At 62.1% G+C, this 51,777-nt stretch carries 62 protein-coding genes and 2 pseudogenes (1 of these 64 only partly in view); 43 read left to right on the plus strand and 21 right to left on the minus strand.

Annotated features, from left to right (window positions below):
* Positions 1 to 124 precede the first annotated feature (124 nt).
* From NKI29_RS27085 to NKI29_RS27095, 3 genes and pseudogenes are all read left to right on the plus strand, one after another.
* The gene (locus NKI29_RS27085; protein ID WP_352571358.1) at positions 125 to 769 is read left to right on the plus strand and encodes an alpha/beta hydrolase family protein; all 645 of its coding nucleotides are present in this window, start codon (positions 125 to 127) and stop codon (positions 767 to 769) included.
* A 9-nt stretch (positions 770 to 778) separates the two neighbouring features.
* Positions 779 to 1,549, plus strand: a complete 771-nt coding sequence (locus NKI29_RS27090; protein ID WP_352755584.1) for an exodeoxyribonuclease III — start codon at positions 779 to 781, stop codon at positions 1,547 to 1,549.
* 66 nt (positions 1,550 to 1,615) lie between these two features.
* Positions 1,616 to 2,011: pseudogene (locus tag NKI29_RS27095) on the plus strand (LysR substrate-binding domain-containing protein); the annotation flags it as partial.
* 253 nt (positions 2,012 to 2,264) lie between these two features.
* Here NKI29_RS27095 and NKI29_RS27100 read toward each other — a convergent pair.
* Together NKI29_RS27100 and NKI29_RS27105 are read right to left on the minus strand one after the other, a co-directional pair.
* A complete protein-coding gene (locus tag NKI29_RS27100; protein ID WP_352755582.1) occupies positions 2,265 to 2,816 on the minus strand; it encodes a DUF4019 domain-containing protein in 552 nt (183 codons plus the stop codon).
* Between the two features lie 89 nt (positions 2,817 to 2,905).
* Positions 2,906 to 3,064: a hypothetical protein gene (locus tag NKI29_RS27105; protein ID WP_352797859.1), complete on the minus strand. Its 159-nt coding sequence runs from the start codon at positions 3,062 to 3,064 to the stop codon at positions 2,906 to 2,908.
* Here NKI29_RS27105 and NKI29_RS27110 point away from each other — a divergent pair.
* Together NKI29_RS27110 and NKI29_RS27115 are read left to right on the plus strand one after the other, a co-directional pair.
* The gene (locus NKI29_RS27110) at positions 3,027 to 3,578 is read left to right on the plus strand and encodes an isochorismatase family protein (RefSeq protein ID WP_352845716.1); all 552 of its coding nucleotides are present in this window, start codon (positions 3,027 to 3,029) and stop codon (positions 3,576 to 3,578) included. The two genes, NKI29_RS27105 and NKI29_RS27110, sit on opposite strands and share 38 nt — an antisense overlap.
* A gap of 161 nt (positions 3,579 to 3,739) precedes the next feature.
* On the plus strand, positions 3,740 to 5,362 hold the full coding sequence (locus NKI29_RS27115; RefSeq protein WP_352797862.1) for an ABC-F family ATP-binding cassette domain-containing protein: 1,623 nt from the start codon (positions 3,740 to 3,742) through the stop codon (positions 5,360 to 5,362).
* Positions 5,363 to 5,423: 61 nt separating this feature from the next.
* Here the strand turns inward: NKI29_RS27115 and NKI29_RS27120 are convergent, their stop codons facing one another.
* The gene (locus NKI29_RS27120) at positions 5,424 to 5,855 is read right to left on the minus strand and encodes an SAM-dependent methyltransferase (RefSeq protein ID WP_352755576.1); all 432 of its coding nucleotides are present in this window, start codon (positions 5,853 to 5,855) and stop codon (positions 5,424 to 5,426) included.
* A gap of 492 nt (positions 5,856 to 6,347) precedes the next feature.
* On the opposite strand from NKI29_RS27120, the gene NKI29_RS27125 reads away from it, so the two are divergent.
* From NKI29_RS27125 to NKI29_RS27135, 3 genes are all read left to right on the plus strand, one after another.
* Positions 6,348 to 7,514, plus strand: coding sequence for a KamA family radical SAM protein (locus NKI29_RS27125; protein WP_502896728.1), 1,167 nt, complete (start codon positions 6,348 to 6,350; stop codon positions 7,512 to 7,514).
* A gap of 150 nt (positions 7,515 to 7,664) precedes the next feature.
* Positions 7,665 to 7,916, plus strand: a complete 252-nt coding sequence (locus NKI29_RS27130; RefSeq protein ID WP_023675695.1) for an exopolysaccharide production repressor protein — start codon at positions 7,665 to 7,667, stop codon at positions 7,914 to 7,916.
* Positions 7,917 to 8,245: 329 nt separating this feature from the next.
* Positions 8,246 to 9,049, plus strand: coding sequence for a hypothetical protein (locus NKI29_RS27135; RefSeq protein ID WP_352571352.1), 804 nt, complete (start codon positions 8,246 to 8,248; stop codon positions 9,047 to 9,049).
* Here the strand turns inward: NKI29_RS27135 and yghU are convergent.
* Positions 9,046 to 9,933: a glutathione-dependent disulfide-bond oxidoreductase gene (yghU, locus tag NKI29_RS27140; protein WP_352755574.1), complete on the minus strand. Its 888-nt coding sequence runs from the start codon at positions 9,931 to 9,933 to the stop codon at positions 9,046 to 9,048. The two genes, NKI29_RS27135 and yghU, sit on opposite strands and share 4 nt — an antisense overlap.
* A 249-nt stretch (positions 9,934 to 10,182) precedes the next feature.
* On the opposite strand from yghU, the gene NKI29_RS27145 reads away from it, so the two are divergent.
* On the plus strand, positions 10,183 to 11,088 hold the full coding sequence (locus NKI29_RS27145; protein WP_023675699.1) for a S1C family serine protease: 906 nt from the start codon (positions 10,183 to 10,185) through the stop codon (positions 11,086 to 11,088).
* A gap of 15 nt (positions 11,089 to 11,103) precedes the next feature.
* Here NKI29_RS27145 and NKI29_RS27150 read toward each other — a convergent pair whose 3' ends face one another.
* The 5 genes from NKI29_RS27150 to NKI29_RS27170 form a co-directional block, all read right to left on the minus strand.
* Positions 11,104 to 11,715, minus strand: a complete 612-nt coding sequence (locus NKI29_RS27150; RefSeq protein WP_352755572.1) for a hypothetical protein — start codon at positions 11,713 to 11,715, stop codon at positions 11,104 to 11,106.
* 44 nt (positions 11,716 to 11,759) lie between these two features.
* A complete protein-coding gene (locus NKI29_RS27155; RefSeq protein ID WP_245274654.1) occupies positions 11,760 to 11,942 on the minus strand; it encodes a hypothetical protein in 183 nt (60 codons plus the stop codon).
* A 221-nt stretch (positions 11,943 to 12,163) separates the two neighbouring features.
* Positions 12,164 to 12,346 carry a DUF3606 domain-containing protein gene (locus NKI29_RS27160; RefSeq protein ID WP_023675702.1) on the minus strand — a complete coding sequence of 61 codons (183 nt, stop codon included), beginning with the start codon at positions 12,344 to 12,346 and terminating at the stop codon, positions 12,164 to 12,166.
* An 11-nt stretch (positions 12,347 to 12,357) separates the two neighbouring features.
* Positions 12,358 to 12,666 carry a hypothetical protein gene (locus tag NKI29_RS27165; protein ID WP_023675703.1) on the minus strand — a complete coding sequence of 103 codons (309 nt, stop codon included), beginning with the start codon at positions 12,664 to 12,666 and terminating at the stop codon, positions 12,358 to 12,360.
* Positions 12,663 to 12,917 (minus strand): hypothetical protein, encoded by a 255-nt coding sequence (locus NKI29_RS27170; protein WP_352797865.1) that lies wholly within the window; start codon positions 12,915 to 12,917, stop codon positions 12,663 to 12,665. The genes NKI29_RS27165 and NKI29_RS27170 overlap by 4 nt, the downstream gene beginning before the upstream one ends.
* A 104-nt stretch (positions 12,918 to 13,021) precedes the next feature.
* Here NKI29_RS27170 and NKI29_RS27175 point away from each other — a divergent pair, with 104 nt between their 5' ends.
* Together NKI29_RS27175 and NKI29_RS27180 are read left to right on the plus strand one after the other, a co-directional pair.
* Positions 13,022 to 13,201: a hypothetical protein gene (locus NKI29_RS27175; RefSeq protein WP_352797868.1), complete on the plus strand. Its 180-nt coding sequence runs from the start codon at positions 13,022 to 13,024 to the stop codon at positions 13,199 to 13,201.
* 113 nt (positions 13,202 to 13,314) lie between these two features.
* The gene (locus tag NKI29_RS27180; RefSeq protein WP_352465360.1) at positions 13,315 to 14,274 is read left to right on the plus strand and encodes a prohibitin family protein; all 960 of its coding nucleotides are present in this window, start codon (positions 13,315 to 13,317) and stop codon (positions 14,272 to 14,274) included.
* 52 nt (positions 14,275 to 14,326) lie between these two features.
* Here the strand turns inward: NKI29_RS27180 and NKI29_RS27185 are convergent, their stop codons facing one another.
* Complete coding sequence (locus NKI29_RS27185) at positions 14,327 to 14,893, minus strand: RBBP9/YdeN family alpha/beta hydrolase (protein WP_352797870.1); 567 nt, start codon at positions 14,891 to 14,893, stop codon at positions 14,327 to 14,329.
* 112 nt (positions 14,894 to 15,005) lie between these two features.
* Here NKI29_RS27185 and NKI29_RS27190 point away from each other — a divergent pair, with 112 nt between their 5' ends.
* The gene (locus NKI29_RS27190; RefSeq protein WP_352797873.1) at positions 15,006 to 15,479 is read left to right on the plus strand and encodes an Lrp/AsnC family transcriptional regulator; all 474 of its coding nucleotides are present in this window, start codon (positions 15,006 to 15,008) and stop codon (positions 15,477 to 15,479) included.
* Between the two features lie 5 nt (positions 15,480 to 15,484).
* Here NKI29_RS27190 and NKI29_RS27195 read toward each other — a convergent pair whose 3' ends face one another.
* Positions 15,485 to 15,961 carry an Lrp/AsnC family transcriptional regulator gene (locus tag NKI29_RS27195; protein WP_352645413.1) on the minus strand — a complete coding sequence of 159 codons (477 nt, stop codon included), beginning with the start codon at positions 15,959 to 15,961 and terminating at the stop codon, positions 15,485 to 15,487.
* 154 nt (positions 15,962 to 16,115) lie between these two features.
* On the opposite strand from NKI29_RS27195, the gene NKI29_RS27200 reads away from it, so the two are divergent.
* The 3 genes from NKI29_RS27200 to NKI29_RS27210 all read left to right on the plus strand — a co-directional run bounded on the left by NKI29_RS27200 (position 16,116) and on the right by NKI29_RS27210 (position 18,221).
* Positions 16,116 to 16,868 carry a tryptophan 2,3-dioxygenase family protein gene (locus NKI29_RS27200; RefSeq protein WP_352472085.1) on the plus strand — a complete coding sequence of 251 codons (753 nt, stop codon included), beginning with the start codon at positions 16,116 to 16,118 and terminating at the stop codon, positions 16,866 to 16,868.
* Between the two features lie 268 nt (positions 16,869 to 17,136).
* Positions 17,137 to 17,568 (plus strand): DoxX family protein, encoded by a 432-nt coding sequence (locus NKI29_RS27205; RefSeq protein ID WP_352594206.1) that lies wholly within the window; start codon positions 17,137 to 17,139, stop codon positions 17,566 to 17,568.
* Positions 17,569 to 17,867: 299 nt separating this feature from the next.
* The gene (locus NKI29_RS27210) at positions 17,868 to 18,221 is read left to right on the plus strand and encodes a hypothetical protein (RefSeq protein WP_352465355.1); all 354 of its coding nucleotides are present in this window, start codon (positions 17,868 to 17,870) and stop codon (positions 18,219 to 18,221) included.
* A 72-nt stretch (positions 18,222 to 18,293) separates the two neighbouring features.
* On the opposite strand, the gene NKI29_RS27215 is transcribed toward NKI29_RS27210, so the two are convergent.
* From NKI29_RS27215 to NKI29_RS27225, 3 genes are all read right to left on the minus strand, one after another.
* Entirely contained in the window at positions 18,294 to 18,599 is a 306-nt protein-coding gene (locus tag NKI29_RS27215; RefSeq protein WP_023675713.1) for a hypothetical protein, read from the minus strand.
* Positions 18,600 to 18,673: 74 nt separating this feature from the next.
* Complete coding sequence (locus NKI29_RS27220) at positions 18,674 to 18,886, minus strand: hypothetical protein (RefSeq protein ID WP_352594205.1); 213 nt, start codon at positions 18,884 to 18,886, stop codon at positions 18,674 to 18,676.
* A 285-nt stretch (positions 18,887 to 19,171) separates the two neighbouring features.
* Positions 19,172 to 19,990, minus strand: a complete 819-nt coding sequence (locus NKI29_RS27225) for a class I SAM-dependent methyltransferase (protein ID WP_352645411.1) — start codon at positions 19,988 to 19,990, stop codon at positions 19,172 to 19,174.
* Between the two features lie 791 nt (positions 19,991 to 20,781).
* Between NKI29_RS27225 and NKI29_RS27230 the strand changes: the two genes are divergently transcribed.
* The 12 genes and pseudogenes from NKI29_RS27230 (at position 20,782) to NKI29_RS27285 (ending at position 30,850) form a co-directional block, all read left to right on the plus strand.
* The gene (locus NKI29_RS27230) at positions 20,782 to 21,186 is read left to right on the plus strand and encodes a hypothetical protein (protein WP_352797875.1); all 405 of its coding nucleotides are present in this window, start codon (positions 20,782 to 20,784) and stop codon (positions 21,184 to 21,186) included.
* A 3-nt stretch (positions 21,187 to 21,189) separates the two neighbouring features.
* Positions 21,190 to 21,594, plus strand: coding sequence for a hypothetical protein (locus NKI29_RS27235; RefSeq protein WP_352645407.1), 405 nt, complete (start codon positions 21,190 to 21,192; stop codon positions 21,592 to 21,594).
* A pseudogene (locus NKI29_RS27240) lies at positions 21,572 to 22,189 on the plus strand (terminase large subunit domain-containing protein); the annotation flags it as partial. The gene NKI29_RS27235 and the pseudogene NKI29_RS27240, both read left to right, overlap by 23 nt.
* Positions 22,190 to 22,873: 684 nt before the next feature.
* Complete coding sequence (locus tag NKI29_RS27245; RefSeq protein WP_352571339.1) at positions 22,874 to 23,419, plus strand: hypothetical protein; 546 nt, start codon at positions 22,874 to 22,876, stop codon at positions 23,417 to 23,419.
* A 117-nt stretch (positions 23,420 to 23,536) separates the two neighbouring features.
* The gene (locus NKI29_RS27250) at positions 23,537 to 24,292 is read left to right on the plus strand and encodes a phage terminase large subunit family protein (protein WP_352645405.1); all 756 of its coding nucleotides are present in this window, start codon (positions 23,537 to 23,539) and stop codon (positions 24,290 to 24,292) included.
* Between the two features lie 82 nt (positions 24,293 to 24,374).
* Positions 24,375 to 25,466, plus strand: a complete 1,092-nt coding sequence (locus tag NKI29_RS27255; protein ID WP_352571337.1) for a methyltransferase — start codon at positions 24,375 to 24,377, stop codon at positions 25,464 to 25,466.
* A gap of 116 nt (positions 25,467 to 25,582) precedes the next feature.
* Complete coding sequence (locus NKI29_RS27260) at positions 25,583 to 26,176, plus strand: hypothetical protein (protein ID WP_352571336.1); 594 nt, start codon at positions 25,583 to 25,585, stop codon at positions 26,174 to 26,176.
* A 509-nt stretch (positions 26,177 to 26,685) separates the two neighbouring features.
* Positions 26,686 to 27,849, plus strand: coding sequence for an acyltransferase family protein (locus NKI29_RS27265; protein ID WP_352571335.1), 1,164 nt, complete (start codon positions 26,686 to 26,688; stop codon positions 27,847 to 27,849).
* A 181-nt stretch (positions 27,850 to 28,030) separates the two neighbouring features.
* Entirely contained in the window at positions 28,031 to 29,773 is a 1,743-nt protein-coding gene (locus NKI29_RS27270; RefSeq protein ID WP_352755560.1) for a portal protein, read from the plus strand.
* Positions 29,770 to 30,090 carry a Bbp19 family protein gene (locus NKI29_RS27275; protein ID WP_352571333.1) on the plus strand — a complete coding sequence of 107 codons (321 nt, stop codon included), beginning with the start codon at positions 29,770 to 29,772 and terminating at the stop codon, positions 30,088 to 30,090. Before NKI29_RS27270 ends, NKI29_RS27275 begins: the two co-directional genes overlap by 4 nt.
* Before the next feature lie 37 nt (positions 30,091 to 30,127).
* On the plus strand, positions 30,128 to 30,409 hold the full coding sequence (locus NKI29_RS27280) for a hypothetical protein (RefSeq protein ID WP_352501182.1): 282 nt from the start codon (positions 30,128 to 30,130) through the stop codon (positions 30,407 to 30,409).
* A gap of 3 nt (positions 30,410 to 30,412) precedes the next feature.
* The gene (locus NKI29_RS27285) at positions 30,413 to 30,850 is read left to right on the plus strand and encodes a hypothetical protein (RefSeq protein WP_352571331.1); all 438 of its coding nucleotides are present in this window, start codon (positions 30,413 to 30,415) and stop codon (positions 30,848 to 30,850) included.
* Between the two features lie 718 nt (positions 30,851 to 31,568).
* Here NKI29_RS27285 and NKI29_RS27290 read toward each other — a convergent pair.
* From NKI29_RS27290 to NKI29_RS27300, 3 genes are all read right to left on the minus strand, one after another.
* Complete coding sequence (locus tag NKI29_RS27290) at positions 31,569 to 31,886, minus strand: YMGG-like glycine zipper-containing protein (RefSeq protein ID WP_352453776.1); 318 nt, start codon at positions 31,884 to 31,886, stop codon at positions 31,569 to 31,571.
* 194 nt (positions 31,887 to 32,080) lie between these two features.
* On the minus strand, positions 32,081 to 32,482 hold the full coding sequence (locus tag NKI29_RS27295) for a type II toxin-antitoxin system HicB family antitoxin (protein WP_352541138.1): 402 nt from the start codon (positions 32,480 to 32,482) through the stop codon (positions 32,081 to 32,083).
* 4 nt (positions 32,483 to 32,486) lie between these two features.
* The gene (locus NKI29_RS27300; RefSeq protein ID WP_352571330.1) at positions 32,487 to 32,675 is read right to left on the minus strand and encodes a type II toxin-antitoxin system HicA family toxin; all 189 of its coding nucleotides are present in this window, start codon (positions 32,673 to 32,675) and stop codon (positions 32,487 to 32,489) included.
* A 109-nt stretch (positions 32,676 to 32,784) separates the two neighbouring features.
* Here NKI29_RS27300 and NKI29_RS27305 point away from each other — a divergent pair, with 109 nt between their 5' ends.
* The 14 genes from NKI29_RS27305 (at position 32,785) to NKI29_RS27370 (ending at position 48,444) form a co-directional block, all read left to right on the plus strand.
* Positions 32,785 to 33,357, plus strand: a complete 573-nt coding sequence (locus NKI29_RS27305; protein WP_352571329.1) for a hypothetical protein — start codon at positions 32,785 to 32,787, stop codon at positions 33,355 to 33,357.
* Positions 33,358 to 33,576: 219 nt separating this feature from the next.
* On the plus strand, positions 33,577 to 34,485 hold the full coding sequence (locus NKI29_RS27310) for a hypothetical protein (protein WP_352571328.1): 909 nt from the start codon (positions 33,577 to 33,579) through the stop codon (positions 34,483 to 34,485).
* 23 nt (positions 34,486 to 34,508) lie between these two features.
* A complete protein-coding gene (locus NKI29_RS27315; protein ID WP_352797877.1) occupies positions 34,509 to 35,498 on the plus strand; it encodes a Coat protein in 990 nt (329 codons plus the stop codon).
* Between the two features lie 214 nt (positions 35,499 to 35,712).
* Positions 35,713 to 35,958 (plus strand): hypothetical protein, encoded by a 246-nt coding sequence (locus NKI29_RS27320; protein ID WP_352797879.1) that lies wholly within the window; start codon positions 35,713 to 35,715, stop codon positions 35,956 to 35,958.
* 288 nt (positions 35,959 to 36,246) lie between these two features.
* Positions 36,247 to 36,849 (plus strand): phage connector family protein, encoded by a 603-nt coding sequence (locus NKI29_RS27325; RefSeq protein ID WP_352797880.1) that lies wholly within the window; start codon positions 36,247 to 36,249, stop codon positions 36,847 to 36,849.
* Complete coding sequence (locus NKI29_RS27330) at positions 36,846 to 39,302, plus strand: phage tail protein (protein WP_352755554.1); 2,457 nt, start codon at positions 36,846 to 36,848, stop codon at positions 39,300 to 39,302. Before NKI29_RS27325 ends, NKI29_RS27330 begins: the two co-directional genes overlap by 4 nt.
* Before the next feature lie 215 nt (positions 39,303 to 39,517).
* Positions 39,518 to 40,186, plus strand: coding sequence for a hypothetical protein (locus tag NKI29_RS27335; RefSeq protein WP_352571272.1), 669 nt, complete (start codon positions 39,518 to 39,520; stop codon positions 40,184 to 40,186).
* Between the two features lie 2 nt (positions 40,187 to 40,188).
* On the plus strand, positions 40,189 to 40,680 hold the full coding sequence (locus tag NKI29_RS27340; RefSeq protein WP_352571271.1) for a hypothetical protein: 492 nt from the start codon (positions 40,189 to 40,191) through the stop codon (positions 40,678 to 40,680).
* Positions 40,680 to 43,208, plus strand: a complete 2,529-nt coding sequence (locus tag NKI29_RS27345; RefSeq protein ID WP_352571270.1) for a hypothetical protein — start codon at positions 40,680 to 40,682, stop codon at positions 43,206 to 43,208. The genes NKI29_RS27340 and NKI29_RS27345 overlap by 1 nt, the downstream gene beginning before the upstream one ends.
* Positions 43,205 to 43,633, plus strand: a complete 429-nt coding sequence (locus NKI29_RS27350) for a hypothetical protein (protein ID WP_352755551.1) — start codon at positions 43,205 to 43,207, stop codon at positions 43,631 to 43,633. The genes NKI29_RS27345 and NKI29_RS27350 overlap by 4 nt, the downstream gene beginning before the upstream one ends.
* Before the next feature lie 107 nt (positions 43,634 to 43,740).
* The gene (locus NKI29_RS27355) at positions 43,741 to 44,178 is read left to right on the plus strand and encodes a hypothetical protein (RefSeq protein WP_352571268.1); all 438 of its coding nucleotides are present in this window, start codon (positions 43,741 to 43,743) and stop codon (positions 44,176 to 44,178) included.
* Between the two features lie 377 nt (positions 44,179 to 44,555).
* Complete coding sequence (locus NKI29_RS27360; protein WP_352571267.1) at positions 44,556 to 44,930, plus strand: hypothetical protein; 375 nt, start codon at positions 44,556 to 44,558, stop codon at positions 44,928 to 44,930.
* A 154-nt stretch (positions 44,931 to 45,084) separates the two neighbouring features.
* Positions 45,085 to 47,826, plus strand: coding sequence for an SGNH/GDSL hydrolase family protein (locus tag NKI29_RS27365; protein ID WP_352797882.1), 2,742 nt, complete (start codon positions 45,085 to 45,087; stop codon positions 47,824 to 47,826).
* 33 nt (positions 47,827 to 47,859) lie between these two features.
* Positions 47,860 to 48,444: an acyltransferase gene (locus tag NKI29_RS27370; protein ID WP_352571265.1), complete on the plus strand. Its 585-nt coding sequence runs from the start codon at positions 47,860 to 47,862 to the stop codon at positions 48,442 to 48,444.
* A gap of 28 nt (positions 48,445 to 48,472) precedes the next feature.
* On the opposite strand, the gene NKI29_RS27375 is transcribed toward NKI29_RS27370, so the two are convergent.
* The 4 genes from NKI29_RS27375 to NKI29_RS27390 all read right to left on the minus strand — a co-directional run bounded on the left by NKI29_RS27375 (position 48,473) and on the right by NKI29_RS27390 (position 50,684).
* On the minus strand, positions 48,473 to 49,219 hold the full coding sequence (locus NKI29_RS27375; RefSeq protein WP_352474245.1) for a hypothetical protein: 747 nt from the start codon (positions 49,217 to 49,219) through the stop codon (positions 48,473 to 48,475).
* A gap of 268 nt (positions 49,220 to 49,487) precedes the next feature.
* A complete protein-coding gene (locus NKI29_RS27380; protein ID WP_352452704.1) occupies positions 49,488 to 49,661 on the minus strand; it encodes a hypothetical protein in 174 nt (57 codons plus the stop codon).
* Between the two features lie 167 nt (positions 49,662 to 49,828).
* On the minus strand, positions 49,829 to 49,996 hold the full coding sequence (locus tag NKI29_RS27385) for a hypothetical protein (RefSeq protein WP_023675755.1): 168 nt from the start codon (positions 49,994 to 49,996) through the stop codon (positions 49,829 to 49,831).
* A 502-nt stretch (positions 49,997 to 50,498) separates the two neighbouring features.
* A complete protein-coding gene (locus NKI29_RS27390; RefSeq protein ID WP_352571264.1) occupies positions 50,499 to 50,684 on the minus strand; it encodes a hypothetical protein in 186 nt (61 codons plus the stop codon).
* 158 nt (positions 50,685 to 50,842) lie between these two features.
* Between NKI29_RS27390 and NKI29_RS27395 the strand changes: the two genes are divergently transcribed.
* Positions 50,843 to 51,640, plus strand: coding sequence for an N-acetylmuramidase family protein (locus tag NKI29_RS27395; protein ID WP_352797885.1), 798 nt, complete (start codon positions 50,843 to 50,845; stop codon positions 51,638 to 51,640).
* A 1-nt stretch (position 51,641) separates the two neighbouring features.
* Positions 51,642 to 51,777, plus strand: partial view of a hypothetical protein gene (locus NKI29_RS27400; protein ID WP_352571262.1) — the 5' portion only. It continues 77 nt past the right edge of the window; only the first 136 of its 213 coding nucleotides appear in the window; its start codon is at positions 51,642 to 51,644; the stop codon falls past the right edge of the window.

Genomic DNA, 51,777 nt, shown 5'->3' on the forward strand with positions numbered 1-51,777 from the left:
GCCAAGCCGTCGAAAACTGCTTTCCCGGCTTTCAAAAAAGCCCCATTAACTCACCAACCAGGATTTCGCTTCCCCGTGCAAAGGTCTCACAAGGGGAGAAGGGGTCACCAGCGTTGGAGTCCCCATGACAACCTTCCTCTTCGACGGCCCCGACACCGCCGCCATCACCATCCTGCTCGCCCATGGCGCAGGCGCTCCTATGGACTCGCCCTCGATGACCGCCACCGCCAAGGCGCTGGCCGCAGCCGGCTTCCGCGTCGCGCGCTTTGAATTCCACTACATGGCGGCTCGCCGCTACGGCCACCGCAAGCCGCCGCCGCGCGCCGAGACGGTTAACCCGGAATACGTCAAGGCGATCGCCGACCTCCGGGCGAAGGGCGTGAAGGGTCCGCTGATCATCGGCGGCAAGTCGATGGGCGGACGCGTCGCTTCGATGATCGCCGACGAGATGTTTTCAAAGGGCGAGATCTCGGGCCTGCTTTGCCTTGGCTATCCCTTCCATCCGCCGGGCAAACCGACGCAGCTTCGGACAAAGCACCTCGCCGATCTCAAGACGCCGACAGTGATCTTCCAAGGCACGCGCGACGAGTTCGGGACCAAAGACGAGGTCGCGACCTATGCTCTGTCCGACGCAATCGAGATTTTCTGGCTGGAAGACGGCGACCATGATCTGAAGCCGCGCAAAAACATCTCCGGCTTCTCCACCGCCGATCATCTGAAGACGCTCGCTGATGCGGTGAAGGCGTGGACCGAACGCATCGTGCGCTGAAGCAGGCCGATGAAGATCGCCACCTTCAACGTCAACAACATCAACAGCCGGCTGCCGAACCTGCTCGCATGGCTGGCTGCCGCCAAACCCGACATCGCCTGCCTGCAGGAGCTCAAGACCAGGCAGACGCAGTTTCCGCGCACTGCGCTTGCGGCGGCCGGCTACGGCGCGGTGTGGGTCGGGCAGCCGACCTGGAACGGCGTCGCCATACTCGCGCGTGGCTCAGAACCCGTCCTGACCCGCGAGGCGCTGCCCGGCGACGATAGCGACCAGCAGGCGCGCTACATCGAAGCGGCGGTCAACGGCATCGTCGTCGCCTGCCTCTACGCGCCGAACGGCAATCCGCAGCCCGGCCCGAAATTCCAGTACAAGCTGGCCTGGCACGAGAGGCTGGAGGCGCATGCGGCACAGTTGCTCGACACCGGCCTGCCGGTGGTGCTGGCCGGCGACTACAACATCGTGCCCGAGCCGCGCGACATCTACCCGACCCGCTCCTATGACGACAACGCGCTGGTCCAGCCGGAAAGCCGCGCATCGTTCCAGCGGCTGCTCGACCAGGGCTGGCTTGACGCGCTGCGCAAGAAGCACCCGACGGAGACGCTCTACACATTCTGGGACTATCGCCGCAACCGCTGGCCGCGCGATGCCGGCCTGCGCCTCGACCATATCTTGCTCAGCAAGAAGCTGTCGCGCCGGCTGGTAGCGGCGGGCATCGACCGCGACGTGCGCGGCGAGACCGGCGCCAGCGATCATGCGCCGGTCTGGGTGGAGTTGAAGTGAGGCACGGAGGCTGGCGCCGCCTTTCCGGGCGGCAACCAGTCAGGTTGGCCGCGCCGCTTCGCGGGCGAACGCCTCGGCATGCCGGCAACCCTCGACGATCTCGAAGGCCATCTGATGGTCGGCTTCCGCTCGTCGCGGACCGGCGAGGTCATGCCGCTCGAATTCACCGTCGGCGGCGCGTTGCGCTATGTCAGCCTGCCCAACCGGGTGACGGTCAACGGCTCCGACACGATGGCGGAGCTGGCGCGTCTCGGTATCGGCCTGGTGCAGGCGCCGCACTACCGCTTCGCCGGGGATTTCGCACGCGGCACGCTTGTCGAAGTGCTGCCGGATTACCCGCCGTCGCCGACACCGCTGTCGGCGCTCTACCCACAGAACCGCCAGCTCGCGCCACGGGTACGCGTGTTCATCGACTGGGTGACCGGGATTTTTGGCGAGGATGGGGCATCGGGCCGGGTGTGATCGTCCGGGCCGCCGGCTACTTTGCGAAGGGCGATCGGACGAGATAAACATCGCGCTTGGGTTTAGTGACAAGCGCACCGCCGGCGCCTATGCCGTGACGGGCGGATTGGGTGAGGACAAAAGCTGCGCTCTCGCTGCGTTCGCGTCGTAGGGCCGGCAATCTGTAAGAGATCTCCGACATCGTTGCGCTGATCGAAGCGAGGGAAGCCGAAAAGCGATGGTCGCGGAACGTACAAAAGCGGACCGCTCACCTTCACGATGGAAAATTCGGACAGTTAGCCGACAACTCGGCCCATGCTCGATCTAATTCAAGTTTCGATTGGGTCTTTTCAATGCTTTTCGCGGTAGCGTTGTCGATGACGTTGCTTTCGACCCGCATGACTCGAAAATTTCCACCTGACGGCCGCTGATAGAGAACAATATAGCCGCAGTAACGATCGATGTTTTCAAATTTCGCCGCTATGTCGACTGCGGCATAAACGCCAGGAAAGGCAGCGTTCGCTGGGTCCTTCAACCACGTGAATTTGAGTAGCCGGCGCTCGCGCACAGCGCCGGCCTGAGAATGAAAATGTTTACTTTGCTCCACGAAGGCATTCGATGGGATCGAAGCTTTGGCGGTATCAGTTTTCATTTCGTATGCCCGCCCATACTCTTGATTATCGAGCGAAAGGAAATAGTGACCAACCGTTTCCGTTGCATCTCGAACCGCGTCCTCCGAGGGCGTCCACTCTTGCGATTGTGCGGGTAGGATCGCGACCAACACCGAAGTCACGATCGCAAGGAAAGCTACGGCTGCATGTGTCATGGTAATTTCTTCGCAGGAGCTTGCCACGAATGCAATCCGGTCACGGCCGATAGCCAGAATTTCGAACTGACCCACATCCCAATGGCGCGCTATGTTAGCGCTGCTGCAAGCGGATTGTCACATATCTCGAACTCCAGCCACTTGCGGTTGCCCGTGCGCGCCATCGCGGCCTGATCCTTGATCAGCTCCGCCCTCGTGCTATAAAAAACCATGTCAGGGACCAGCCCCGCGGCCACTGCGCCGCTCATCGTGATTGACCTTCAGGCCGGCATGTTCGACGGCGTCGCCGAACCGCCGATCCATGATGCCGACGGCATGGTTGCCCGCACCCGCGCGCTGATCGAGTGGGCACGGCGCAGCGGGCGCAAGGTCGCCTTCATCAGGCATGACGGGCCGCAGGGCGATCCACTGGCGCCGGGTGAGCCGGGCTGGCCGGTGTGGCCGGCGCTCGGCCAGGCCGGGGACGAGCCGACGTTCGCCAAGCGTGTCGGCGACGCGTTCAGCAATGCCGCGCTTGCAGAATGGGTAGTCGGGCAGGGCGCCGGCGAGGTCGTTCTGATCGGCGCGCAGACCGATTTTTGCGTGGCGGCCACGGTGAAGGGCGCCTTTGCGGCGGGCCTGGGCGTCACCGTGGTTTCCGACGCCCACAGCACGCTAGACACCGCTGGCGAGACCGCCGCGGAGATCATAGCCCGGCACAATGCGGCATTTGCCGCCGCCGGGGTCAAACTGGCGACGACAAAGGCCCTGACCGATAGCTGATCCGCCGGCTCATCCCTACGTGGTCAAAGCCTGATCCAGCCGGGAAGCAATTGGCGGGTTCAGACAATTTGGCGCGGGGCGCCTCACTACTGCGGGCTTCCGCCGGCGCGGCCTATCGCGTATTGGCGCGGGAACGCTCCTTTGGCCTTTCCCGGAAAACCATGATTCGTCTCGAAAGCATCAGCAAGCAGAACGGCCGTCAGATCGTCTTCATCGAAGCCTCCGCCGCCTTGCAGAAGGGCGAGAAGGTCGGGCTGGTCGGCCCCAACGGCGCCGGCAAGACGACGCTGTTTCGCATGATCAACGGCGAGGAGCAGCCCGACGAGGGCCAGGTCTCCGTCGATCGCGGCGTCACCATCGGCTATTTCAGCCAGGATGTCGGCGACATGGAGGGCCGCAGTGCGGTGGCCGAAGTGATGGACGGCGCCGGGCCGGTCAGCGAAGTGGCGGCCGAGATGCGCGAGCTCGAGCACGCCATGGGCGACCCTGACCAAGCCGACCAGATGGACGAGATCATCGCCCGCTACGGCGAGGCGCAGCACCGCTTCGAGGAGCTCGACGGCTACGCGCTGGACGGGCGCGCCCGCGAGGTGCTCGACGGGCTCGGCTTCAGCCAGGAGATGATGGACGGCGACGTCGGCAAGCTGTCCGGCGGCTGGAAAATGCGCGTGGCGCTGGCCAGGATCCTTTTGATGCGGCCCGATGCCATGCTGCTCGACGAGCCGAGCAACCATCTCGACCTCGAAAGCCTGATCTGGCTGGAGCAGTTCCTGAAGAACTATGACGGCGCGCTGCTGATGACTTCGCATGACCGCGAGTTCATGAACCGCATCGTCAACAAGGTGGTCGAGATCGACGGCGGTTCGCTGACCGCCTACTCCGGCAACTACGAATTCTACCAGCAGCAGCGGGCGATTGCCGACAGGCAGCAGCAGGCGCAGTTCGAGCGCCAGCAGGCGATGCTGGCCAAGGAGATCGCCTTCATCGAGCGCTTCAAGGCGCGGGCTTCACATGCCGCCCAGGTGCAGAGCCGGGTGAAGAAGCTGGACAAGATCGACCGTGTCGAGCCGCCCAAGCGCCGCCAGAAGGTGTCGTTCGACTTCCAGCCGGCGCCGCGCTGCGGCGAGGACGTGGTGACGCTGAAGAACGTGCACAAGGGCTATGGCAGCCGCTCGATCTACGAGGGGCTGGATTTCCAGGTGCGCCGCCGCGAGCGCTGGTGCGTGATGGGCATCAATGGCGCCGGCAAGTCGACGCTGCTGAAGCTGGTGGCCGGCGCTTCCGAGCCGGACAATGGCACGGTGGCGCGCGGCCCGAGCGTCAAGATGGGCTATTTCGCCCAGCACGCCATGGAAGTGCTGGAGGGCGAGCGCACCGTGTTCCAGACGCTGGAAGACGCCTTTCCGCAGGCTGGCCAGGCGCCGCTACGCGCGCTGGCCGGCTGCTTTGGCTTTTCCGGCGACGAGATCGAGAAGAAATGCCGGGTGCTGTCGGGCGGCGAGAAGGCGCGGCTGGTGATGGCGCTGATGCTGTTCGACCCGCCCAATTTGCTGGTGCTGGACGAGCCGACCAACCACCTCGACATCGCCACCAAGGAGATGCTGATTACGGCACTGTCGCAGTACGAGGGAACCATGCTGTTCGTCTCGCATGACCGCCATTTCCTGGCGGCGCTGTCGAACCGGGTGCTGGAACTGACGCCCGAGGGCATCCACACCTATGGCGGCGGCTATACCGAATATGTCGAGCGCACCGGGCAGGAGGCGCCGGGGTTGCGGAGCTGAGGCCGGCTCTGCCGCTCACGGTCACGTAGACGCTCGATTCCGGAGGCCAAGCACGAGGTGCTCAGCCATATATCGCAATTTCGCGCAGCGGATCGCCGCCGTCGATGAACAGCCGGCCTTGCGCGGTCAACGCCGCCTTGAGCCGTCGCAGGGCAATTTTTCCTGCTTCGGGATGACGCCCGTCCAGCGCGCCGACGCGCACCGCAACGGCAATGTCGAAGTGCTTCTCATCGGCCTCCAACTCGAAATCCTCGATGGCGACCTGGCGAAGGCTCAGCCGGCCTGCCGCAATCTCGGCGCGCGAGGCGGCCCCGGCCTGCGCGATGGCCTTGGCCGAGCGGTCGATCGCCAGCACGTGCCCACAGCCGATCCGGCGCGCGATCTCGCGCGCTGCAGCACCCGGTCCGCAGCCGATCTCCAGCACTCGCATGCCCTGCCGCAAGGGCAGCGCATTGACGATCTCCAAAAGCCTTGGCGACAAGTCGTTCGCCATACGCTCTTCTCCAGCTTTTTCGCAATCCGAGATTAGCGACCGCGGCCGGCGACGGGAAGGCCGAGAGACGCGGGCATCGCCGATGTGTTCAGCTGGTATGTTCAGTTGGGTGCTGCTTGAGCAGGGGGCATGATCGACATCGAAGAGGTCGACGATCCGGTCTCGACCGCGGGCGACCGGGCGAACCCGAGCGGCCCGGCGTCGTTGACCTGAGGGGTAGGGAGGGAACTGGCGCCGAGCCTAACCGGTTGGGGGGTAGATCACCGGCCGTTTATGTGTATACGCTCAAGCTAATATAAGAGCAAGCTAATGTTTTGCGTCAGCGATGTTGGACGATTGTTCTGATCAGTGGCCGGTTGTGGCTTCCTGCCGCGCCCTCCAACCCGGCCAAACACCGCTTATTGCCTTCAAGTCCTGGCTCCAATGCTGTACCCCGGCCCGAAATTCAAGGAGCCTGCGATGACCTCACATCCCGACATCCCCGACGCCAGCATGGCGGTCGATGCGGCCGGCGTGGCAGCCGATGACCGGCGCGCTCGCGAGGCGGATGCCGCATGGCGGGACGATGTTCGCGAGGGCGTGCGGCATGTAGGCGATCTGGATTCGCTGCCGCTGTCGCCAGCCGAGCGGGCGGCGGCCGAAGCCGCGGCCACGCGCCACAAGGTTCGCATTCCCAAGGCCTATCTCGACCTGATCGACTGGAACGACCCCGCCGATCCGATACGGCTTCAGGTCATCCCGTCGCCCGACGAACTGGCAGAGCAGGAGGGCGAACTCGACGATCCGATCGCCGACCACGCCTTCAGTCCCGTGCCTAGATTGACGCATCGACATGCCGACCGGGTTCTGTTGTTCCCGACCTATCAATGCGCGGTCTATTGCCGGTTCTGCTTTCGCAAGGAGCAGCTGACGTCGATCGGCCGCGGCTATACGCGCGAAGCTCTCGACGAAGCCTTCGCCTATATCGCGGCCCATCCGGAAATCCGCGAGGTGATCCTGACCGGCGGCGACCCGCTATCGCTGCCGGACAGGGCGCTGGCGGAAATCCGCGCCCGTGTCGAGGCGATCCAGCATGTGCGGCTGTTGCGCATCCACACTCGCGTACCCGTCGCGCTGCCGTCGCGCGTCACCGGCGGGTTGATGCAAGCCTTGCAGGGCCGGCTGATGGTCACTGTCGTCACCCATTTCAACCATCCACGCGAAATCACGGAGGCGACCGAGCGGGCCTGCCGCACGTTGCGGCAGGGCGGCTTCGTGCTGCTGAACCAGAGCGTTCTGCTGAAAGGCGTGAACGATACGGTCGAGGTGCTGGAAGAGCTGTGCCGCGAGCTGATGTATCGCCTTGGCGTCAAACCCTATTACCTGCACCACGGCGATCTCGTGCGCGGAATGGCGCACCGGCGCACCACGATCGCCGAGGGCCAGGCGCTGGTCAGCGCCTTGCGTGCGCGCCTGTCGGGCATCTGCAATCCCGTCTACGTGCTGGACCTGCCGGACGGCGGAGGGAAAGTCCCGCTCGGCCCGTCCCATCTTGAGGCACGGGAAGGGGAGACGTGGCGAATACGTGGGCTTGATGGGGCGGTGAGGGGGTATGGAGAGCTGGTTGGGGAGGAGGGGACGCGCAGCCGCCGTCCAAGCCAGCCCACCTTGGTGACCTGACATGCAGCCCTTGATCACGGAAGCATGCGTTAACTGCTGTTCTATTTGGTGCTTGCGCAATTGCTAAAATGGTGGAAATGTTGGTGCGGGGTAATGGGTTAGGGGAGTTCGTCCCGGCTGTAGCGAGTTCCGGGGCGGCGCAGAAAAATCATGAACTTTCCACAGTTCCTGGTGGGGCTGACCACCACATCGTCCATCGTGGCGATCTCGACTTACCTTGCGACGGGTTCAATCTGGAAGACGCTGGCCTGGACGATCTTGACCTTGATCGTCATGCAGGTTGGATATTTCCTGTTCGTCGTCCGGTTGATCTACGGATCCGGGGCGAAAAGCGCGGAGGCAAAGCCGCGGCGTCTGAGGGCTGTGCCGCCGAACCGTCGAGGTCGCGTTCAGCTTATGTAGTAATGTCCCATATAGATATCATGGTCTAGACAGGACATGTTCGGTTCTGGGAATGTGCATTGGACGTTCCGCTAGTTTAGTCAACTAATATATATCGCCCAACTCATATCGTCGTTTTTGGGCTAGCGGGAAAACCTGCCTGCTGCTTGTACGACGGTGCCTAAGGCCACATTTTACAACCGGCTGGCAAGCTGCCTTTTGTTGATGCCAGCTTAAATCCGGCTGGTGTTTTCGATGGGCCATTGAGGCTATAAAGCCGTTCAACCGGGCGGCATCGAGATGCATTTCGGCCGGTCGAGAGGGTTGTGGTGATCGACGGAACGCCAAACGTGATCTTGCTGATCGGTAGCGCCCCCGATGTGGTGCGCTCCGCCGCCTGGCCCAAGCAGGCCTTCGGCAAGATCGTCGCCATCAACAACGCCTGGCGCGTGCGCCCCGACTGGGATTTCCTCGTCCATGCCGGCGATTTCCCGGCGGAGCGGATGCCGCAAGGCGGTCCCCTGCAGCAGGCGCAGATCTTCAGCGCCTCGCATTACGTGCCGGCGCAAAACAGCTTTGGCGGCTTCGTCTATGCCGGCGGCACCATGTCGATGACGGCGGCCTACTGGACGATCCACAGTCAGAAGCCGGACGTGCTGGCATTCCTTGGCTGCGACATGATCTACGACCAGCCCGGCAACACGCATTTTTACGGCGTCGGCCGCGCCGATCCGCTGCGCAACGACGTCACCCTGCGCAACCTCGAGGCGAAGTCGGCCCGCCTGCTCATCCATGCGCTTCGGCGCGGCTGCCTGTGCGTCAACCTATCCGACCTGCCGCGCAGCCGGCTGATCTTCCCGCGGCTGACGCTCGATGAACTCGGCGCGCTTTCTTCCTCGCAGCTTTCGGAAATGAAGGCCGAGATGCTTGCCGGCCTGCGGCTCGATCAGGCGGAGGAGGCCGACAGGATCGAGAAGGAACTCGGCTATCTCTTCGAGGACGGCATGTACTGGAAGCACCTCGACAAACTCGACGAGAAATTCCTGGCCAACATCGACCGGCTGTGGATGGCGGCGGTGAAGGCGAGCTTGAGCAGTCGGCCGAAGCTCCCGATCTCCCCTACAAGGCGGGAGATCGGCGCGTCGTCCGCTTAGCTTTTGGCCGCCGCGAGCTTGTCTTGCATCTTGGTCTCGAAATCGCTGGCGTCATGGCGCTCGTGCAGTTGCATCGAAGGCTCGCCGAAGGTGCGGTTGACCATGCGGCCGCGCTTGACCGCCGGCCGCGCGTCGATGGCGTCGGCCCAGCGCTGCACGTTCTTGTACTGCTCCACCTGCAGGAACTCGCCGGAATCGTCATACATACGGCCCTTGGCCAGCCCGCCATACCAGGGCCACACCGCAATGTCGGCAATCGTATAGTCGCTGCCGCCTAAATACTCGCTTTCGGCGAGGCGTCGGTCGAGCACATCCATCTGCCGCTTGGTTTCCATGGCGAAGCGGTCGATGGCATATTCGATCTTCGTCGGCGCATAGGCGTAGAAATGGCCGAATCCGCCACCGAGATAGGGCGCCGAGCCCATCTGCCAGAACAGCCATGACAGGGTCTCGGCGCGAGCCGGCTGCTCCGTCGGCAGGAATTCGCCGAATTTTTCGGCGAGGTAGAGCAGGATCGAGCCGGATTCGAAGATGCGGACCGGCTTTTTCCCACTGCGATCCATCATGGCCGGGATCTTCGAGTTGGGGTTGACCTCGACGAAGCCGCTGCCGAACTGGTCGCCGTCGTTGATCCTGATAAGCCAGGCGTCGTATTCGGCGCCGCTGTGGCCGAGCGCCAGAAGTTCCTCCAGCATGATCGTCACCTTGACGCCGTTCGGTGTCGCCAGCGAATAAAGCTGCAGCGGATGCTTGCCGACCGGCAGTTTCTTGTCATGCGTCGGGCCGGCGGTCGGCCGGTTGATGCTGGCGAAAGCGCCGCCATTTGCCTTGTTCCAGGTCCAGACTTTTGGCGGCGTGTATTGGTCCGTTGCGTAGTCGTTCATTTGGGAGGCCTTTGGAAGGGTTGGGTTGGGAGGATATCAGATATCAACGTGGGTAATGGCGGAGGAACTTTGCATAGGGCAGCTTGGGATAGCCGTAGGTACAGATAGGGCTGCCGGCGCTGATGCAAAACCCCGGCGCGAACGGCGCGGCGCCGGTCCACGCCAAAGCCGGCGCCACCTCTTGCGCCTGATCACCTGCGCCATACCTATAGCCCATATCAGCCTGCGAACATTGCCAGGAACCAAAGCATGAATATCGAACCCCTTTTGCGATCCATCGTGGCCGTCCGCGCCACCGTGCCAGAGGACGCCTTCACGGCAAATACACTTGGCACCCGCCGCGAGGGCAGTGGCGTGGTCATCCGCGGCGACGGGCTGGTACTCACCATCGGCTATCTCATCACCGAGGCCGAGGAGGTCTGGCTGGCCGACCAGGACGGGCGCGTGGTTCCCGCCCATGCGCTCGCCTACGACCAGGAGTCGGGCTTCGGCCTGGTGCAGGCGCTGGCGCCGCTCGGGCTGCCCGCCATTGCGCTCGGCGATGCGTCCAGGGCCAAGATCGGCGATCCCGTCGTGCTCGCCGACGGCGTCGGCCGCTCCGTGCGGGCGCGGATCGTCACCAAGCAGGAATTCGCCGGCTATTGGGAATATCTGCTCGACGAGGCGATCTTCACGGCGCCGGCTCACCCTTCATGGGGCGGCGCCGGCCTCATCGGCGCGGATGGCAGGCTGCTCGGCATCGGTTCGCTGCGCCTGCAGATGAGCCGCAACGGCGAGGTCGCCGACATCAACATGGTGGTGCCGATCGATCTTCTGCCGCCCATCCTCGACGATCTGCTGACGCGCGGGCAGGTCGCCAGGCCGCCGCGGCCGTGGCTCGGCGCCTTCTCGGCCGAGAGCGACGGCAAGGTCGTGGTGATGAGCGTCGCCGAGGGCGGTCCAGCCGCCCAGGCGGGCCTTCGCCAAGGCGATGTCATCTCGGATGTCCGCGACACGGCGGTCGATGGGCTTGCCGATTTTTATCGCAAGCTTTGGAAGAGCGGCCCGGCCGGTGCCGAGATCCCGCTCCGGGTGCTGCGCGATGGCCGCGAAACCTGGCTGCGCGTCAAGTCCGCCGATCGCAACAGCCTGCTGTGGAAGCCGCCGCTGCAGTGAGGCAACCGAAACCTCTCACTCTCCGCAAGCGCTGAAGCCAGTGCCCGGGGTCCACTCCGCGAATGGGATGACCTTGCCTTCGACCGATACGGTCGCTTGCCTGGTGGTGCCGTCCGCCAGCTTCTTGCTGCTTTTGCCCTTGCCGGTCAGCACATTGTAGTCGCAGTCGCCGGCAACATTGTCGTCCATGTAATCCCAATACTCGTAGGCAAAACCGGCGACGACGAACGTGCCGTTGCGCCAGGCGAGCGTCAGCGTCTTATTGGTCCGCTCGCTGCCGATCTCCATCGCCGGAATATAGAGCTTGATCGAACCGTTGGGGAGCGTAGTGAGTTCGGGCTCGGTGTCGGATGTGGCGGGGCCCGGCCGGTCGTAATCCTTCCATTCCCCGTCAATCTGATCATGCACGATCCCGGCAGGTTTTAGAAAATCGCCATCGCGATCTTTGAGGAAAAAATACAGGTCCATGGGAGAGCCAGGCTCGGTCTCGACGATCATCGCCAGATCGGCGGCGCCGTCGCCGTTCCAGTCGCCGGTCGCCGCCGTGATGATCTTCTGGGTCTCGATCGGCTCCGCCAGGGCGGCGGCCGGCAGCAGCAGGACCAGACCGAATATTGTCGATCGCATGTAAAATCCTCTTAGCCTGGGCAGGCCTGAGACGCACGCGCTTCTCAGGAGGCCCGGCTCTGCCGCGTCTCGGAACGGCTCGTCTCGTTGAGCAGCCGGCAGAGCGAAACCGCTTCACGACGGCTCAGGCCGATCAGCGCGATTTCCGAAAATTGCGCCGGCAGATCGTGAACGATGTCCCACACCATCCAACGGCCGTTCGGCTCCATGACACATTCGTAGCGCAATAATTGTTCCTGCATCCGACCCCCGGCTTTGCTCACCGGACTGGTACAGCGTCGAGGTAAATGAGTTGTTGCGCCGCGCGAGTATTCCGCGGCTGTCAAAACCAGGCGTTGAATCCCACAGGGGCGAACCCGACAGGTCACGGCTGACGGTGCCGATACTCTCGACAAGGCGGCAGGGCAGGGACGCTTCCGGCATGAAGGCGGCCGCCGCCAGAATTGGATCAGGCGTTGCGGCTCGCCATATGCGCGTCGAGCTTCCTCCTCGAGGGGCCGTAACGCTTGATGATGGTCGCGGCCTCGCTTTGCGGTATGCCGTATTTGCGGGCAAAGGCAGCGACCTCGTAAGGCTCTTCGCCTGAGACCAGTTTGCGATCCTGCTTGGTCTTGGATTTGTCGTCGGCCATGGCGTCCTCCATCACATCTGGTCGTTATAGGGCTCCTTGGTCCGGCCGACCATCCTGGCCAGTTCGGCAAAGGACGGTACGCCGGTTTCACCCTGGGCATTGTTGGCCGCCTGCAGCAGCCTGAGCGGAAAGCAGACGGCGTCGCGGTTGGATGGCGACATGTCTTCATAGAGACGCTCGTCGCTGGTCATCGCCGCCTCGGCGCGGCGCAACGCCATGTCGACCTCGTCGACCGACAGCAGGCCCTTGTGGACCAGCGCGTTGTTGACGGCCGCGATCGCCATCATCAATCCTTCGAGCTGGAGATTGGCGACGTTCATCGTCTTGCGTCCTTGCCGGGCTTCTTGGCGGTGGCCTTGCCGTCTGGCCGGATCGCTGCGCGCGGCGGGTTCTGGCCCTCCGAATGCAGGGTCCTGTCGTCGAAATCGTCAGCCGGCCTGGTCAATCCCATGCCGCCGGGAGGTGGCTTGTTGCCGGCCGCATCCTGCGAAAATTCGTCGGCCGCGTCGGGGCTCGTCTTTGCCGGATATTTCCTCGCTCCGGTCTCGTAGCGGTTCGGGTCGTCGGCCATGTCCTGTGCTCCCGTTGCAATGAGCAGATAACTTTCATTCGGCGGCAGCGGTTCCGTGGCGAAATCGACCTTCGCAATCTGTCGGGTTTCGTGCATTCTTGTGCATGCCAACGATGCTTCGCTCCGACGCGCCAGCAAAATGCTGCTCCTACTGCGGCGGGCGCGACCACGACTACGAGGATTGCCCGAAGCGCAAAACCGATGCCGAACGGCAGAAGGAGACGCCAGGCAACGCCTACCAGCCTGGCGCTGCGGCTGGAGGGGAAATCCGCCAGCCGGCCTGAACCACCCCGCCGGTCCGGCCGGCTGGCGCGAAGGTCCTTCCATATCCAGAGGATTGCAATGCCGCCACTATTGTGGGCAAAAGCAGCACGGGCAATCAGGTTGGGGTGGGGTGATGACCGAAACGCAAGGCAATTCAAGCCGTCCGCAGGGCAAGCCGGGGATGGCATCGGGGTCGATCGGTTCCGGCCTGATCGCACTCGTCATCGTGGCGCTCGGCGTCTTTGCGCTGTTTGGATCCTGGTACACGATCGATCAGGGCGACCGCGGCGTGCTCTTGACCAACGGAGCGCTGAGTTCGGTCGTTGATCCCGGACTGCATTTCAAGCTGCCGTGGCTGCAGCGTGTCGAGAAGATCAGCCTGCGCCAGCAGGTGCTCAAATGGGGCTGCGAGAACCAGAACGATTGCAGCGGCCTGCCGGCCATGCAGGCCTATTCGCGCGACCAGCAGCCGGCCGACATGCGCGTCACCGTCAACTTCCACGTGCCGGCCGCCGAAGTCAGCAACGTCTACACCAATTATGGATCGATCGAGGCACTGGCCGACCGTGTCATTGCCAGGAAAGCACCGCAGGAGATCAAGACGGTGTTCGGCCAGTACGACGCGGTGTCGGTTATCCAGAACCGGGCGAAGTTCAACAAGGACGTCGCCGAGGCCATCGCGGCGGTAACCGACGGCCCGGTGATGATCGACAGCGTGCAGGTCGAGAACATCGATTTCTCCGACGCCTACGAGCAGGCGGTCGAAGCCAGGATGACGGCGCAGGTCGAGGTGCAGAAGCAGGAACAGAACCTGCAGCAGGAAAAGATCAAGGCCGATATCGCGGTCACCCAGGCCAAGGGCCGCGCCGACAGCGTCAAGGCCGAAGCCGAGGCCAGCGCCTACAAGACCAGGGTCGAAGGCGATGCGACCGCGGGCGCCATCAAGGCTCGCGCCGCCGCAATCGCCAACAATCCGCTGCTGGTCGAACTGACCAAGGCGGAGAGATGGAACGGCGAATTGCCGAAGTCGATGATCCCGGGCTCGACCGTACCGTTCCTCGAACTCAGCACGCCTGCCGCAGCATCGAACTGAGGCACGGCGCAAACCAGATCAGGACGGCGGCGCGATAGCCGTCCTGGTGCGGTTACGGCTGAAGCACGGCGCCTCGGGCGATTGCCTGCGTTTGACTTAGAAAAGCTGTCAGCAGCTCCATTCCCGCCGGCCAGTCGCCGAGCCCGCTGTCGCCATTGATATGGCCAAGCGGTCCGGCGATATGGAGATCGCTGCCCCATCGCTCGGATTTCGCCCTGGCATAGTCCAGCGAGCCGTAGGGATCGTTGGCGCTGGCGACAATCAGCGACGGAAAGCGAAGCCGTTGTTGCGGTGCGTCGGCGAAGGTCCGGGCGGAGGAGGGGAAGGCCGGCGACGCAGGGTCCGGAACCGCGACCAGCAACGCGCCGCCGATAGAGCGGGGGGAGATCCGCTGCCAGTGTACGACGAGCAGACAGCCGAGGCTGTGGGCGACGAGCACCGGCGGTGTCCTTGCCTGGCATACAGCGGTTTCCAGCGCAGCCACCCAGTCGTCGAGGTCCGGCACGTCCCAACTCGCCGGGTTGAACCGCCGCATCGCCGGGTTTGCCTGCTGCCAACGTGTCTGCCAGTGGGCTTTGCCCGATCCGCCGATGCCCGGCACAATGATGAAGTCGGTCATGCGAAGCCCTTCTTTCCTGATGCAGCGCGTGCAATTCTAGGTCTTCTCCCAGGTGGCGGAATGCGAGATCATCGGAAAGCAGCGACGAAATCCGATGGATTAAAGGGCGATCATGCGGAACGGCGATTATCGGCCAAGGCTCGATCCCACCGATCTGGCGATCATTGAGATCATGCAAGAGGATGGCCGCATCGGCATCTCCGAGCTTGGCCGCCGCGTCGGACTGTCCCAGCCGGCCACCTCGGAACGGGTGAAGCGGCTGGAGGAGCGCGGCGTCATCACCGGTTACAAGGCGGTGATCAATTCGGCAGCGCTCGGGCTCGGCACCATGGCGGTCATCCGCCTGCGCACCACGCATGAGTATATCCAGGCCTGCCTGAAGAAGTTCGCCCAATTGCCGGAGGTGGTCGAGGTGCTGCGGGTGACCGGCGAGGATTGTTTTCTGGTCAAGGTCGTGGTCCCGTCACCGCCCGATCTTGAAAGCATAGTCGACAGCATCGGCCACTACGGCACGGTGACGACAAATGTGGTTCTGCGCGCCGAGCAACCGAAGCGGCTGGGACGCGAATTGATGACCAGGGCCTGACCGGTCTATCGCTTGGTCTGCGTATGCCCGACGGCATTGGCGAACGAGATGCCGCCCTTGATCTCGCGCATCGCCATCGAGGTGATCGTGCGCCGCACGCCGGGCAGCCGGCTGAGCTCCTCGCGCAGCATCCTGTCGAGCGCCATCATGTCGACGGTGACGATCTGCAGGAGATAGTCGGCCTCGCCAGTCGTGGCGTGGCAGCGGCGGATCAGCGGATGCTTTTTGACCGCCGCCTCGAAGGCGTCCGACAGTTCGAAATCGATCGACACCTGGATGAAGGCTTCGATGCCGAAGCCGAGCTTGGCCGGGTCGATCCGGGTCGAGTAGCCGCGGATGACGCCGGCGTCCTCCAGCGCCTTGACCCGCTTCCAGCACGGCGTCTTGCTCAAGCCGACCTCATCGGCGAGCGCGGCAAAGGAGATGCGGGCCTCGCGTTCGAGCGCAGCTATGATCTTCCGGTCGACCGCATCCAGCATCATTCGTTCTTCCAATCTGCTTCAGCGGCAATTTTCGTCCTTCGTTTCCCGCCACTCGAATAACAGAAAGGGACAATGTTCGGCAAGAAAGCGATTAGACTCGGGCTGGGATCCAACAAACGCCTGCGGCCCAACGGCCGCGGCAAGGAGCATGGCCATGGACAAGCAGGATTACTACGCCCGCATCGAAACGCCTGAGATGCGCGACTATGGCGTCTACCTCAAATGCGACAGGCTGCTTGCCTGCCAGAAGCCGCTGGCCGAGATGGTGAATGCCGACGAGCTGCAGTTCCAGATCGTTCATCAGGTCGAGGAGCTGTGGATGAAGCTCATCGCCTATACGCTGGTCGATGTCGTCGATTTCCTGGAAAAGCAGGACACGCATCGCATCGTCACGCTGATGGGGCGCGTGCATCGGCTGATGCGGCTGATGACGGCGCAGCTCGACCTGCTCGAAACCATGTCGCCCAAGGAGTACCAGCAGATCCGGCTGCAGCTCGGCAATGGCAGCGGCCAGGAATCGCCGGGTTTCAAGCAGCTGCTGCGCCTGCCGCCCGATCTGTGGCGGGCCTTCAAGGCGTCGTACCTCGACGACCGCGGCCTTTCGGTCGAGGATGTCTACGATACCGGCTACGATCACGGCGACAGCTATGTCGTTGCCGAAGCGCTGATCGAGTTCGACGAGCTGTTCCAGAAATTCCGCGCCAACCACCTCTATCTCATCCACCGCACGATCGGCCTCGGCGCGAAATCGCTGAAGGGCCGGCCGGTCGAATTGCTGGAAGCCGGCGCCCGCCACCGCTTCTTCCCGGAACTCTGGGACATACGCTGGGCGATGACCGACCGCTGGGGCAGCCAGTATGGAACGGTACGGGAGCCGATCAGCAAGCCGGGGGTCAAGGTGGGGTAGTACAACCTTCCTTCTCCCCTTGTGGGAGAAGGTGGATCGGCGCGCAGCGCCGAGACGGATGAGGAGTGTTGGACGGAGTGCCGCCGGCGCCAAGCTGGAGCACCCCTCATCCGTCGCCTTCGGCGACACCTTCTCCCACAAGGGGAGAAGGGAAGGCGCCACTTTGGTGCCGCGCTTGTATCCTGCAGGTTTTTCGGGGGATGATGTCGGGCTTGCGGCTGGTGGTGCGTCCTTGGGGCACAACCATCGTAACTCTTGGGAGGACATCATGACCTTGGAAACCGCTCAATCATCCGTTCAGTCGCCGTGGCAGACCGCGGCAATCCTTATCGCCCGCCTGATCTTCGCCGCCGTCTTCCTGATGGCCGTGATTTTCAAATTCATCGATATCGGCGCCACCGCCGGCTATATCGCGGCGGCCGGGTTTCCGTTCCCGCTGTTCCTGGCCTGGTGCGCAGCCCTGCTCGAGGTCGTCCTCGTTCTATGCTTCCTGACCGGCGCCTTCTTCTCATGGGCAGCACTCGTCGCCGGCGCCTATGTGCTGTTCCTCGGCTTTGCCTTCCACGGGCCGTCGCACTGGGCCGGCAACCAGGCGGAGTTCGGCTTCTTCGTCGATCACTTCACTTTCCTGGCCGGGCTGCTGTTTGCCGCCGTGCACGGGCCGGGCAGGGTCCTGGCGCTGAGGCTTGGCAGGGGGTGATCCCCAATCTCGGAGGCGGCGTTCTCGTAAAGGCGCTCAGAAGGGTGGCTGCGACAATGGCGGTCGGGTCTATGACCGCGACCAGGGCCAGATCGGCAGCACGATCCGCACCAGCATCGTCGTGACGATCGAGAGCGGCCGGGTACCGTCATTCCGGCCATCCGCAGGTCGCGCGCAATAAAAGCGACAGCTAAAGTACGAGCGTTCGAGGTTTATGCTTTTTGTAGATGCGCCTGCATTCCCTCTGTACTTCCAACTTTCGGCGGGCTAAGCAAGACACGGGTCTTGAGGGGGAATTCATGAACATCGCCACGCGTTTTGCTGCCGCCATGATCGGCACGTCTCTGCTTGCCGGCTGCACTACCTTGACCGAAGGCGAATTCAACACGATGCATACCACGCTTGAAGGCAGCCCTGTCACCAAGCGCGTGGCGATCAACGAATGCATTGCACGCGAGAGATCCACGCCGCTCAACGAAAGAAAGACTTACGCAGCAATCATGAATGTCAGTGTCGCAAAATACGACAGCGCCTTTTGTAACCGGCTCTTTAATGCCGTTGCAAATGGCAGGCTGACTTACGCGGACTACCGCAGGCTTTCCTCGCCGGGGGCCGACAGCAGCAAGTTGATCAAGATCCTGCAGGGCCGCTAGCAGGCGCCGCCAGCAGTCTTGCCGCCCCGGCGCGGCAAAGCTGGTATCGCCGCGTCAGCTCCGATCGCGGTGTCACATCTGGTCGTTGTAAGGTTCCTTGATCTGACCGACCATGCGCGCCAGTTTCGAAAAGGACGGCATGTCCGTCTCCGGCTGACATTGATTGGCCAACTCCAGCAGTCGGATCGGGAAGTTGACGGCGTCGCGGCTCGACGCCGACATGCCTTCGGACCTTTCCTCGTTGGTCTCGCTGGCTTCGGCCTTGCGCAAGGCGATGTCTATCTCCTCGACGGAGAGCACGCCCTTGCGGACCAGGACCTGATTGATCGATGCGATGGCCATCAGCAGGCCTTCGAGTTGCAGATTGGCGACGTTCATGGCTTTTGCTCCCATTGGCTAGGGTTCAAACGCGCCAGCGCGTGTTGCGATCCAGTGTGGGACAGCGGGGCAGTCTACGACCGGTCGGGTGGCGATGGCTCTGCAGGGTTCTTGGCCAGGCGAGCATCGATGTCGCTCAGCTTCTGCGCAATGATCTCGAGAGCCGCGACTGACCCGCGCTGAACGCGCACCAGTTTCATGACGAAATATCCGAACACCCCGAGCATCAGAACCATCGGGAGCCAGCTGATAATAATGCCGAGCAGAGAGCTCGAACCGTCTTCCATGTCGACACCTTGATTCCACGTCCTCAACCAACGCGTGCAGCAAAGCATTGAATTGACTATGCAATAAGCGGTTCTGGGCAAAATTTCTATTGCCGGTCGAAGGAACGAGGCCGAATTCAAAATGGTCCGCGCGGCGCCACCAAAGCGAGCAGGCGAGGGGTATTCTCACATTTTTTCGCGTCTCAGGTGAATTTTGTTCTTGCTTTGTGCCGGCAGCTATGCTACTAATTTGGTTATGGTGCCAATTGGCTCCAACGACCCGCCCGCCGAGGCGGGTTTTTTGTTTCAGGCCGGTTTGGAGACGATCACGGCGAGCGAGGCGAGTTTTCCGTCACTCAGGCTTCGGATGTAGTTGCGGCGGCGCTGCAGGAATTCCGCGCCCATGACGACTTCATTTGCCTGCTGCTGCGCCGGCGAGGGCACGACGCCGGAATTGGCCCTCTTCAGCGCCAGCTCAACATGTTCGCCGGTTTCGTCGACGATTTCGTCGATGCGAAATCCGGCATCGACAAACAGGGTTTTCAATTTTTCCCGATCGGCGAGGTGGCTGGTCGCCGCAGAAACCGCCCAGGGCATGGGATAGTAGGGCTCGCCGCCGGCGAGCACGGCTTCGGTCCAGATCAGCCTGCCTCGCGGTTTCAGCACGCGCCAGGCCTCGTCGATGACCGCGGCCTTGTTCTCGATGTTCATGCCGACATAGAAGCAGATCGCCGCATCGAAGGTGCTGTCGCCAAAAGGCAGTTTCGTTGCGTCGGCCTGATGGAAGCGAATCTTGTCTGCCAGTCCGCTGAGTGCGGTCAGTCGGCTCGACGCGGCGACAAAGGCTGGTGTCAGGTCGATGCCGTCGACCTGGCAGCCATAGGTCGAGGCCAGAAACCTTGCCGGCCCGCCAATGCCACTGCCGATATCCAGGATCCGATCTGTCGGCGAAGGAGCAAGACGGGCCGCATGCTCCCGCGTGGCGATCAGTTCGCGGCCATGGAGCTGATCGAATGGATAGAGTTGCGCGGCCGCGAGTTTTCCGGCCGGGTCGGCGTCCGGGATCGCGGCCAATATGCGATCGACGATGCCGTCGCTGCCGTAGTGACTGGTGACATTGCCCATGACGCGTTCCCCTCAAGCGCAACCACCATCCCATCAACGCAAGTCTCACGCAATGCCCGCCTTTTTCGCCCCTCCTTCCAGCCGTTCACCGACGAGGGTGCGAGGTCGTCAGTGCATTTTCTTCCACCGCGCCACATTTTGTTCTTGCTTTGTGCCGGCAGCTATGCTACTAATTTGCGTATGGTGCTAATTGGCTCCAACGACCCGCCCGCCGAGGCGGGTTTTTCATTCAGGCCTCTTTTCGATCGAACGTTGCTTGTGTTGCCGGCTGTGAAGTCGGCGGGACGGCGCCCGGGACAGTACCCCCCTCTGGCCTGCCGGCCATCTCCCCCTCACGTGGGGAGATTGGCGGTTTCGGCGCTGCGCTCTTCCTGCAACGCTGGAGATTGGCGAAAGCCGGCGCGAAAGCCGATCTCCCCCCAAGTGGGGAGATGTCCGGCAGGACAGAGAGGGGCGCGAAGGAATGCAGCCTAGCGGTCTTCTTGGAACGTTAATCGGGAGGCGGACAAGGCGAGGCGCTGAACGGAATTCGCATTTTTCTGCCGCCGTGCCACATTTTGTTCTTGCTTTGTGCCGGCAGCTATGCTACTAATTTGGGTATGGTGCCAATTGGCTCCAACGACCCGCCCGCCGAGGCGGGTTTTTCATTTCGGGCTCCTGTTCGACCGAATGTTGCGTGTGCTGCCGAGGCATGTCGGCGCGAATGAACGCGACCGACTATCCCGGTCCGCAACCACCTATCGTCCATAGATTTCCCAACGCGCCCGTGCGCCCATTTCAGAGAACACCCCATGTCCAACCGTTACGCCACGATCATCACCGACGATGACGGCCGCGAGGTCGTCAGCGCTATTGGCGAGTTCGCCGGCGCCGCACCCTATGCACGCCATGGCCGCTTCGAGCAGGTGGCCGCCGGCGTGCGGATCGGCATGGTGCGCGGCGGTAGCGTCGATGCGGTCGGCGGCTTCGGCTTCCCGTCGGGAGCACTCGACGGCAACGCGGTGGCAATTCTCAGGGCAAGGCTGAATGCCTTGCCCGACGCCGCTGCGATGAGGCCCGGCACGACGACTGATGCGAAACCGGCAAGCCAGCCGCGGAAGCCGAAGTCGGCACGCGCCGGCAAGAAGGCCAGGCCGCGCAAGCGCATCGTGCGGCCAGGCAACAAGAAGCCGATGTCCCCCGGGATAGCGGAGTAGGGCATGGCCAAGGCTCCTTCCGCCGGCGATCCGCAGCCGCACGATCAAGCACCCGGCAAGCTCGGCCGAACCAGGCGGCCGAAGAAGACGCTGGCCGACGGCTTTCTCGAAGCGATCCGCGCCGATTTTCGCGCCCATGGCGCCGGCGTCATCGCCGAGGTGCGCGTCGAAAAGCCCGATCAGTATCTGAAGCTCGTGCTGTCGGTGCTGCCCAAGGATCTTAATGTCAACATCAACAATCTGGATGCATTGAGCGATGACGAAATCAGGCAGCGCATCCGCGGCCTCGAAGCCGTCCTTAGGCCGTTCCTCGAGAAGCCGGGCTTCGCAAAAGGCCTCGCAGACCCGGGCGGCAAGGACAGAATATCTCAGCCTGCTGGCGGAGCTGGACCGCAGGCGCCGCACTAACCAGCTTGCCGCCTATCGGCCCTATCCCAGGCAGGCCGAGTTCCATGCAGCCGGCGCGACCAATCGCGAGCGCCTGTTCATGGCCGGCAACCAGCTCGGCAAGACCAGGGCCGGCGGCGCCGAATGGGCGATGCACCTCACCGGCCGCTATCCAGATTGGTGGCAAGGCAAGGTTTTCGACTGTCCGGTTCGGATGTGGGCGGCCGGCGTCACCGGCGAAAGCACGCGCGACAACCCGCAGCGCATCCTGATCGGCCCGCCGCAGCAGCAGGCGGCCTGGGGCACCGGCATGATCCCGGCCGACGCCATCGTCAGCACGATGGCGGGGCGGGCGCCGGGCGCGCTCGACAGCGTCGTGGTGCGCTGGGGCGGCGGCGGCGATGCCCAGGCCGACGAATCGGTGCTGTCGTTCAAAAGCTACGAGAAGGGTCGCGAGAAATGGCAGGGCGAGACGCTGCACGGCGTCTGGTTCGACGAGGAGCCGCCGCTCGACATCTATTCCGAAGGGCTGACCCGTACCAACGCCACCGGCGGCATCACCATCGTCACCTTCACGCCGTTGCTCGGCATGAGCGATGTGGTGCTGCTGTTCTTGTCGGCTGAGCAGGTCGAGTTCATTGGTGAAAGGGGAAGCAATCGGCTGAATAAGCCAGCCCGGCGCAATCATTATCCCAGCTGACTGTGGCGCACGGAATAAGTGTGGAGCACTTCTCTTGCAGCAAAATTGTAGTTATTTGGACGGAGGATGAGAGCCGTAACGGAGGGGTGGGCAGTGGGAAATCACTATCGGTCGCTAGTCGTGATCGGTGCAATAATGCTTTCAGGATGCGTAGTGACTGAGAGCCGGTTCAACACAATCAACGCTGGAATACAAAGAAGTCCAGCTTTCAAAAAGGATTTTATGACTCAGTGTGCGGTGGGATTGGGGGCAAAGCCACTAGCTTACCGCAAACAATGGGCTAGAATAATAAACACAAGTGTTGAAGCGTTGCCAGAGGTGTACTGCAAACGCTGGACTGATGCGGCGATGAGCGGACGAATGACGTATGCGGATTACAAAAATGGATTGTCGCGACCTACCTACGAAAGTAAGTTGATCAAGATACTTCAGGGCCATTAGCCGGCCCGCCTGTGTTCGTCGCGCGCCGTCCCGGTTTTGCTCCAGCAAGGTATCTCGCATGAGCCGCCACGTCCCCTTCATGACCAGCGCGGTTGCCAAGCCATGATCCGGAACTAGACTGGCTACATTGGGCGGGAGATCACAACTATGAATAGACGAATGGTGTTGATCGGCGGCCTTTCGTCAATTGTCGTATCACCAGAAGGCAACGTCGGCATGTCAGCAACTTTTCCTCCCGTTCCGAAATGGCGGCCATCGTTTTCGCAGCCCATCGATCGCATCGAGGAGCGCTTTGGCTACTACTTCAACCAGGAGCGTGACTTTGCCATCCTTGAAAACGGCACCTGTGTGCTGACGGAGGCTGGTCTTTCCGATGGCGCTGCATCCTTGGCAGCCATCCAGACGCTTGCCGAGATCTACAACTACCACCCGGACATGAAACCGTCCGATATGGACGATGGCAATTTGTTGGTCAGTTACAATCATCCTGCCTTCAACGTCGTGCTGACCGACATTGCCAAGGCGCATTGGCCAGAGATCGAGGCTCGCCACCAGGACGGACTGACGACCGACGAGGTGTTGTTCACGCCGCTCGGGCAGAACGTATTCGATGATTTTGGCAAAAAGGCGCTGCTAGGCCGGTGCTACATGTTCATGGATGCACAGGCGCCGAAAGTCATGCGCATCAAACGTCGGGCGATCTGATCCCGACTTTTCGACCGGCTCCGTGGCAGGTGTTCCGAGCGATGCAAACGGAGCTGCGAGGCGGGGCGTTGGAGCGCGCACCTGCCACCACGATTCACTGCCGCGAGGGTGAGAACAATGACCCGTCACGTCACCTTCATGACCATCGACGATGCCGAACATTATACGCCGCAGCAGCGCGCCGAGATCATTGCCGCCTATCCGGCGCATGAGCGCGAGGCGCGGACCAAGGGCATTCCGGTGCTCGGCTCCGGCCGCATCTTTCCGGTGGCCGAGGAGCTGATCGCCTGCGAGCCGTTCCCGCTGCCGCGCTACTGGCCAAGGCTCGGCGCGCTCGATTTCGGCTGGGACCATCCCTCGGCGGCGGTCGAGCTTGCCTGGGATACGGAGGCCGATGTCGTCTATGTCACGAAAGCCTGCCGCGCTTCGCAGCAGACGCCCGCCATGCAGGCGCTGACGCTGAAACCGTGGGGCGAATGGCTGCCATGGGCATGGCCGCGCGACGGCCGCCGCGAGACGCTGGAAGGTGCCGGCACCGCCCTTGCCAGGCAATATTCGGCACGTGGGCTGAACATGCTCGCCAGCCATGCTCAGTTCGCCGACGGTTCCGTATCGGTCGAGGCCGGGCTGATGGACATGCTGGACCGCATGCAATCAGGCCGCTTCAAGGTGTTCTCGACGCTTTTGCCCTGGTTCGAGGAATTCCGGCTCTACCACCGCAGGGACGGCCAGGTGGTGAAGCTGCGCGACGATTTGATGGCGGCGACACGCTACGGCGTGATGATGCTGAGGGAGGCGGCAGTCGACCCGGCGGTGTTCAAGGCCGCGCGGCGAAAGGCCGGGCAGGCCGATCCGCTGGGGGCGTTTCGGTGAGGAAAATCGGGGAGGGAGGCAATGCGCTCCGGCTCCGATTGGAAAACTGTAGTGAACGTCCGTGGACGTGGTGTAGCATCGAATGATCCCGCTCAAGGGACGCATCGGCGTGGCCTCACGGGGGCATTCGCCGATAGGGGAGGATCAGATGCAAAACGGAATTTCTCCAGACCACATACTGCAAATTGGCTTTGGGTTCTGGCCAGCCAAGACATTGTTGAGCGCCGTGGAACTGGGACTCTTCTCGCTGCTTGCGGACGGCCCCAAAACGGGCCTCGAACTGCAAGGCGCGATGGGGCTGCATCCGCGCGCAACGTATGATTTTCTCGACACCCTCGTCGCGCTCGGATTGCTGCAGAGGGACGGCGCCGGCGAAACCGGCAAATACGGCAATACGCCATCGACCGCGCTGTTCCTGGTCAAGCGGACCCCCCAATACATCGGTGGAATCCTTGAGATGGCGAACGCACGACTGTATCGGTTCTGGGGCGATCTCACACCGGCATTGCAAACCGGAAAGCCTCAAAACGAGATCAAGGAGACAGGCAAGTCGATGTTCGGCGAGCTCTATGCGGACCCGGCGCGCCTGGAGCAGTTCATGGACGCGATGAGCGGCATCTCCATGGGCAATTTCACGGCGTTTGCCGAGAAATTCGACTTTTCCAAATATAAGACGCTGGCCGATATAGGCGGCGCAACCGGGCAGCTTTCGGCCATCGTCGCGGCGCGGCATCCGCACATGCAATGCCGGACGTGCGATCTCGCCGATGTGCAGCCGATCGCCGAACGGCGCTTGAGGGAGCGCAATCTCGGCGGCCGGGTCATCGCCGAGACGATCGACTTCTTCGCGGACGAATTCCCCAAGGCGGACATCATCACGATGGGAATGATCCTTCACGACTGGAATCTCGAGAACAAGAAAATGCTGATCGCCAAGGCCTATCGTGCATTGCCGACCGGCGGCGCGTTGGTCGCCATCGAGAACATCATCGACGATGAACGCAGGCAAAACGGCTTCGGTCTCATGATGTCGCTGAACATGCTGATCGAATTTGGCGAGGCGTTTGACTTCACCGGCGCCCAGTTCACCGAGTGGTGCAAAGAGGCAGGGTTTAGTCGCTGCGAGATTATTCCGTTGGCGGGACCTGCAAGCGCAGCAGTGGCTTACAAATAGAGGCTTGGCACCCAGTTCGCTGGCTCGGTCGAGGCCGGGCTGATTGAAATGCTGGACCGCATGCAAGGTCGACCGCCGCCTTCTAGCGCCGCAGTGGACGGTAAGGTTCGCCGAGCATGACCCTCCGCATCATTCCCGCCACGCTGCGCGATCTCTCCTACATCGCCGCCAACCTCCGGCCCGAGGACCGGGCCGAGATCGATTGCCAGTTCGACGACTGGTCGCCGGCGCTGCTGGCGCTGACGGCGCTGCAGGGATTTGCCTATGTCGCCGAGCTCGACGGCAATCCGGAGGCCGGTTTTGGCGCTGCCGAGCAGCGCGGCGGCTTATGGATCGCCTGGAGCTGGGGCACGCGCCGCATGAGGCGCTGCGTGCCTGGGATTACGGAATTCTTTCATGCCGTGCTCGGGCCTGAAGTTGCCGCGCGCGGCGCATGGCGGGTCGAGGCGCGAGCGCTGGCGGCCAATCAACTGGCGCTGCGCTGGCTTGCCCGGCTGGGCGCCACGCAACGCTGCCGCCTGCCGGGCTATGGCAGGAACGGCGAGGATTTTCTGCTCTACGACTGGACAAGAGCCTCTCACTCTGGAGAAAACCATGTGCCTCTTCCAAAAACCGCCGGCGCTGAAGCCGTTGCCGCCGACACCGACCATTGCCGACAAGGACGTACAGGCGCGCGAAGCCGCCTTGCGGGCCCAGCTTGCGGCCAATGACGGCACTGCCGGCACGGTGAAGACCGATCTGTCGCCCAGTGAGCTCACCGGCCAGCGCCGCGTGCTGCTGGGGGTGTGACATGGGCGCCATGAGAAGAGTGTTCCGCAACCGCGTGCTCGCCTGGTGGTACTGGCGCCGGCATGCAAGGTTGAAGAAGAGATAGACGGGAGCTTGCCTGCCGGGATCGCGTAAGCCGCGATCCTTCGCGCCCCCCTCTGTCCTGCCGGACATCTCCCCCTCAAGTGGGGAGATTGGCAGCTTGGAGGACAGCGCCTTTTCTGCATCCCTCGAAAATTGGCGAAGACCGTGATGACAGCCAATCTCCCCACTTGAGGGGGAGATGTCCGGCAGGACAGAGGGGGGTGTTCAAGTGCATGCCTCTACAATTGCCCTCAGGTGTTCCGCGTTTTCCGTAACAGCCCAGCGCAAATCGTGTTCCTTCCGCACGGTTGACATTCCTCCCTCAGCCGCCATGCTGCATTGCAACATGGCTATCGAGGAGTTCGGCATGACAGAAGCCCGGTCATCGCGCATCGAGTGCCTGGACGGGCTTCGGGCGCTTGCCGCGATCTGGGTGCTCATCGGGCACTGCTTGTTGTTGACCGGCTGGCAGATTCCTATTCTTGGCGAACCGGACCTCGGCGTCGATCTGTTCATCATGCTGTCCGGCTTCTTGATGGTGTTCCACTACCAGCTGCGCCAGGACAAGGAGCCCTGGCAAAGGCCGGAAACCTGGCTGAAATTCTGGACCCGCCGCTATTTCAGGATAGCGCCGCTGTTCTACGTCATGCTGTTCGTTGCCCTGGCGCTTGGCCCCTATCTCTACGGGTCGAGAATGGTCATCGACGAGTTCCTGCTGAGGTCGCCGCAGGCGCCCGAGCGTTATCTCGACAGCGGCCTGAAGAATATCGGCGCCCATCTGCTGTTCCTGTTCGGCCTGGTGCCGAATTTCGCCTATCGCACGCCGCTGCCCGACTGGAGCCTCGGGCTGGAGATGCAGTTCTACGCGCTATTTCCGGCCATCATGCTGCTGGTGCGCAGGCTTGACTGGATATGGGCGGCCATGCTGACCGCGGCGACCGGCAGCGCGATGGTGTTCTTGATGGGGCAGTTGTCGGTGCATTTTCCGATGCCGTCGTTCCTGCCGTTGAAGATGCAGATTTTCCTGTGCGGGATGCTGCTGGCGGGCGTCGTCCATCAAAGGCAGAAGCGGCCCTTCGTGCATCTGGCATTGGCCATGCTGCTGGCGGCGCTGCCCTTTGGCGGCGGCTATGGACTTGGCAAGCTTTTGATGCGGGAAGCGCTCGTCCTGGGGTTCTTTGCCCTGGTTCTCTACCGCATGCTGCCGGGAATGGCGGGTATCGTGGCCAGAAACATCGCCATGACGCTCGCCAACAGGTTCTTTCATTTGATGGGTGAGCTTTCCTTCAGCATCTATTTGATCCATCTGCTGGTTCTCCAGCCGGTCGCGGCTCTGGTCATCACCCAGTTCGGCCACGAATTGTCGGCGCCGCTGCGCTTTGCGATCGTCACCGTCGTCGTCTTGCCGGTGGTGTGCCTGCTGTCCTGGATCACCTACACGCTGATCGAAGTACCCGGCCAGAAGATGGGCCGTTTCGTGGTGCAGCGCTTTGGGCGCAAGGCTGCGCTGGAGACGACGCCGGCGGAATAAGGCGCTTCCAATCTCCCCCCTTGAGGGGGAGATGTCGCCGAAGGCGACAGAGGGGGTCGCCGATCCACGCGAGACGAGCCCCTCTGTCCTACCGGACATCTCCCCCTCAAGTGGGAGATCGGCAGCCTCGGCGTCCCGCCATTTCTTTCTTTTCCCATTCACCCATCAAGCGAGGCTGACCATGAGCGATTCCCGTGCTCGCGATATCCTGTCGCGACAGGCTGAACTGGAGAGCGAGCGCAGCCAGTACGAGCATGTCTGGGAGGCGGTGTCCGAATTCTGCGATCCCGACGCGCCCGACATGTGGAGTGGCCGCCGTCAGGCCGGCGTCGATTCGCAGGCCGAGCGGCAGGAGCGGCGCGGTGCGCGTGTCTACGCCAATACCATCAACTCGGCCGCCAACCGGCTGGCCGCCGGGCTGGAAAGCCTGATCATCCCGCAGTCGGAGAAATGGCATGGGCTGTCGACCGCGGCCATCAACGACCAAGAAACCGACGAGGAGAAGGAATGGGCGGAAGCGCTGCGCGACTTCCTGTTCTCGCTGCGCTACTCCGCCAATTCCAATTTCGTGCCGGCAACGCAGGCCTGCCTGCGCAATGTCGTGCGCTATGGCCCGGCCTATCTCTATGCCGAGGAAGGTTTTGGCGGCACGCTGATCCGCTATGCCTCGATCCCAGTGGTCGAAGGCTATCTCTCACGCAACCGCTGGGGCCAGGTCGATATTTTCCACCGCCGCTACGAGCGCACGGCAAGACAGGCGGCGCAACTGCTCGGCTATGACAGACTGCCGGCGCGGATCAAGATTCTGGTCGACGACCCCGCCAAATGCGAGACCAAGATCTCGCTAATCCAGTGCATCCAGCCGCGCGACGAGCGCAAGATGTACAGTCTGAGCGGCTCCTACCAGTATCTCGATACCGCGTTCGCTTCCTATCATGTGATCGAGGGCGAGGAGGCGATCGTCAGGGAAAGCGGTTTTCGCTCGTTCCCGGTGTCATGCTTCAACTGGCGCCGCTACGAGGGCGATCCCTACGGCATCTCGCCGACCATCGAGGCGCTGACGACGGTGCGCGAGGAGAACGCCGTGCGGCGCTCCGGCCTGCGCGCCTTGCAGCAGATCACCGATCCGGCGACCGCCTCCAAGGCAAGGCTCGACTATGTGCCGGTGCTCAATCCCGGCGAGAACTATCCCGGGCTGATCGACGATGCCGGCCGGCCGCTGATCGCGCCGATCGCCACCGGACAGAACCCGACCTATGCCTTCAATTATGCCGACAGCCGGGCCGAGGAGATCCGCGACATAATGTTCGTCAACCTGTTTCAAACGCTGGTGCAGAACCCGCAGATGACGGCGACCGAGGCCTTGATCCGGCAAGAGGAGAAGGGCGCGCTGCTCGGGCCGTCCGGCTCGATCATTCAGGCCGGCTTTGCCTCTAATCTCGACCGCGAGCTGGGCATTCTCGAGGACAAGGGACTTTACGAGGAAGATAGCCGCTTCCTGCCGCCGGCGAGCCTTGCCGGCAAGGCGTTGCGGCCGACCTTCACCGGCCCGCTCGACGTGCTGCGCCGTTCGGCCGAGGCGCGCGACACCATCCAGGTTGTCACCACCGCCATGCAGATGGCGCAGTTCGATCCCGGCGTGATGGACAATATCGACGGCGACGCGGCGCTGAAGATCGTGCAGGGCGCCGGCCGCAGCCCGCAACGCATTTTTCGCCGCCAGGACGAGGTGGCGGGCATCCGCGATGCCCGCGCCAAGGCTCAAGCTGAACAGGCCGGCATGGCGGCGATGGCTGCCGCCGGCAAGGTCGCCAGGGATGCCGTGCCGGCGGCAGTGCAGGCGCGCGACAGCGGCCTGCTCGACGGGCTCGGCGGGCTGATGCCGCAGGCTGCGCAAGATGCTTCGGGCGGGCAGGGCGTATGAGCCAAAAAAGCTTCGCCCATTCCAGCCAGGCCGGCGGCCCGGCCAAGGCGCAGGATGCCCTGGCCAAGGCCTATCTCAGAGTGTTCTCGGGCCAGGACGGCGAAATGGTGCTGGCCGACCTGGCGGCCGCAACCGGCTATTACCGCCGCCCGTCCTATGGCGAATGGTTGGCCAAGACCAAGACGCCGAACGGCTTCGAGCTGCACAGCGCGCTGAGCAATGCCCGCGCCGAAGTGGTGCAGCACATTATGGGGTTTTTGACGCTGGACGAGGCGCAGTTGGCTGCGCTGGAGAAGGCGGCGAGGCTGGAGGGGTAGGGGCTTTAGGAAAGCGTATGCTCAGGCGAACCCCGACGTGAACATCGAGGATGTAGTAATTCATCATCCGGCTGAGCAGCAATTACTTAAGAGGCTTCTAAATTTCCTATCGAAGAAAAAGATCAATTCGATAGAAAATCTCCGCGGGATCCCTAAGGATTTAAACGATATTCTGCATCTTGTTATCATTAGGGGCGAAAATGACAAATTCTATGAAAAGTACCCGTATCCAACGGAGCAGCAGATTCTGGATCATTCTACAATGATGGATAAGAAATATGGCCATCATTTCGTGCCGCCTGTCGGAAAATATAGGTGAAAAATGGATTATTATTATGTAGAGCCATTTGTTGCTGGTGATTTTGGCAAAAATACGGTTCCCGATAACCGCGTTCACCCGCCGATTGTGCACAAACTTCACTACGAGATTGACGTTTGGATAGGTGATGTCCTGATAAGGAGTTTTCCCTGTTATCTTGTCACCAAAGAAGCCGAGCTGGAGCTGCTGAAGATGCGAGTTTCAGGGGCGACGTTTGCCGACGTCGAGGTTACTGCTTCGGAGTTGTTTCATCGGCTGCAGCCAGAAACAGAACTTCCAACCTTCGTCTGGATAAAGATCCATGGGCAGCCAGGACATGATGACTTCGGCATGGCTTCGAACCACACGCTTGTTGTTTCAGAGCGGGCGCTAGACGTGTTTGAGCGCCTCGGCAATGAGTCGGCCGGGATTCATTCATTCGACGAGCCGGAAAAGGATTGAATGATCCTAGTGACTTCGCACGTCAGAGATTTAGCTGATGGACTGCAAAACCTGAACGCGAATAGCCATCGGTTCTGCGGGCATCAATTCTGCAAGGTGCAGTCCAAATACCACGTGTTCAGATATGTTGGAGTTTGTAGCGTGACCCGCGCCTTGGTCGGAGGACCTTCAATATTTGCTGTCCTCATAACGAAGGTGTCGAGCATAAATGTCGTGCTGTCAAATGCAGCGATCTGATATACGTTTCGTCGGAAGATATCGTATTTCGTTGACGATGGTTTGAACGTGCCCGATTTGCTGGTTACAATGAAGTGATCGGCAAATTCTTGGATATCAAATTTCCTGGCCTTGTTAGCTGCGACGAATCCCGAGTCATCTGATGACGGTATGTCGGACCATGTGTGGAAGTCGCTTACTGAACATATGAAGACGTCGCCATCTTTTGAGTTCACTGGCTCCATTGCAAACAAGCAAAGCGACAAAAGGATTATGAGGCGCAGGATCGCCGGCCTCAATGTTGCAATAGTCCGCATTGCCCGCCCCCGTGGGTAGCCCTGGACGATAGCGCTGACCTCTAATCAGCGGAAGGACCAAATCGTCAGGGAAACGGATGCGCGAGACTGACGCTGCGCCCTCTCCCCGTTCTACGGGGAGAGGATACCGGCGGGCAGGTGAGGGGCGGAGCCGGCATTTCAGAGCTTTCTCCCCATAGAACCACTCAATAATCGCCGTTGTAATAGCGGTCGTCGCAGGGGGCGGTGTAGATGCGGCCGCTGGTGCGATCCTGATAGCGGCAAAGCTGTTCGCTGCGCGGCTGCGGCGTGGTGGCGTTGCCGACGACCGCGCCCAGCAAGGCGCCGGCTCCGGCACCGATGACCGTGCTCTTGGTGTTGCCGCCGATCGCCTGGCCGGCAAGCGCGCCGGCGCCGGCGCCGAGCAGCGCACCGGTGCTGGTTCTCTGCTGTGCCTCGGTCTGCGCACAGCCTGCCAATGCGGCAGTCACCAGCATGGCGGCAATGGCTCTGGACATGGTCATCGTCTGGTACTCCCTTGAAACCTATGAGCTAATACACGGGGCGATTTTGCCAAGTGCGGTCGCATTTGCGGCGGAACATAGGCACCGTGCCTCACGAAATAAGACATGGTTGTTTTTGTCTGACAGCCTGATCCGCAAAGAAAGTAACCGAACAAGACCCAAAGAGCTTCATCTCCAGTCGACCTTCGAGAGCGCTACGCTGCCTCGATCTGCATTACCTTTTTCGCCGCAGCGGCCAGAAATCCGGATCGGCTGTAGCCGTGGCGCTCCGCATATCGGTCAATCTGATCGAGGACATCTTCCGGAATGGTGACATTGACACGCACGACCTTCGCAGCTTCAGCTTTCAAGGGAACCAGGATGGCGACACCGCTCAGATTGTCCTTGTCCGACATCACTTCCTCCAGGGATGACGGTTCGGGAATGGCCTCGCCATCCTCGACCAGCCCCTCGACATGAAAGGCCAGTGCTTCCCCGGCCATGGCACGGGCATCATCCAGGTTGACGCCGGCTGTCACCAGGCCCGGAAAATCGGGAAAGGAGACGCCGAAGTCGCTGTCCGCTTGCTTGTGGATCAATCCGATATAGTTCCGCATTTCTCTACCTCAGCTTCACGCCGGATTGTTCTTCAATACTCTTGAGAGTGCCGATCGGGATTTTGCGCTTGGGATGCGGAACTGTCACCCGGCCCGGCTTGGATTTGTGCTTGAACTGGGCGTGACTTCCTTTTCGAGCCACTTCGTACCAGCCATCCGCCAACAGCCTGTGAATGACATCGGCGCTCTTCATGTTGTGTATAGATACACATAACTGATCCAAATGTCCATGAGCTTTGCCGCTGTTGCGTGCGGCGGCCCAGCCGACCCCGTTTTCAATCCTGCAAGAATGGAGATACCAAATGACCCGAGGTCTTGCCCGGACGCTTTCGCGTGCCGCCGCCAGAGAAGCCGGCCTTGCCCCACCCAGGGCAGGGCTGATAGCCAGGACGACCGGACAGGGCGGCGCCTACCGCACCGTCTTTTCGTTCAATGCCATGCCGGTGCCGGTCACCGATGCGCAGGGCTTTGCCAGCCAGAAGCTCTTCGACTTTCTCGATGGCAAGGTGCGGATCAAGGGCGGCACGGCACGATTGCAGTTCGCCGTGCTGACGCCACGCGCCTCGACCATCAACGACAATGCCGCGCTGACCTGGTCGCTCGGCTCGGCGGCAGCATCGAGCGCTGTACTGGCAGGCACTATGGCCAATGTGGTGGGCGCCACCGGCCGTACGCTGGATGGCGCGGGTGCCGCGCCGTCGAGCGCATCGATTGCCGATGTTGCCGCAGCCTTGACGCTCGACGGCACCGTGACGCCGGTCGACCTCTATCTCAACCTGGCGTTTGCGACCGGCACCGATATCGACGCCGACGGCACACTGGCGGTGTCGGGCACCATCACGCTGCTCTGGGAGAACTGGGGCGATAATGCGTAGGCGCTAATCTCCCCCCTTGAGGGGGAGATGTCGCCGAAGGCGACAGAGGGGGTCGGTTCGACCGGGCGCGACCCCCGGCGACAGATGAGGTCGGCGCTCCACGCGCGGCTACCCCCCTCTGGCCTGCCGGCCATCTCCCCCTCGAGGGGGGAGATACCAAGCTTCGCCGCCAGTGCTCTCATCACCGGCCTTTAATTCTGTAACAAAAGGAATCTTCTCATGACAGATCTGGCAGACGCCGGGTCCGTGGTGGCGGCGCCACCGGCGGGCAACCTTGCACGGCCACCGGCCAACGGGGACAACGGGTCCGCCCCGCCTGCGGCCAAAAGCTGGTTTGACGGTCTTTCCGAAGGCAGCCGCAAGCTTGCTGAAACCAAGGGCTGGACCAAGCCTGAAAGCCTCGATCGGGTTTTCGCCTCCTATGCGGAGCTGGAGCGGCAGCAGGGCGAGAGCCTGCGCGTTCCGGCAGCCGATGCAGCCGCGGAAGACTGGGAGAGGTTCCATGCCCGGCTGCCCGAGGCGATGCGTCCGCTGACCTCGCCCGAGAAGGTCGAGTACCGGCGCCCCGACGGGCTCCCCGAAAACTTCGCCTATTCGGACGAGCTCGCCAGTGCGTCCAAGGCCTGGGCGGTCGAGGCAGGTGCTACCCCGAAGGTCGCACAGGCCTATCACGACCGCTTCGTCGGCTACATGGCCGAACAGGCCAAGGCACAGCAAATCGCCGTTGCCCGTTCGGTCGAGACGACGCATGACGACCTCGTCAGGGATTGGGGACCGACCGGCAGCGATGGCTTTCGCCAGAAGCTCGAGGTCGCCAACCGGGCGATGAAAAAGCTCGGACTGGTCAATGCCTACAAGGCGAAGGGCATCCTTCTGCCGGACGGTGCCTTGACCGACCCGCAGATCGCCAAGGCGTTCCATGCCATCGGCGAGGCGATGTTCCGGGAAGACACGATCGACGGCGGCACGGCCTTGAGTGGAGGCAATCCCTTCAAGCGCAATGCCGCCGGCGAGCGCAACCTGACTGGCATCTCGGCGCTCGTCAAAAGCGACCCCGCCCGCGCCCGGCGGCTGGCACGCGAGGCCGGCGAAAATCCCGACCTGTGGATGCCCAACAATCCTCTTTAACCCAAACCTGAAGGAAGACAAAAATGGCAGACGCCTATACCCGTATCGCTGACGCGATCGTTCCGTCCGTCTATGCGCAATACTCGTTCGAGGAGCACGTCCAGTCGCTGGAGATTTACCAGGCCGGGATCCTGTTTTCCGACCCGTCGATCGCCTCGAAGCTCAGCCTGGGCGGACGTTCCGTCGACATGCCCGGCTGGAAGGACCTCGGCAACGATCCGTCCGAGCCGGTCAACGACGACCCGGCCGACTCGATCGAAATGAAGAAGATCGGCGCGCGCCGCGAAGTCGCGGCCCGCAATGTGCGTGCGCAGGCCTGGGGCATCCCGGATCTGACCTCGATCCTTGCCGGCGACGATCCGCAGAAGCTTATCGTGCGCCGCCAGACCGACTACTGGCAGCGCGCCAACAAGCTGACGCTGCTGGGCATACTGAAAGGCGTGCTGGCCGACAACATCGCCAATGACGGCAGTGACCTGGTGCGCGTCACCGGTGCTTCCATCGTCGACACCGACATCATCGAGGCCGCCTACCTGATGGGCGACCGCGCCGACAAGTTCAAGACGATCTGGATGCATTCGAAGCAGATGAAGGCGCTGAAGCTCGCCGACCTCATCGACTATGTGCCGTCGTCCGAGCAGGGCGGGCCGCTGATCCCCTATTACATGGGGCTCAGAGCCGTCGTCGACGACGACATTCCGGTTGCCAGCGGCGTCTACACGGCGTTCATGTTCAAGGACAAGGCAATCCTGTGGAACGAACTGCCGGTCAACACCGAAGGCGGCCCGCTCGAGTTCGACCGCAAGCCGCGGCAGGGCCATGGCGGTGGTGTCACCGAAATGGTCGGCCGCCGGCATTTCGTGCCGCATGTGCCGGGCACCCGCTTTCTCGACGCGTCCTCGGCCGGCGAATTCGCCACCGATGCCGAGCTGGCACTGGCGGCAAACTGGGACCGCACGGCGTCGAGCGTCAAGCACATGACGTTCATCGCGCTGAAGACGACCGAGGCCTGATCGGGCTGGAAGGGGGCAGGAGTGAAGAACTCCCGCCCCTTCGGGACGCCAGGTCGGCCGATGTGGCGAACCCCAAGTTCACCCACTGCGCTGCACCAGAGTGCTGTGAATTTTGGCGTTCGCTACAACATTCGTGTTGCCCTTCGGTCAATCGACGGCACCAAACAGTTACAAGAAAGGGCGATGCTGCCTTGTCTTGGTAAGGGAGGTCACCATGAACATGAAGTACAAAACAGTTCAGGAAGTGCTCCGAAAAGCGGGCATTGTCATGAGCAAGAAGGGGGAAGTTCATCGCATAAACTTCTTCAGCGGCCTGGAAGACACCGCCTACTACACGCCAAGTCTTCAGGACGCCCTGGACAGGGGCTTGGCTTTGGCGGGAGGTGCCGGAAGAGTGAAAGCAAGCGTCTTTGCCAAGTCAGCTGAAACAGGGATCTCGATCGGCGCACACGTCGGCTGACCCAATTCAGGCAAGACATCGCCGCGTTGCGCGGCGGTGTCGTGAAACTGCAATAGCCGAAGCATTGCCGTCTTCCTTGCTCGAATGGGAAAAAGACGGCTGACGAAGCGTCTGCCACGCCGTTTCATGACGGGCGGTCGGCGTCGTGACGGCCCCCGTGCACGAGACGTGCAACGTTCCGCCCAAGCCAAAATCACAAGAAATCCCAGCCGCCTTGAAGCGGCTTTTTGCCGTGGAGGCACCATGCCCCGTTTTCCCCGACCAACCACACAGCCGGAGGCCTGAGCCATGGCCATCACCCCGCTCGACATCGCCAACATGGCGCTCGCCGTGCTCGACGAGGCGCCGATCGACAGCCTCGACCAGGATGTCAAGGCGGCGCGCCTGCTCAATCTGCATTTTGACCTGACCCGCGAGGCTGAATTGACCAAGCACGCCTTTGTCTTCGCCATCCTGGCGGCCTCGGTCGCCGGCTTCGACACCGGCAGCGGCGCTGGCACGCTGAACTTCGCCTATGAGCTTCCCGCCGACTGCCTGCGGCCCTTGCCGCTGACCCATAGCGGCGAGCCGGATGGCGTGCCGCTCTCATGGCGGCAGGAGGCCGGGTTGGTCTATTCGGATCAGGCCGGGCCGCGCATCCTCCGCTATGTCGCCAATCTGACCGACCCCAACGACTGGGACGCGCTGTTCAGCGAAGTGCTGGTGGCGGCGCTCGCCATCAAGATCGCCCATCCGTTGACCCACAAGGCCAGCATGATCGACGTCGCACGCAGCGCCTATGACAGAGCGCTGGATGCAGCCTACTCGGCCAATGCCATCCAGCGCGGCGGCAGATTTTCGACGACGTCCTGGGCTTTCCAGCGCGGCGACAGCCGGGGCGACGGCCGATGACCACGCTCTATCCGGTCCAGGACGCTTTCATCCGCGGCGAGATTTCTCCCCGCTTGCATGCTCGCGCCTCGCTCGACCTCTACCGGGCGGCGCTGTCGAAATGCACGAACTTCGTCACGCTGCCGCATGGCGGCATCAGGAAGCGTGGCGGCACCTATTTTTGCGCGGAGGTGAGGGACTCATCAAAGGCGACACGGCTGATCCCGTTCATCTTCTCGGCTGATCAGGCCTATGCGCTCGAATTCGGCGATCTTTACATCCGCGTCTACGCCTATGGCGCGCGTGTCGGCACGGTCGAAGTCGTTTCGCCTTATCTCGAGGCCGATCTGTTCGACCTGCAATTCGTCCAGTCGGCAGACCAGATGTGGATCACCCACAAGGATCATCCGGTCAAAGTGCTGACGCGCACCGCGCACACGACCTGGACGCTGGCCGATTTCGTCTTTCTCGACGGCCCTTACGACAAGATCAACACCACGGCCACGACGCTAACGCCGGCCGCAACCGGCAACGCCATGCCGGTCATGGCCGCGAATACGCTGCCAAGCGGCACGGTCAGCAACAGCAACGGCTCATCCGACGTGTGGCAGGTGTTCGATGGCGACAAGCAGAAGGGGGAGAACATAGCGGGCTTTCCGAGCGGGTATCTGCGCTACCAGTTCGGCGGCGGCGGGGCCAAGACGGTCGACGCCTACTGGATTACCGCCACGAATGATCACTCAGACACTGCATCGCCGACCCAGTGGCAATTCCAGGCCTCGCACAACGGCACCGACTGGACGACGCTCGACAGCCGGGACGGAGAGACCGGCTGGTCCAAGTCGGAAACCCGCTTCTTCGACGGCTTCAACAACACGGTTGCCTACGAATATTATCAGCTGCTGTTTTCAGGTGGCGGCAGCGACGGAACCGCTATCGCCGAACTGGCCCTGCACGAATACGCGCCGTCGCAAACGCCATTTGATCTTTCGGCCTCCTCGATCGTCGGCATCAATGACGGCATCGGCTTCCAGACCAGCGATGTCGGCCGTGCCATTCGTCTGCTTGGCGCGGATGGCTTCTGGCGCTGGGCCAAGGTCGTTGCCCGGACCAGCACCATGGTGGTCACGGTTCAGTTGTACGGGCACGCTCTGCCCGATCTCAGCCCGATCATCCGCTGGCGTCTCGGCACGTTCGTGCCCGGCAAGTACGTGCAGAGCGGTTCGCTTTACGAGGAGCGCCTGGCGTTCAGCCGCAAATTCTCGGTCTATGCCTCGCAAACCGGCGATTTCGACAACTTCGCCACCGGCGAGAAAGACACCGACGCGCTGGAATTCGTGCAGGCCGGCGGCGGCCAGGCCAATGACATTACGTGGGTGGCGGAATCGGACGGCGCGCTGATCATCGGAACGCTTGGCGGGGTGAGGGCGCTGTCTGGCTCCGGCATCGACGAGGCGCTGACGCCGTCCTCGTTCAAGAACCGCCGGTCGCGGACTTTCGGTTGTGCCCCGCTGCGTCCTGTCGATGCGGGGCAGTCGTTCCTCTATATCACCCGCTCCCGCAAATCGATCGCCGAGCTGACGCAAAACGCCACCGGCCGCTTCACCTCCGACGATGTCGGTCAAATATCGGAGCACATTCCCAAGAGAGGCGTCGTCGAACTCGCCTTCCAGACCGACCCCGATCCGCTGCTCTGGTTCCCGCTCGGGGATGGCGAACTCGGCGGCTACACGCACCAGCCGTCGCAGGACGTTCGCGGCATGCACATCCACCAGATCGCCGGAAGCTTCGCAGGATCGAGCTGGGCCGTTGTCGAAAGCGCCGTGGTGACGCCCGGCCAGGACGGCAACGACGATCTCTGGCTGATCGTCAAGCGCACGATCGGCGGCGTGACCAGGCGCTATATCGAAATAAAGACCGCGCCGTTCGAGTATGGCGGGATCGGCGATGCATTCGAAGTCGACTGCGGCCTGACCTATGGTGGCGTCGCTGTGGGCACGGTCTCAGGGCTTGATCATCTCAACGGCGAAACAGCCGACGTCCTGGCCGATGGCAAGGTCTACAAGGGCCTTGCTGTGGCCGCTGGCGCGGTCTCGCTGCCCGGTGGGGCTACGGCAGCCAAATGGCAGGTCGGGCTCGGCTACCAGTCCGAAGCCAACACGCTGGAGCTCGATGTCGGCGGCCGCGACGGATCGATCGTCGGGCGGCGCAAGAAGGTGGCCAAGCTCATTCTTTCGCTGCTGGAAACCGACACAACCGGGCTTCAGGTCCAGTCGTTCATCCGCGGCCGCTGGGAGCAGGTTCGCATCCCGTCCGTGGTTGCACCCGACGGCGTGGCGAAATTGTTCACCGGCAATGTCGAGGTGCCGATCGACGATAGCTGGGAAGGGCAGGGGCGGGTGAAGATCCGCCACGTCAATCCAACGCCCTGCACGATCAGGGCGATGACACCGGTGTTCGACGCCGAGCCTTAGAAACTGCTGATCTCCCCCCTCGAGGGGGAGATGTCGCCGAAGGCGACAGAGGGGGTCGGTTCGTCCTGACGCGGCCTCCTATCGCCTCCATCGCGGGGGAAGAACGCCGGCGCTCCACGCGAGACGACCCCCTCTGGCCTACCGGCCATCTCCCCCTCGAGGGGGGAGATCACCCGCTCCGTCTTCCATCGCTTCCCCAACCAAGGAACCCACCCGTGACCCCAACCCATCCCGAAGACCTCGGCAGGGCGCGGACGGCTGCCGATTTCGCTGCCATCCGCGCCTTGCTCGACACCGACCTCAACAATGCGATCGCCCGCAAGGCCGAACTGGAAACGGAAAAGTTTCACGCGATCTTCGGCGCCGGCAATTTGACGGCGGCGCGTGCCGCATTGGACGACTGCAACGCTGAAATCGCGCTGATCGAGAAAACCATCGAGGACGCGGACGAGCGCCGCGTTGGCGCCCCCCTGGACGAACCCCCCGCCGAAGCTGCCGTCGCCACGCCTGCGCCCGGCGACGAAGTCAGGACAAAGGCCGAGGCGCTCGGCGAGCGCTGGCGCACGGTCCACTGGCTGATCGAGCAACTGCGCCAGGAGCTGTTCGCGGCCGATGCCTTGAGCCGCGCCGTCATCGCCGCCAACGGCCTTTTCGATGCCGACGGCGCCGTCGGGCTGAAGGTCAACCTGACCACCATCCGGCGCACTGCCATGGCCGGCCCGAGCGCCGCCGCGCCATCGCGTCTCAGCCGCCCGGCGATCCAGGCCGACCGACTGCTTTTGTCCTTCCTCAGCCCCGGCGGCGTGCTCGACCGGCGCCCTGCGATCGGCGGGCCGGTCGGCGGCATCAAAAGCAAATTCATTCCCGCCGGCGAACGAGGCTGACCATGTGCACACTAGCTCTTATCGGTACGGCGCTTTCGGTCGGCGGCGCGCTGGCGGAAGGCCAGCGGTCGAAGCAAATGGCCGACTACCAGGCCAAAGCCTATGAACAGCAGGCGCGGGCCGACGCCCAAAGCTCGGCCTTCGAGCAGGGCCAGGAGCGCCATAAGCAGGACCTGCGGCAGGCGCAGGCGCGTGCCCAGGCCGGCGCTTCGGGCGTCGCCATAGCAGGCTCGCCGACCGAGGTGCTGGCGGCCAATGCCAGGCAGGGCCAGCTCGACCTCAAGGCGATCCAGTACGGCTCGCAGCTGCGCCAGAACGGTCTCGCCACGCAGGCTGCGATTTCGCGCTTTTCCGGCAGGCAGGCAGTGGGCGCCTCGATCTTCAAGGCCGGCGGCAGTCTCGTGTCGGGCCTTTCCGGCCTCTACGACCCGGCCAAGGCGGTGACGTTCGGCAGAAGCGCCTTCCCGCCGGCGCCGGGTGGAGGCCTCTACTGATGGCCACCATCCCGCTCCAGCTTGCCCAGCGCCGGCTCGATACCGGCAGTGTGGCCTCCTATCCCAACGGCTCGCCGGTGGACGCCGCTATGCAAGGCTTTGGCGACGAGCTGTCGGCGATTGCCGAGCGCTTCAAGCAACAGAAGCAGCAGCAGGATGCGTTCGACGCCGATATTATCGGCCGCGAACTGAACGCACGCATAGCGCACGCCGAGGCCGTGGCGGTGCAGACCGCGCCGGCCGACGGCGGCGGCCTGCACGACTTCATGTATGGCCAGCTCGATCCGCGCAGCGACGGCGTCGTCAAGCCCGGCCTGTTCGACCAGATCTTCGACGACACCGTGGCGAAAGTGCCGGAGGGCGAACGCGCCAATTTCCTCGCCCAAAAGCAGGCTCTGCGGCTCGCCGGCTCGGCGCGCATGGCCGCGCAGCAGCACGCGCGGCGCCAGAACTATGAGCAGGCCGAGTGGAGCAAGGTCGAGGACGGTTACACAAGCGCCATCGCGCAGGGCGACCCGGACGACAGCGGCACGTTCGAGGCGATCAGGCAGAGCGGGCTCGACCTGATCGGCAAGATGGGCAACCCGGTGGCCCGGCAAGCTGCCGAGGCCGCCTGGCGCAGCAACGCGGCAAAGGCGCTCGTCCAGGCGATGATCGCCCAAGACCCGAAGCGCGCTGCGGGGATGCTGGGTGGGGGGTCGGGAGCGACTGACGGCAGGACCAAGGACGATACCGTCGAGGCTGTGAGTGGGCCTCCGGCGGATGGAACTGCCGCACCGGCTTCGCTCCGTGACCGCGTAGGCAAGCTTACGCCGGACCAAACGTTGGCGCAGGCTTTTGGGGACGACATTGCCCCCGAAGAGCGGCCAGGGTTGGTCCAGCAGGCCCGAGCCGCCGACGCGATGCGGCAAGTCGAAAAACGCACAAACATTATCCTGGCCGAGCAGAATGCGCCGGCCGACATCAGGGACAATGGAACCTATTCCGGCCCGATCCCAACGCCGGAACAGTTCGTCGCTCTCTATGGCGCTACCGAAGGCGCCAGGCGCTTCGAGGCGTTCAACAGGACCGTTGAGGTTAATCGTCAATTCCACGGCATGCGCGACCTGTCGAATAACGCCGTGCGGGCCATGGTCAAGGACGCCGACCCCACCGCTGATAGTTCAACGCCGGAAGTGGACAAGGCGCGCCATGACGCTATCGCCACCGCCGCGGACCTGACGTTCAAGGCCAGGCAGGCCGATCCGGGCGGCTATGTCCGCGAGGCATTCGCGAACCTTGATGCGGCCTGGAGCAACCTGTCGAGGCCGGGAGACTATCGGGCGGCGATCATTGGCTCCATCGCCGCCCAGCAACAGTTGGGTTTTGAGACCGCCCAGCCGCTACCCAACTCTGTCGCTGAGGACATTGTCGGCAGACTCAAGGCCCAGCCGCAAGACCAGACCACAGAGCTGCGCAATGTGTTCGCCGCGCTACCGAATCAAGCCGCGCGCGAAGCGGTGCTCAGCCACCTGTTTCAGACCAGCGCGTCCCAAACAGATAACAGCATCGCGGATAGGTCGGTCCGGGCAGCTGTAGTCGACCCGATGATGCTGCTCGATTTAGCCAACACTGTCGAGCCAGGACGATCGGTATCAAACGCGGAACTCACCAACTACTTACCGACGAATCAAGAGTGGCTCGGGAGATTGATAGCCGGCGACAGTGAGCGGGGGAGCCTGTGGCGTCGTCTCGCACAAAAACTCGTGGGCTCCGATGGGCTTGGCGAAGACAGCATCTCGGTGGCCGACTTCACGCCGTTGGGGACGTCATTTGCACTGGAGAAGGCTGGAAATGCAGCGCTGGAAGGCAACTACGAAGAAACACTGCTCAATGCCGCGGGCGCAATTCCTGGCGATAGGTTGGCGGCCGTGGCCCTGGAACGCGCCGCGGCGAAGATTGCCAAGCCCTGGGTAGAGAAACTCTCAATATTTTCGAGGCGGCCGACTGACCTAGTCGAAGGCGGCGAGGCACTTGTTCGTGGGGTCGATGCCGAAACCCTTAGGCACCAGCAAGCGCTTGCGCGCTCGGTCTCGCCACCAATGCCACGCCGGAAGACACCACCCGGCGAAATATCCGACAGTGCAGTTGAAACCGCGCTATTAGCTGCGATGCTTGCCAGGGATACGTCCAAAGTTAAACATGCCGGGGCGAAGGTTGGGTGGGCTCCATCCAACGACTATCGAAAAGTCTTTTTCGATGCGAATCCTAGTCTCAACAAAAGCGACTATAGAGTGCATCATGGCGTCGAGCAGGGAGTTTTTAAAAGGTATCCCGGGCTTTTTACAGAGAAAGAGCTGCATTCAATCGAGAATCTTCGTGGAATCCGGAACGAGTTCGACATAATTTTGCACCTGAAGGTAATTCGGAGCGAGTGGGAATATTTCTATAAGAAAAACCCTCATGCCACCCGTCAGAAGGTCCTTGACTATGTTACCGAAATCGACAAGAAGTATGGACATTTGTTCTATCCGCCAATAGGTGAATGATGAGATACTTTGACATTCTGCCCGATGTGGCCGGCGGATTGGGTGACGGCACTGTCATGGATACCAGCGTCCACCCTCCTATCGTGAGCAAGCTTGTGTACCAGATGGAGGGATGGATCGGTGATGTTCTTATAACAAGCTTTCCATGTTTCCTCGTGACGGAAGAGGCCGCGCACGCGTTGTCAGAAATCGGCTTCACCGGAGCGACATTCGCCCCTGTTGAAGTCACAACGTCCGAAGATTTCCGCGAACTTCAGCCCGAGGTAGAGCTTCCATCTTTCGTGTGGCTGAAGGTGAGTGGGAAAGCGGGTCACGATGACTTCGGCATAGCCAAGAACCTTAACCTCGTCTTATCGGAGCGAGTCTTCGAGGTGTTTGATGAACGAGGTCTCCCTTCCGCTACCATCAAGCCGTTCGACGGCTGACGGCCGAAGGGGCAGGGATGGTCTCGGCAATAAAGCAATGGGTAGTCACGGCACGCCGGAAGTTACCTGGATGGGCACGGCCATCCACTCAACCAATCGACAGTTCAATGATGCAATATTTCTACAGAAAACCCGATGTTGCCGGCGGCTTCGGCAAAGGAACTGTCCTTGATACGAGTGTCCACCCACCTGTCGTAAGCAAGCTTATTTACCAAATGGAGGGATGGTTCGGTGACGTGCTCATCACAACATTTCCTTGCTTTCTTGTGACCGAGGAGGCCAAGCGCGCTTTGTTGGAAGTTGGCTTCTCCGGTGCAACGTTCGCCCATGTTGAGGTCACGACGTCCGAGGATTTTCGTGAACTGCAGCCCGAGGTGGAACTTCCAGCTTTCGTCTGGCTGAAGATTAATGGACAAGCAGGCCGCGATGATTTCGGCATCGCTCGGGACCTACGCCTTGTTGTCTCGGAGCGCGTGCTGGATTTGCTCGAGCAGTTGGGAACCCCCTCTGCTGTTATTGAGCCTTTCGACGTCAAGCAAGGATAGTGAAGACAGGCGTTGGTTCCGCTCGCAGCGACGATCTTTCGTCGGTAGACGTTTTGGGTTCAGGTCCTTGCCCAAGGATCCGGACACAGGCTGGAATATGGATGTGTCTCATGAGATACCACCAGGCGACGGTGGGGCAGATCATGTATCAACATACTACCCCGTACCCGGCAGCCGGCTCGACCGGATCAGCGCTGGCGCGATCACCAGTGAGTATGCCACTCCGGCGATGGCAACCAGGCCGGGGGTTGGTGCCGCCATCGGGACAGCGGTCTGATTGTGGTCACGATGCTGGCTTATGGCCTGCTAACCGCAGAGCGGTACCAGTCGGTGGTGCCTTCTGGATCGCCTCCCATCCCAGATGAAGGATTGACCTGTTGCGCACAGACTCTTTTCCGACCATGGCAAGGATCGTTTTTCTGCTCACCTTGGCCGGCGTTCTCCTGCTCGCGCTTTCGCCGGTGCGGTTCCTGCAGGAGTTGGACATGGGCTTCACCTTCCAGCATGACAAGCTCAACCACGCAGCCGCCTTCGCCGTGTTGGCGGCGCTCGGAAGCCTCGGCTGGCCGGAACACAAGACGAGACTGGTCCTGCTCCTCGCTCTTACCGGCGCGGCGATCGAGCTGCTTCAAGGCGCGCAGCTGATCGCGCGCGATATGGATATCCTCGACTGGGTCGCCGACTGCGCCGGCATGGCCTGCGGGCTGGCGGCCATGGGCGGCACAAGAAGGCTGATTGGCGGATTGCTGTAGCCCTGGACCGCGTTGCCGCTCGCTGTCTGAAAAATGTAAATCACCGGCTGCGCCGGATAGCGCGGTGTCCGGCCGCGTAGCTTAGCTTTCCCACACCAGCACCGAACCCCTTCCAGCCTCGCTTATGCGGGGCTTTTTTATGGAGCAAGCCCTCATGTCCCGACCTGCAACTGCCGCCGTTCGTCTCCTGACCGGCGAACGCGAACCCGTGCGCCTCGCAACCACGGCCGACATCCTCCTGCACGGCCTGCAGGCCATCGACGGCGTGCCGGCCGAAATCGGCGACCGCGTGCTGGTCAAGGACCAGGCCGACCCGACGCAGAACGGCATCTACACCGCGAGCGAAGGCGAATGGTTCCGCGCCGCCGATGCCCGCACTACCCGCACCCTGCAGAAGGGCACGACGGTCCATACCCAGATCGGATCGGTCAATGCCGGCCGCGTGTTCGAGTTCACGGCCGACGAGCCGGCCGTCGGCACCGATGCCATCACCGTCGCCGCATCCGTTCCGCCCGACATCGCCGACGTGGTCGATGAGGTCGAAGCGCTGCGCGATGAAACCCAGGCGCTGAAGGATGCTGCCGAAGCCAGCGCCGGCCAGGCAGCCGCCAGTGCCGCCGCTTCCGCCGCGAATGCCGGCCAAACCGCCGCCGACCGGGCTGCGACCAATTCCGATGCCGTAGCCGCCGCGGCCGCCGTCATCAGCGCCCAGGCCGCACGCGACGCTTCGCTCTACGGCAAGGGCATTTTCCCGACGACGGCGGCGGCAATCGGCTTCGGCGTCGCCGGCAACGGTGCGATCACGCCAGGCTCGGGCGGCGCCAATGGCACGTTCGACCTGGCGTTTACCGGCGGAACTGGCTCGGGCGCTGCCGGCCGCTTCGTCGTGGCGGGCGGGGCGCTGACGCAGATACTGATCACGGCGCCGGGCTCCTACACAGTGGCGCCGACGTTCAGTTTTGCGGCGTCGGCAGGGCTCGCCGGCGCCGCCGCAGCGGCGGTGCTGGGCAGGAATGTCGATGTCGGCGAGTATTTCTGGACCGAAGTTTCGACTGGTTCGTTGGGGTTGTACAATGTCGGGGCAGGGCCTGTGGCGGCCGACACGGGCGTTCGCGCGGCAACGGCTGCTCTCCTTTCGAGCGTCGATAGCCTAGCAATGATCGAAGGCCTTAGCGTTCCGACCGCCAGGCTAACTGAGGCGGCCGGATCAGTCAGCCCATCTGTATACCGATCTTACTCTTTTGTGTCGGGCGACACGATCGAGCACATTGCCATTGCCAAAGCTGGAGAGCGAAGCATTCTGCAGCTTATTCACGCGGGGGCTGGTGCGGCCTATACAGCCAACTTCAATCTTGAGGAGGGTATCGTCTCAAGCAGTTCTGGCGCGAACCTCGTCAGCGCTGCCATCATGGATATTGGCTCCGGCTGGTACGAGTGCAAGGCTGTCGTCCTGGCTGCGGCAAATATTACGAACAATGTGCAGGCACGCATGTCGGCTGCTGGCGTTTTTCCGTTCACCGGCGATGGAACCAGCGGTATGTACATTCGCAGTATCGTGCTGCGCAAGCAGGGCCTGCCGGCTAACCTGTTCCCGAGCAGCGACCCCGCCAACGCCGCCTTCACGAAGCAGAACGTGACGGTTACCACCACGGTCAGCCCTTATGAACCGGTGCTGATCTCCCTGCCTCCGCTTGTCGATGGCCTCGACGTGACCGTCAGAGGCCGAATGACGGCATCGAAGCTTGTCGAAATGGTCGGCTCTGGCAATCCTTCCGTTTATCAGGGCAGGTCCGTGGTCAATGGCGACAATATCGTCTGGAAAGTCACCGCCAAAAAGGCCGAACGCAATCGTCTCAATCTCTACTCCAACAACGCCGTCATCTTCGACTGCACCTTCAATCTCGACACCGGGACTGCGACCGGCACGGGCGCGAGCATCGTCGCTCTTGGCAACGGCTGGTACGAATGCACGGTCACGAAGACGGCAACGGCCACGGCCGCGACGAACTGGCAACAGCGTATTTTCCCGTCTGCTGGCGGTCACCCGTATGTCGGCGATGGTGTGTCTGGATTCTATGTCCAAAGGTCGGCTCTAAGCATCAATGGTGGGCCGAATGTCTTCTCGTCTTCGGAAAACCTCTCCAACTCGGCCTGGACCAAAAGCGCCGGCGTGACGGCAGTCGCCAATGGCGCTCTGTATCTTGGCCTACTGTCGGATCCGGCCAACATCGGCGGCGATCCATATGACGACGGCTCGGCCGCCCTGGTTGGTAAGAAATTGACGCTGATCGGCTCTAGTATTTCGGCCGGAGCCTACTACGTTCCCGTCCTCGCCGGTCTGACCGGTATGGTCCCTACCAATCTAGCAGTCAGTGGCTCGGCCTTGGGGCTGAGCACCACCGCCTATCCGAGCTACGGAATGTCCAATGCGATCACCAATATTCCGGTCGACGCGGAGTTGGTAATCCTGGAGCCGGGCCCGAACGCCTTTGGCGCGCAGGAGACGCCCCTGGGCGCTCTCGGCGACACGACCTACGCCACTCACTATGGTTCGCTGTGGGCGGCGTGCGCCGCCATCCGAGCGCGTGCGCCGAACGCCAAGATCGTCATGATTGGCACCTACAGCGGCGGCCCTGGACACGCGACGCACCGGATAGGTCGGGTGAATGGCCAGAGCAACACCATGGACCAGTTCTTCAACGCCGAGCGCGAAGTGGCGAAGCTGCTGTCCATACCGTTAATCGACGTAGGTGGTGAGAGTGGCATCGGCTACCTGACCTCGTTGCTTTACATGGGCGATGAGCTCCATCCGAATGCTGCGGGCAGTCTGCGTCACGGAACTTTCGACGCTGAGGAACTCCGTTGTCTGTCGCGCCGAGGCTTCTTCGGAGCCTAGACTGGAATGGTCCTGTGTGGCAGATGTTCGCGAATGCGCGTCTTCTCCACCGTTCTCACTCTTCGCCGCCGCTTTTGGTCGTGGATCGCCACGGGCGCCGCTAGGGAGAATGCCGTCATCGGGCCGCGCACGAAGTTCGGCGCCGGGGCAGAGATCTTTAATATCCACGGTGACCGGTCTCGCGTCTCAATCGGCGCGGACAGCCATTTGGATGGGCATTTGCAGGTCTTTGCCCACGAGGGCCGGATCAACATTGATGATTGGTTCTATCTTGGCCCAAGCTCGACGATTTGGTCGTCAGACCCGGTGGGGATCAAGATCGGAAAGCGGGTACACGTCTCATGGGGTGTGGCGATCCACGACACCAACTCGCATCCTATGGACCCGAAGAAGCGCTTCGCGCAGATGCAAGCCATCTTCAAGCGGGGCCATCCTAGAGTCGACCCTGGCATCCGCTCAGCTCCGATCGTGATTGGAGACGATGTCTGGATTGGGAACAGTGCCATGATCATGAAGGGTGTCACGATCGGCGATCGGGCGATTATCTCCGCCGGTTCCATAGTGCGAACCGACGTCCCTGCTGACGCCCTGGTGCGGCCTGACCGGGTCGTGAAATGATGCCTTTGGGTTAATGCTCATCACACGGTTAGCTCACAGTCACGAAGGGCATGTGCTTGATCCGCTCCCATTGCTCCTTCGCCGTGGTTCCTGACCAGCCGTTGCGAAGTGCACTCTCGCGGTACGCCTCCACAGGCTCTAGTCCGGGCAAGGCCACAGTCTGCGGCAAGAAGAACAGGTTGCCGCCAGCCGCCGAGACAGCGACGAGTTTGTAGCCGTGACTATTGCAGAGCTGCGTCAGAGCGGTGATCGAGGCGCCGTGATACCAACCGCTTTCGTGCTTTGCGGCCCTATCGAACGACGGATCGTATGGCACGGTGACGGGGTTGAGCCCGAAGCTGGCATTGTACTCCGCGACAATGACGGCCGGGCGCACTGGCAGCAAGGCTTGCAGAAACCAGTAGTCGTTTCCATCGACATCGACGGAAAGCACTCCAAGTTGCGGAAAATGCGTGGCGAGACTTTCGATGTTGTTGAGATCAATGAAGCTCTGGCGCACTTCAATCCGCTTTGGAAGCAGCGAGCGCGCCAACCGCACGGTCGTTGCGTCGCCGTCGACGAGCAGACCCCTGAATTCACTAAGCCCAATGCAGTTGTACTCCGTCGGATGGAAACCAAATTCCAAGAACGTTTTCGGGCTTTGGCCAACAATCTGCGACAGGATCACACTTTCGTCTGATTGCGGAGACCCGGCAAGGCGAGCCTTTGCGAGGTGAAAATAATATCGGAGGGGGCTTGAGCGAAGGAAAGCATGCATGCGCGATTGGACATTCATCAATGGATGACTCCTGATCGCCCGCCCGCGGACAATTATTTGCGACAAGCGGCGGCGGTTTGCAAGCTTGCAAACGCGCGTGTCCGCCTGTCTGGAGGCCATTTGAAAATCGCCGAAAAGTTCGTCAGAAGAATTGCTCTGCGAGGCCGCTCGGGATGCTGTGCGCACCAACAATGGCACAGCAGGCCGACCAGAAATCCTACAGCTGGGCAGTATTTCGGAATTGTCAGGGTTCATCGCCGACGCGGACCCACCGCGGGCAGAGCCGCTACCGTCTGCTGTCCTGCGGCTTCTGGTGCGGGTCCTGGGATTTCGACCACCAGACAAAATACAGCGAGCCCATCTTCATCACAGGCACGCGGCGGTCGCGTTCCCTGGCCCGCAACTCACGATAGGTCTTCATCTTCAGAGTGCCGCCCGGCAACCTGATACGCACTGCCATCGGTCCAACTCCCGTTGTGCAACGCAGCAATTTTCGTGCAATGCGGTAAGTAGAGACCTTCCGTTGCGGAAGAGTCAACAGCAGGGTCATCAACTTATTTTGCGAGCTGGCCGGCGGAGGTCGGGGCGGGCTTTCCCAGGCGCATGGCAGCCGAAAAAATTCATGCGTCACCCTGGCGACTGATCGTCAATCAGGCGCTGGCGGTTCGACCACCAGGTGAAATAGATCCGGCCGATCTTGACGACGGGTATGCGGCGGGCGCGTTCGCGGTCGCGCAATTCGCGGTACACCTTCACCTTCAGTGTGCCGCCAGGCATCCTGATACGCACCGCCATCGATTCCGCCACCCCATTGTGCAATGCAGCATCAGAGACCTTCCGCTGCGGAAGAGTCAATGCCTGCCCGCTGACTATTTCTGGGACTAGTCGAGCGGTCTTGAGGTTTGGGCGCGCGCGGCCGTTCCCGATCCCGCACGGAGGCGTCATTGCTCAGTCGGCATCGTCTGGTGCGCGGGCTATTTCCTCGGCGAGGATTTTCTGGGCGAGGATGGGCGATCGGACACGCCGCTCGGCCACCAGATGACGAAGTAATTGCCGACCTGCCAAACCGGCACCTCGCGATTCTGCTCGCGGCGCCGCAGCTCGTCCCTTTTCTTGATCTTCAAAGTCCCGCCTGGAAGCCTGATTCTTATCGTCACGTGTCCTCCCGTACCCGCTACAGGTACGAACGATAGACGGGAACAGTTTCATCCCGGCTAAGCAATTTCATCCAGGTCGAGCAATTTCGGGCGCGGTAGACGCAGGAACCGGGACCTGAGCGAGATCGCCGGAACTGGCTTCATTTGAAGAAATCCGCAATGCCGTTGATGGCCAGCACCGCATAGACGATCGGTCCGGCGATAAACGCACAATAGAGGCAGAGGATCGCCGCCAGCACCAGCAGCAGCGGCTTGTCGCGACCGACGGCGCGGAGCTCGGACTTCACCGACCAGCGCGCCGCAGCGGTTTGTTCATCATCAGACATGTGCACCATCCCGCGGCCATTTCACACGGCAGGTGGAAAACATCAACCTTCCTTGCCACGGCAACATCGGCACGGGCTGCCGCCCAATTCTGCTTTGCCGCCAGGCATCTGCTTTTTCAACCTCAAAACCTTGCCCGCGAGGGCGGAAAGGACTGCCCATGGACATGACGTTCAGGGGCGCCGCGAGGCGCCTCGATGATATAGACTTGCCGAAACTCGGCGCCCGGATCGGCGTCGGCGAGGACGAGATGCACGCGTTCCTCGATGTTGAAACCAGCGGGCACGGCTTCGACGCCGTTGGCCGGCCGGTCATCCTGTTCGAACCGCACGTCTTCTACCGCAACCTGTCGGGTGCCAAGCGGGCACAAGCGGTAGCCGCCGGCCTCGCTTATCCGAAGTGGGGCGAGAAGCCCTATCCCAGGGATAGCTACCCACGGCTCAGGGCAGCTTGTGCGATCGACGAAACCGCGGCGCTCAAATCCGCCTCATGGGGCTTGAGCCAGGTTCTCGGCGAGAACTTCAAGGCCGCGGGCTTTCTTACCGTGCAGGCGATGGCCGAGGCGATGATGGCGGACGAGGCGCTGCAGCTCGGCGCGGCGATCGATTTCATCGTCGCGAACCGGCTCGACGACAATCTGCGCAATCATGACTGGGCTGCTTTTGCCAAGGGCTACAACGGCGCCGGCTATCGCAAAAACTCCTACGATACCAGGCTTGCCGAGGCCTATCGCAAATGGTCGCGCATCAAGGACACGCCCTGGCCGTCTGCCGGTCCGGTGTCATCCGCGGTTGTCCCTGCAGCCCCGCCAGAGCCCGCGAAGCCAATTGCCGTTCCACAACCGACCGCGGCGTCCTCTGCACCTCCCGTGCCTGCCGCCAGGCCCGGCCTCTGGGCAGCGCTGATCGCCGCCATCCTCAAACTATCAGCCATCCTCAAACTGTCTGGAAGGAAATGACATGTGGACCCGGATCAACAGCTTCTTCCGCGACAGCGAGACAATATTCTGGGCGCGGCTTCAGGCGGCCATCGGCGTCATCGCGACCATCGTTACCTATGTCGACCCGCAGGTGCTTTCGCCGATCATTCCGGGTG

This window comes from Mesorhizobium sp. M0678, from assembly GCF_040320505.1.
Taxonomy (GTDB): Bacteria; Pseudomonadota; Alphaproteobacteria; order Rhizobiales; family Rhizobiaceae; genus Mesorhizobium.

What these genes read in the sequence shown, in the direction of transcription:
- NKI29_RS27355 (WP_352571268.1), top strand. Translation starts at nt 43,741, where the DNA reads ATGATGCAATATTTCTACAGAAAACCCGATGTTGCCGGCGGCTTCGGC.
- NKI29_RS27130 (WP_023675695.1), top strand. Translation starts at nt 7,665, where the DNA reads ATGAACTTTCCACAGTTCCTGGTGGGGCTGACCACCACATCGTCCATC.
- NKI29_RS27185 (WP_352797870.1), bottom strand. Translation starts at nt 14,893, where the DNA reads ATGACCGACTTCATCATTGTGCCGGGCATCGGCGGATCGGGCAAAGCC.
- NKI29_RS27210 (WP_352465355.1), top strand. Translation starts at nt 17,868, where the DNA reads ATGAACATCGCCACGCGTTTTGCTGCCGCCATGATCGGCACGTCTCTG.
- NKI29_RS27105 (WP_352797859.1), bottom strand. Translation starts at nt 3,064, where the DNA reads ATGAGCGGCGCAGTGGCCGCGGGGCTGGTCCCTGACATGGTTTTTTAT.
- NKI29_RS27330 (WP_352755554.1), top strand. Translation starts at nt 36,846, where the DNA reads ATGACCACGCTCTATCCGGTCCAGGACGCTTTCATCCGCGGCGAGATT.
- NKI29_RS27160 (WP_023675702.1), bottom strand. Translation starts at nt 12,346, where the DNA reads ATGGCCGACGACAAATCCAAGACCAAGCAGGATCGCAAACTGGTCTCA.
- NKI29_RS27115 (WP_352797862.1), top strand. Translation starts at nt 3,740, where the DNA reads ATGATTCGTCTCGAAAGCATCAGCAAGCAGAACGGCCGTCAGATCGTC.
- NKI29_RS27275 (WP_352571333.1), top strand. Translation starts at nt 29,770, where the DNA reads ATGAGCCAAAAAAGCTTCGCCCATTCCAGCCAGGCCGGCGGCCCGGCC.
- NKI29_RS27305 (WP_352571329.1), top strand. Translation starts at nt 32,785, where the DNA reads ATGACCCGAGGTCTTGCCCGGACGCTTTCGCGTGCCGCCGCCAGAGAA.
- NKI29_RS27230 (WP_352797875.1), top strand. Translation starts at nt 20,782, where the DNA reads ATGTCCAACCGTTACGCCACGATCATCACCGACGATGACGGCCGCGAG.
- NKI29_RS27145 (WP_023675699.1), top strand. Translation starts at nt 10,183, where the DNA reads ATGAATATCGAACCCCTTTTGCGATCCATCGTGGCCGTCCGCGCCACC.
- NKI29_RS27200 (WP_352472085.1), top strand. Translation starts at nt 16,116, where the DNA reads ATGGACAAGCAGGATTACTACGCCCGCATCGAAACGCCTGAGATGCGC.
- NKI29_RS27245 (WP_352571339.1), top strand. Translation starts at nt 22,874, where the DNA reads ATGGTGTTGATCGGCGGCCTTTCGTCAATTGTCGTATCACCAGAAGGC.
- NKI29_RS27220 (WP_352594205.1), bottom strand. Translation starts at nt 18,886, where the DNA reads ATGGAAGACGGTTCGAGCTCTCTGCTCGGCATTATTATCAGCTGGCTC.
- NKI29_RS27300 (WP_352571330.1), bottom strand. Translation starts at nt 32,675, where the DNA reads ATGAAGAGCGCCGATGTCATTCACAGGCTGTTGGCGGATGGCTGGTAC.
- NKI29_RS27255 (WP_352571337.1), top strand. Translation starts at nt 24,375, where the DNA reads ATGATCCCGCTCAAGGGACGCATCGGCGTGGCCTCACGGGGGCATTCG.
- NKI29_RS27375 (WP_352474245.1), bottom strand. Translation starts at nt 49,219, where the DNA reads ATGAATGTCCAATCGCGCATGCATGCTTTCCTTCGCTCAAGCCCCCTC.
- NKI29_RS27310 (WP_352571328.1), top strand. Translation starts at nt 33,577, where the DNA reads ATGACAGATCTGGCAGACGCCGGGTCCGTGGTGGCGGCGCCACCGGCG.
- NKI29_RS27295 (WP_352541138.1), bottom strand. Translation starts at nt 32,482, where the DNA reads ATGCGGAACTATATCGGATTGATCCACAAGCAAGCGGACAGCGACTTC.
- yghU (WP_352755574.1), bottom strand. Translation starts at nt 9,933, where the DNA reads ATGAACGACTACGCAACGGACCAATACACGCCGCCAAAAGTCTGGACC.
- NKI29_RS27190 (WP_352797873.1), top strand. Translation starts at nt 15,006, where the DNA reads ATGCGGAACGGCGATTATCGGCCAAGGCTCGATCCCACCGATCTGGCG.
- NKI29_RS27265 (WP_352571335.1), top strand. Translation starts at nt 26,686, where the DNA reads ATGACAGAAGCCCGGTCATCGCGCATCGAGTGCCTGGACGGGCTTCGG.
- NKI29_RS27380 (WP_352452704.1), bottom strand. Translation starts at nt 49,661, where the DNA reads ATGGCAGTGCGTATCAGGTTGCCGGGCGGCACTCTGAAGATGAAGACC.
- NKI29_RS27090 (WP_352755584.1), top strand. Translation starts at nt 779, where the DNA reads ATGAAGATCGCCACCTTCAACGTCAACAACATCAACAGCCGGCTGCCG.
- NKI29_RS27195 (WP_352645413.1), bottom strand. Translation starts at nt 15,961, where the DNA reads ATGATGCTGGATGCGGTCGACCGGAAGATCATAGCTGCGCTCGAACGC.
- NKI29_RS27390 (WP_352571264.1), bottom strand. Translation starts at nt 50,684, where the DNA reads ATGTCTGATGATGAACAAACCGCTGCGGCGCGCTGGTCGGTGAAGTCC.
- NKI29_RS27320 (WP_352797879.1), top strand. Translation starts at nt 35,713, where the DNA reads ATGAACATGAAGTACAAAACAGTTCAGGAAGTGCTCCGAAAAGCGGGC.
- NKI29_RS27180 (WP_352465360.1), top strand. Translation starts at nt 13,315, where the DNA reads ATGACCGAAACGCAAGGCAATTCAAGCCGTCCGCAGGGCAAGCCGGGG.
- NKI29_RS27150 (WP_352755572.1), bottom strand. Translation starts at nt 11,715, where the DNA reads ATGCGATCGACAATATTCGGTCTGGTCCTGCTGCTGCCGGCCGCCGCC.
- NKI29_RS27290 (WP_352453776.1), bottom strand. Translation starts at nt 31,886, where the DNA reads ATGACCATGTCCAGAGCCATTGCCGCCATGCTGGTGACTGCCGCATTG.
- NKI29_RS27365 (WP_352797882.1), top strand. Translation starts at nt 45,085, where the DNA reads ATGTCCCGACCTGCAACTGCCGCCGTTCGTCTCCTGACCGGCGAACGC.
- NKI29_RS27120 (WP_352755576.1), bottom strand. Translation starts at nt 5,855, where the DNA reads ATGGCGAACGACTTGTCGCCAAGGCTTTTGGAGATCGTCAATGCGCTG.
- NKI29_RS27110 (WP_352845716.1), top strand. Translation starts at nt 3,027, where the DNA reads ATGTCAGGGACCAGCCCCGCGGCCACTGCGCCGCTCATCGTGATTGAC.
- NKI29_RS27345 (WP_352571270.1), top strand. Translation starts at nt 40,680, where the DNA reads ATGGCCACCATCCCGCTCCAGCTTGCCCAGCGCCGGCTCGATACCGGC.
- NKI29_RS27100 (WP_352755582.1), bottom strand. Translation starts at nt 2,816, where the DNA reads ATGACACATGCAGCCGTAGCTTTCCTTGCGATCGTGACTTCGGTGTTG.
- NKI29_RS27235 (WP_352645407.1), top strand. Translation starts at nt 21,190, where the DNA reads ATGGCCAAGGCTCCTTCCGCCGGCGATCCGCAGCCGCACGATCAAGCA.
- NKI29_RS27350 (WP_352755551.1), top strand. Translation starts at nt 43,205, where the DNA reads ATGATGAGATACTTTGACATTCTGCCCGATGTGGCCGGCGGATTGGGT.
- NKI29_RS27225 (WP_352645411.1), bottom strand. Translation starts at nt 19,990, where the DNA reads ATGGGCAATGTCACCAGTCACTACGGCAGCGACGGCATCGTCGATCGC.
- NKI29_RS27260 (WP_352571336.1), top strand. Translation starts at nt 25,583, where the DNA reads ATGACCCTCCGCATCATTCCCGCCACGCTGCGCGATCTCTCCTACATC.
- NKI29_RS27205 (WP_352594206.1), top strand. Translation starts at nt 17,137, where the DNA reads ATGACCTTGGAAACCGCTCAATCATCCGTTCAGTCGCCGTGGCAGACC.
- NKI29_RS27175 (WP_352797868.1), top strand. Translation starts at nt 13,022, where the DNA reads ATGCCAACGATGCTTCGCTCCGACGCGCCAGCAAAATGCTGCTCCTAC.
- NKI29_RS27165 (WP_023675703.1), bottom strand. Translation starts at nt 12,666, where the DNA reads ATGAACGTCGCCAATCTCCAGCTCGAAGGATTGATGATGGCGATCGCG.
- NKI29_RS27385 (WP_023675755.1), bottom strand. Translation starts at nt 49,996, where the DNA reads ATGGCGGTGCGTATCAGGATGCCTGGCGGCACACTGAAGGTGAAGGTG.
- NKI29_RS27170 (WP_352797865.1), bottom strand. Translation starts at nt 12,917, where the DNA reads ATGGCCGACGACCCGAACCGCTACGAGACCGGAGCGAGGAAATATCCG.
- NKI29_RS27325 (WP_352797880.1), top strand. Translation starts at nt 36,247, where the DNA reads ATGGCCATCACCCCGCTCGACATCGCCAACATGGCGCTCGCCGTGCTC.
- NKI29_RS27215 (WP_023675713.1), bottom strand. Translation starts at nt 18,599, where the DNA reads ATGAACGTCGCCAATCTGCAACTCGAAGGCCTGCTGATGGCCATCGCA.
- NKI29_RS27285 (WP_352571331.1), top strand. Translation starts at nt 30,413, where the DNA reads ATGGATTATTATTATGTAGAGCCATTTGTTGCTGGTGATTTTGGCAAA.
- NKI29_RS27370 (WP_352571265.1), top strand. Translation starts at nt 47,860, where the DNA reads ATGCGCGTCTTCTCCACCGTTCTCACTCTTCGCCGCCGCTTTTGGTCG.
- NKI29_RS27085 (WP_352571358.1), top strand. Translation starts at nt 125, where the DNA reads ATGACAACCTTCCTCTTCGACGGCCCCGACACCGCCGCCATCACCATC.
- NKI29_RS27340 (WP_352571271.1), top strand. Translation starts at nt 40,189, where the DNA reads ATGTGCACACTAGCTCTTATCGGTACGGCGCTTTCGGTCGGCGGCGCG.
- NKI29_RS27250 (WP_352645405.1), top strand. Translation starts at nt 23,537, where the DNA reads ATGACCCGTCACGTCACCTTCATGACCATCGACGATGCCGAACATTAT.
- NKI29_RS27395 (WP_352797885.1), top strand. Translation starts at nt 50,843, where the DNA reads ATGGACATGACGTTCAGGGGCGCCGCGAGGCGCCTCGATGATATAGAC.
- NKI29_RS27270 (WP_352755560.1), top strand. Translation starts at nt 28,031, where the DNA reads ATGAGCGATTCCCGTGCTCGCGATATCCTGTCGCGACAGGCTGAACTG.
- NKI29_RS27315 (WP_352797877.1), top strand. Translation starts at nt 34,509, where the DNA reads ATGGCAGACGCCTATACCCGTATCGCTGACGCGATCGTTCCGTCCGTC.
- NKI29_RS27125 (WP_502896728.1), top strand. Translation starts at nt 6,348, where the DNA reads ATGGCGGTCGATGCGGCCGGCGTGGCAGCCGATGACCGGCGCGCTCGC.